The sequence below is a fragment of the Mycolicibacterium brisbanense genome (genome assembly GCF_001570425.1).
Lineage (GTDB): Bacteria > Actinomycetota > Actinomycetes > Mycobacteriales > Mycobacteriaceae > Mycobacterium > Mycobacterium brisbanense.
Genome location: NZ_BCSX01000007.1, coordinates 115,343 through 163,538 on the forward strand (window position 1 = coordinate 115,343; position 48,196 = coordinate 163,538).

Genomic DNA, 48,196 nt, shown 5'->3' on the forward strand with positions numbered 1-48,196 from the left:
AGGCCGTACAACGGCTCCCCGGTACGGCGCACTGCATCGAGCACGGTGGCGATGCCGGCATCGGTCGCGGCGTCGGCGACCACCGGCACCACGCTCATGCCCTGGTCCACCAGGGGCCCGACATGGGCGTCGAGGTTGTCACGCGATCGGCTGAACGCCACGACGGTGGCGCCCGCCTCGGCTACCAGGCGCGTGACGCTGGTGCCGATGCCACCGCCACCAGCGCCCGACACCACCACGACCCGGCCGGTCAAACTCAGCTGACTGTCCACGGCTGACCTATTTGTCCGGACAACATACGATGCTCTTCATATACGAGAACACTATTCCGCAGGGATTATTCGCCCGTCAAGAGTGTCTCTGGCTCAGTGCAGACCTATTGTCTGGACTACGGCGTCTTGCTAACGTCCGACATCGTGAGCCCGGATGCGCGGTACCCGTCGACCCCGTCAACAGACGCGGACTGGCAACTGCAGCGCATCACCGCACCGAGCCGGCTGTTCGGTGCGAACGGTCTGCGCACCGGGCCTGACGGCCGCATCTATGTCGCGCAGGTGACGGGCAGCCAGATCAGCGCCGTCGATGTCGACACCGGGTGCGTGGAAACCGTCAGCGCCAAGGGCGGCGACATCATCGCTCCCGACGACGTGGCATTCGACGGGCACGGGAACCTGTACGCCACCGAGGTCATGGACGGCCGGGTCAGCGTGCGCGAACGTACGGGCACCACTCGAGTGCTCCGCGATGACGTGCCCTCGGCCAACGGCATCACCTTCGACCGCGGCAGGCTGTTCATCGGCGAATGCCGCGAGGGTGGCCGCCTGATGGAGATGGACTTGAGCGGGGGCGCTCCGCGCGTGCTACTCGATAACGTCCCGTCGCCCAACGCCATGGAGATCGGTCCGGACGGGATGCTGTATTTCCCGGTGATGGGTGCCAACGAGATCTGGCGCGTCGATCCGTCGGGTGGCCAACCCCAGGTGGTCGCTGCCGATCTCGGTGTCCCGGACGCGGTCAAGTTCGACGCGCACGGATTCATCGTCTCGACACAGGTGGCCAGCGGCCAGGTGCTGCGGATCGACCCGCGCACCGGCGCTCAGAGCCTGCTGGCCCAGCTTTCGCCCGGCCTGGACAACCTGACCTTCGTCGACGGCCGGCTGTTCGTGTCCAACTTCACCGGAGAGATCACCGAAGTCACATCCACGGGCACGTCGACGCTGTTGCCGGGGGGACTGAACTGGCCGCTCGGTCTCACCCTCGACACCAATGGCGATCTCTGCGTCGCCGACGGCACGTTCTTCTACCGGGTGGGCGCCGACGGGGAACTACAGACCGAGGGCATGCTGTTCACGCCGGGATATCCGGGGTTTCTGCGTGGCGTGACCACCTGCGGCGCAGGCGAATTCATCGTCACCACGGCGGCCGATACGGTGGCCCGGTATCGGCCGCGCACGGGCGAGAGCGACGTGATCGTCGCGGGCGTGGACCAGCCCTACGGCGTGGCGCTGGCGCCGGACGCGACGCCGGTGGTCGTCGAGCAGGGCGCCGGGCGCCTGCTCGCGGTCCGTACCGGCGCGGTGGACGTGTTGGCCGACGGGCTCGACCATCCCGTCGGTTTGGCGTTCGCGCCCGACGGTGCACCGCTGGTGTCGGTAGCGGGTGCCGTGGTCCAGGTGGCCGGCTCGGCCGTCGTACCGCTGGTCGACGGGCTGGACACGCCGCAGGGGATTGTGGTTCACGACCACTGGCTCTACGTCGTCGACGCCGGGACAAAGGAGCTCATCGAGTACGACTTCGACACCGCACGCCGCCGCAGCATCGCCACCGGGTTACCCGTCGGTCCGCCACCGGGCGTGGTGCCCAAACCGCTCAAGGGCATGCCGCCGTTCTCCGGGCCGCAGGGACCGTTCGCCGGGATCACCGCCGGAACTGATGGGACGCTCTACATTTCGGCCGATGGCGACGGCAGCGTCCTGACACTGCGCCGCAGCGGAGTCGCGCCATGACCATCAGCCCCACCGAACACCGCTACTTGCAGGTGGCGCGCACGCTGCGCAAAGAGATCGTCGACGGCGTCTACCCCGTCGGTTCGCAACTACCGACCGAACACGAACTGTGCGAACGCTTCGAGGTGAGTCGCTACACCATTCGGGAGGCGTTGCGGCGGCTACGCGACGACAACCTGGTGTCCTCGCGACCACGTGCGGGCACGCTGGTGATGCCCCGAGCCGCGACGAATTCCTATGCCCAGGACGTGATGTCGATCAACGATCTGCTGGCATTCGCCGCCGGGGCGCAGTTCACCATCGAATCCAACGCCATGGTGACCATCGATGACGACATGGCCGAGCACACCGGCCTCGCGGTCGGCGAACAATGCCTGGCGGTCCGCGGTTACCGGCAGATCGACGGCGCGCCCGTGTGCTGCACCGAGTACTACATCAACCGGTCATTCGCCGCGGTCGGCCGGCTGCTGCAGCGCCACAGCGGACCGATCTTCCCGCTCATCGAGGACCTCTTCGGGGTCAGCATCATCGAGGTGCATCAGGAGATCTCGGCAGTGCTGGTCACGCCCGACCTCGCGACAGCGCTCAACGTTTCCCCGGCCAGCGCCGCCCTGCGGATGCTCCGCACCTACACCACCTCCGACGGTGAGGTCGCCCAGGTGACCGTCAACACCCACCCGGCGGACCGGTTCCGGCACTCCATGACCATGCGTCGGGTCAAAGGCCAGCCGTGAGAACCCTGGCCGACGCATTGGCCGACGCAGCCCGCGGCACCCCCGGCCGGGTGTTGCTGATCGACGGCGACATCCGGCTCACGTGTGGCCAATTGCATTCGCGAGCAACGGCGTTGGCGTATCACATGGCACACCGGATGCCGGCTGGCAGCGTCGTCTCGTTCATGCTGCCGAATTGGCATGCAGCCGCCGTCATCTACCTGGCCGCAACGCTGGCAGGCATGGTGGTCAACCCGATCCTGCCGTCGCTGCGAGACCGGGAGCTGCGGTTCATCCTCGACGACGCAGACAGCCGGATGATCTTCATACCCCGGCAGTTCGGCGGACATGACTACGCGGCAATGCTGACCCGGGTGTCCGCCGAGCTGGCGTCGCCACCCGACATCGTGGTGGTGCGCGAGGACGCCGAACTACCGAACGGCAGACCCGTACCGCTGCCCATCCTCGACCCCGCAGCAGTTCGGATGATCCTCTACACCTCGGGCACCACCGGACGGCCCAAAGGCGTGCTGCACAGTCATGATTCGATCGCCGCACTGATCGAGCAGCTGCGCGTGCACTGGATGGTGGACCCCGGCGACACGTTCCTGGTTCCCTCCCCGATCGCCCATATCGGCGGATCCATCTATGCATTCGAATGCCCCCTGCTGTTGGGCAGCACCGCAGTGCTCATGGACAGGTGGAACGCCGACCGCGGGATCCGGTTGATGATCGACCATGCCTGCACCCATATGGCCGGCGCCACACCGTTTCTCGAGCAACTGCTGGGCGCCGCCGAACGTGCGGACACTCGATTGCCGGGCCTGAAGGTGTTCATCTGCGGCGGCGCATCGGTGCCGCCCTCGTTGATCCGCCGCGCCACAGACTATTTCGACAAGGCCGTGGTGACCCGGGTGTACGGATCGACCGAGGTGCCGGTGACGACCGTCGGCTCGCTGGGTCCCGCTGACATCGACCACGCCGCCGATACCGACGGTCGTGCCGGTGTCGCCGAGATCAGGCTCGTGCGCGGCGAGATCCGGGCACGCGGCCCGCAGATGCTGCTGGGCTACCTGCATCCCGACGACACCGCCGCCGCGCTCGACGCCGACGGCTTCTTCCGCACGGGTGATCTCGGTCGGTGGGTGGACGGCGAGTATCTCGTGGTGACCGGGCGCGCCAAAGACCTCATCATCCGCAACGGCGAGAACATCTCCCCAAAGGAGGTCGAGGACGTTCTGGTCGGCGAATTGGGCATCGCCGAGATCGCGATCGTCGGCCTCCCGGATGCCCACACCGGTGAACGGGCCTGCGCCGTCATCGTGCCGTCCTGCGGTCCCGGGCCGGATGTCGCAGCCGTGGGGCGCCTGCTCGCCGACCGTGGCATGGCGAAATTCAAAACACCCGAACGCGTGGAGATCTGGGAGGCGCTGCCCAAGAACGCCGCGGGGAAGGTGTTGAAGCACGAGATCCGCGCGTCGCTGCTGGCGGGAGGGACAACCTAGATGCAGGTAGCGATCGTCACCGGGGCCAGCAGCGGCATCGGCTTCGGCTGCGCCGTCAAACTGGCCGAGGCCGGTATGACAGTACTGGGCACCGGGCGCGACACCGCACGGCTGGCCGAGCTGACCGCCGCCGTCGGCGCCCCCGAGCGGGTTGCGACGCTGGCCGTGGATCTCACCGACGGCGACGCGCCGCGCCGCATCGTCGACGCCGCGTTGTCACGGTGGGGGCGGATCGACTTTCTGGTCAACAACGCCGGGGTCGGCAGCCCCAAACCGCTGCACGAGACCGACGACGAAACCCTCGACTATTTCCTCGGTTTGATGCTGCGGGCACCGTTCCGGCTGGCGCGTGAGGCGATACCGCACCTGATGCCGGGATCGGCGATCATCAACGTCACGTCGACCTTCGCGGTGGTGGGCGGGCTGCGCGGCGGCGCCTACTCGGCAGCGAAGGGCGGGCTGACGGCGTTGACCACGCACATCGCATGTCAATACGGTGCTCAGGGAATCCGGTGCAACGCCGTCGCCCCCGGCGTTACCGTGACCCCCATGGTGGCCACCCGGCTCGAAGACGAGAGATTCCGCAAGATCAATACCGAGATGACGCCGCACCAGCGGCTCGGCCGGGTCGACGACATCGCGGCGACGGTGGCGTTCCTCTGTTCGGACGGAGGCAGCTTCATCAACGGGCAGACCATCGTGGTCGACGGCGGCTGGAGCTCGACCAAGTACCTGTCCGAACGCGCGTTGACCTCCGAATGGGTTGAGCGGTGAACGTTTTCGATGTCCTGGATCAAGCCGCGGCGCGGTTCGGTGATCGGGGTGCGGTGTTCAGCGGTGAACGTCAATTGTGTACGTGGTCGCAGTTGCGCGAGCGGGCGCTGCGGCTCGCGGCGTCGCTGCGGCGGCACGCCGAACGCGGCAGCAGGATCGCGGTGGCCAGCGAAAACCGGCCGGAGATCGTGGAACTCATGTTTGCCATCTGGGCTGCCGAGTGCGTCTTCGTCCCGATCAACTACAAGCTGCATCCCCGGGAGATGGCCGACATCGTCGCCGATTCCGGGGCCTCGCACGTCTTCGCGTCGGCCAAGATCGCGGGTGCACTGGAGCTCGACACCAAGGTCGAGGTGATCGCCTCCGACGCCTATACCGCACGCCTCGCAACCGAACCAGCCGCGCTGCCCGACACCGCCCCCGCCGACCTGGCGTGGCTGTTCTACACCAGCGGCACCACCGGAAAATCCAAGGGCGCCATGCTGTCCCATCGCAACCTCATGGCGATGACGGTGTCGCATCTCGCCGACATCGACGACCTGGACGAGAACTGCAGCCTGATCCACGGTGCCCCCATGTCGCACGGATCCGGGCTGTATGTCGCACCCTACGTGCTGCGCGGGGCCCGGCAGGTGGTCCCGGTATCCGGCGTGTTCGATCCGGCAGAGTTCCTGGATCTGTGCACCCACCACCCGGGCTCGTCGGCGTTCCTGGCGCCGACCATGATCCAGCGGCTCCTCGAAACAGGCCGTCCCGCACCACAATCCCTGCGCACCATCGTCTACGGCGGCGGGCCCATGTATGTCGACAGCATGCGCAAGGCACTCGGCGCGTTCGGTCCGGTGTTCGCCCAGATCTATGGCCAGGGTGAATCGCCCATGACCATCACCGGTTTACGCCGGGCCGACCACGACGACGCGGACGACGCCGTGCTGGGCTCCGTCGGCTACGCGCGCTCGGGGATGCACGTCGCGGTGCTGCGCAACGATGGCAGCCCGGCCGAGGTCGGTGAAATCGGCGAGATCGTGTGCCGCGGCGACGCTGTCATGTCGGGCTATTGGAACAATTCCGCCGCCAGCGCCTCGACCCTCAAGGATGGCTGGCTCTACACCGGCGACATGGGTTCATTCGACGAGCACGGCTACCTCACCCTGCGTGACCGGTCCAAGGACGTGGTGATCAGCGGCGGCAGCAACATCTATCCCCGCGAGGTGGAAGAGGTGCTGCTCACCCATCCCGGGGTTGCCGAGGCCTGCGTCGTGGGCGCCCCCGACCCCGACTGGGGCGAAATCGTGGTGGCCTTCGTGGTCGGTGATGCCGATGCGGGCGCGCTCGACGCGCACCTGTTGGAGCGCATCGCGCGATTCAAACGGCCGAAACGGTACGAGTTCGTCGACACGCTGCCCAAGAACAGCTACGGCAAGGTGCTCAGGCGGGAGCTGCGGGAGCGGCTGGCCTGAGCCTGGACATCGGTAACATTCGGCTCCGTGTCGGACTCGACGGATGATCCCCGCAGCAGGCGGTGGGCCAAGGCGCTGAATTCAAATGCTCGCATTCAGGTTTCGTCGATCGAGATCATCAAGTCGAACATTTTCGCGCCGCAGACCATCGAATTCGATCGGCTGACGGCAATCGTGGGATACCACGGCTCGGGGAAGACGCTGCTGCTGCGCTTGATCGAAGCGGTGTTCGGCTGGAGCACAGACGCTGGATCACCGCCGTTCATCCGCGACGACATCGCCAATCGCGTTGAAGCCGAGGTCATGGCAACCGTCCTGATCGACGGTCGGCAGGTTACCCGCCGCGTGGACCTGGCCAGTTCTGGGGACGAACGAGAAGCCCTATGGAACCAGGCAGTTGACGCCCCCGTCTACGCCAGCTACAGCGCTGCCACGGAGATGCTTCACCAACTGCTGATCGTGTTCCAGTCGTACGGCTACTACGCCGACAGGCACCGCGAGTCGACGGACGAGCATATGCACCGCAGGTACAACAGAGATGATCTGGCGGCACTGCGCAACATCCTTGGCCGTGACTACCGAGAAGTCACGGTGCATGCCCTACCCGACGGCGTGGGCAAGGACCCTTACTACGACCCCTATTTTGTTGCCACCCTCGCATCGCCACCTCATCAGATCGTCACCGGCGCCACCATGAGCCTCGGCGAACTCTGGGCGCACTGGCTGCTGGGCTGGAAAATGGGTTTCGACAGTTCGCACCTCGTCGCTCGCCTTGTGGATGAGCCCGAATCGTTCCTGACACTCCGAGGACACCGGGCATTGGCCGACGAAATGGTCAGGCGATCACTCGCCGACAAGACACAGCTGATCGTGGCAACCCACTCGCCGAACATCTTGAGAAGGTTCCCGCTCAGCAACATCAGGCTGTGCGTCAACCAGGGCGGGGCCATCGTCGTGCAGCCACCCCAGAACGCCGGTCAACTACGCGCGTCGATCGGCTTGTCTCATTCGATTCGCGTAGTCGTATTGGTCGAAGACGATGTCGCGCAACGACTGCTCACCCTGTTCTGCGGGCGATTCGACCCATCCCTGATACGGGAGATCGACGTCGTCATCGGCGGCGGCCACAGCGAGATCATCCCAGCACTCAAGACAATGAAGAGGTCACGACATATTCGCCACTTCGGCGTCCTGGACGGTGATGCGCGGTCGGCTCCCAAAGTCGGTGAGGTCGCCGACAGGGTCGGCTTCCTGCCTGGTACGCGGGGTCCCGAGGCAGAGCTGGCCGCGGTGGTTGAACGTTCGACGACGCGCGTCGCCGACGCCTTGTCCCTCACCGAATGGTCGGTCCGCTCCGCAATGAGCATCTGCAGCGACCTGGACCATCAATACTGGATTGCGCAGTTCGCCGACCAGCTCGGACGAGCCACCGATGTGCTGCTCTACGAGCTCGTGAGCGCGTGGCTCGAGGACCCATCTGTGGCACGGGAAGCGGCGGAACTGGTTGCGCAGGTGCGCAGGGTGGCGGATTTGCCGTGAAGCGCTCGTTCTCGGGCGGATGAAGCGAAAGATGGACTAGCTGGTCCTGACGGGCATACCCTGATGTGATGTAGATCACTCTTCTCGGGCCGAGGAGGCGGACAATGGCCGCCCAGTTCGTAAAACAGACCACACATTTTCCACGGCAGAAGGCGCCATGCGGGCGCATGGCAGACGGCGATCACCACGTCGAGAGTGATGACGACGGCCTCAGCTACGACGACCTCAGATTCTCGTGCGGATGCCGCGAGAGCAGGCATGTCTATCACGACGGATGCGTAGCCATCCGCACCGTTAGACATGACGGGAAGGTGCTGCGCGACGAGCGCTGTGGAGAGCATGAGGCTTTCGAAGTGTAAGACGCCGCAATGACGGCCTCGTACAACATCGTGGTGATCGGCGGGGGCGGGGCCGGTCTGCGTGCCGCGATCGCCATCGCCGAAACGGACCCGAAACTGTCGATAGCTATCGTGTCGAAGGTCTATCCGATGCGCAGCCACACCGTGTCGGCCGAAGGTGGCGCAGCGGCGGTCATCGGCGCAGACGACACGCTTGACGAGCACGCTTACGACACAATCTCCGGTGGCGACTGGCTCTGTGATCAGGATGCGGTGGAGGCGTTCGTCGCCGAAGCGCCCCGCGAGCTGCTACAGCTCGAACACTGGGGCTGCCCGTGGAGCCGCACCGACGACGGGCACGTCGCGGTGCGGGCGTTCGGCGGCATGCGCAAACTCCGTACCTGGTTTGCCGCCGACAAGACGGGATTTCACCTGTTGCACACCCTGTTTCAGAGGGTGCTGAGTTATCCGGACATCGTCCGCTACGACGAGTGGTTCGCCACCACGCTGCTGGTCGACGACGGTGTGGTGCGCGGGCTCGTCGCCATCGAATTGGCCACCGGCAGAATCGAAACCATCCTCGCCGACGCGGTCGTCATCTGCACCGGCGGGTGCGGACGGGTGTTCCCGTTCACCACCAACGCCAACATCAAGACCGGAGACGGCATGGCACTGGCCTTCCGGGCCGGCGCGCCGTTGAAGGACATGGAATTCGTCCAGTACCACCCGACAGGGCTGCCGTTCACCGGGATCCTCATCACCGAAGCGGCTCGCGCCGAGGGTGGTTGGCTGCTGAACAAAGACGGCTACCGGTATCTGCAGGACTACGACCTGGGCACCCCGACACCCACACCGAAGCTGCGCAGCATGGAGCTCGGCCCGCGCGATCGCCTGTCGCAGGCCTTCGTCCACGAGCTCGACAAGGGCCGCACCGTCGAAACCCCTTATGGCCCAGTCGTCTACCTCGATCTTCGGCACCTCGGCGCCGAACTCATCGACACCAAGCTGCCCTTCGTCCGGGAACTGTGCCGCGACTACCAGCACGTCGACCCGGTCACCGAGCTGGTCCCCGTTCGGCCCGTGGTGCACTACATGATGGGCGGCGTACACACCGACATCCACGGTCGCACACCGGTTTCCGGTCTGTACGCCGCAGGCGAGACCGCCTGCGTGAGCATCAACGGCGCCAACCGGCTCGGCTCCAACTCCCTTCCCGAACTGCTGGTGTTCGGCGCTCGCGCAGGTCATGCTGCCGCCGAGTACGTGGCGCAGGTGCGACCCGGTTCACCCGCGGTGGCCGCCCAGGCCCGCACCGAAGAGCAACGCCTGCAACGGGAACTGCAACGCCACGGCGACGGCGACGACCGGATCGCCGACATCCGCACCGAAATGCAAACCGTCCTGGAAACCGCCGCCGGGATCTATCGCGACGGACCGACACTGACCCGGGCCGCCGAACAGATCCGGGCCCTGCAGGAACGGTTCGCCGTCGCGGGCCTCGACGACCACAGCCTGACCTTCAACACCGAGCTGACCGGACTACTCGAACTGTCCGGCATGCTCGACATCGCCCAGACCATCGTCGAATCGGCGTTACACCGCACCGAATCCCGAGGCGCGCACCAACGCACCGACTACCCCGGCCGCAACGACGACCAGTTCCTGGCGCACAGCCTGATCCACCGCAAGCCCGACGGTTCGGCACGCGTCGACCTGCTGCCGGTCACGATCACGCGCTGGCCGCCGGGCGAGCGCGTGTACGGGAGGTGAGATGACATGACCGAGACGACTACGGACCGAATTGTCATGGAGGTGGCTCGCTATCGGCCGGGCACCGATACCAAACCCGTGTTGCAGTCGTACGAGGTTCCGGTCACGCGGGAATGGGCGGTGCTCGACGGGCTCAACTACATCAAGGACCGCTTGGACGGGACGCTGAGCTTCCGGTGGTCGTGCCGCATGGGCATCTGCGGCAGTTGCGGCATGACCATCAACGGCGATCCCAAGCTGGCCTGCGCGACCTTCCTCGTCGACTATCTGCCCGGCCCGGTCCGGGTGGAACCCATGCGCAACTTCCCGGTGATCCGCGATCTTGTGGTCGACATCAGCGATTTCATGACCAAGTTGCCCAAGGTGAAACCGTGGATCATCCGCGACGACCAGCCACCGGACGGCGAATACCTGCAGACGCGGGAGGAGATGGCCGAGTACAAGCAATTCAGCATGTGCATCAACTGCATGCTGTGTTACTCGGCATGCCCGGTGTATGCATTGGATCCGGTGTTCCTCGGCCCCGCCGCGATAGCGCTCGGCCAGCGTTACAACCTCGACTCCCGCGATGACGGTGCGGCAGAGCGGGCCGACGTGCTGGCCGCCGCGGACGGGGCGTGGGCGTGCACGTACGTCGGCGAATGCTCCACGGCCTGCCCCAAAGGGGTCGATCCGGCGGGCGCCATCCAGCGCTACAAGCTCACCGCGGCAACACATTCCGTGAGAGATCTGGTATTGCCCCGGGGTGCCCGATGACGACGAGTGCCTACCACCAGCCGGTGCCGCGGTTCTGGTGGGCAAAACGCCGGTCCTATCTGCTGTTCATGCTGCGTGAGCTCAGCTGCGTGGCTGTCGCGTGGACCGTCGTGTTCGTGCTGATCGGGGTGGCCGCCATCGGCCGCGGGGACTACCGAGGTTTCCTGGACTTCTCCGCGCACCCGGCCGTCGTGCTGGTCAATATCGTCGCCCTGGCTTTTCTCCTGCTGCATGCCGTCACCTGGTTCGGACTGGCCCCGCGCGCGATGGTGATCCACCTGGGCGGCCGCCGCGTCCCGTCGAGCACGGTGCTGGCCGGTCACTACGCCGCCTGGCTGGTGGTGTCGGCCGTCATCGTCTGGCTGGTGCTGTCATGAAGGCGGCCCCGCGCCGCACGCCCGAGCCGTACTTCTGGCTGCTGTTCTCCGCAGGCGGCATGGCGGCCGCGCTCGTGTTGCCGATCCTGTTGTTGCTGTTCGGCGTGCTGGTGCCGCTCGGCGTAGTTGATCTCGATGCCGCGCACCTGACGGCCGTGGTGCGCAATCCGCTGACCAGGATCGTGTTGGCCGGCGTCTGCGTGCTGGCGCTGTTCCACGCTGCGCACCGGTTCCGCTTCACCGTGGAACACGGGTTGCAGCTGGGCCGGTTCGACCGCGCGATCGCGGTGTGTTGTTACGGCGCAGCGGCTTTGGGCTCGCTGGCTGCGCTCTGGATTGTGCTCACGACATAGCGCGAGCAGGCACGCAGGTACCGCAACACCGGCGTGTCGGGGACCTGCGTGTCTGCTCGGCGGGGAACTTTAGGGGGCGTACAGAGCCTTGAACTTGTTCAGGGACTCTTGAATGTCACCCTTGAGGGCCGCCGCCACCACCATGCCGATGGGGCCGAACAGCGCCGGACCACCGAGATGCACGTCGAACGTGACGCTGGCGCCGTCACCACCGTCGACCGGCGCAGGCTTGATCTTGCCGATCAGCTTGACCTTGACCCCGCCCCGGCCGTCACCGTTGAGGGTCAGAGACTGCGGCGGCTTGTAGTTGACGAGCGTCCACTGGACGCGGTTCAACATGCCCTTGACCTCGACGATCGAGTCGATGACGGTGCCTTTTTCCAGGGTCTCCGGCAGCTTCGACCGCCACGCCCGGTGAATGCTCAACCACTCGTCATACCGGGACAGATCGGAGGCGTACTCCCACGCCTTCTCGGGTGGGAGTGGAACATCAATGGAGACAGACAGTTTCGCCATAGGTTATTGCGTCGGTTCGTCCTTGTGGATGGCGTTCTTGGCGGCATCCTGTGCCTTGTCCACAACGCCCGAGAATTTGCCCTCGGTCTTCTCGTCGACCATATCGCCTGCCTTGTCGATCGCGGCGTCCACCTTGTCGGCGTTCTGCGCCAGCAGATCCTTGGCCTTGTCCAGGAAACTCATGTGCCCACCCTATCGCTTGAGATTCGGCTGAAACGCGGCACGCATTTCGTTGCCAGTCTGCCGCGTCTCAGCTATCTCCACAAGCGACGCTGTTCACCCAGCACAACGCCCTGTACCCACCACAGCACCTCGATGATCCCGGCACCGATGAGACCGATTCCGAGTGCCACCGAGGTGACCTCAAGATTGGACGGATCCAGCATGAACAGGCGCTGGGCCAGCGGCAACGAGAAGATCACCACGTAGGCCAGGCCGGACACCACGACGAGCGCCACGCGCCACCACTGATACGGCCGAGCCACCACCGAGAGCACCCAAAGCGAGGACACCAGCAACGTGATCAGCGCCGCGGTGGACGCCTGCATCTGCTCGGTTTCCCCCGCCTCGTGCCCCGGGTAGGCGATCAGATACGAGACAAAGGTGGCTATCCCTACCACGAGCCCCGACGGCAGGGCCGCGGTCATGACGCGGCGCACGAATCCGGGGTGCGCCCGCTCGGTGTTGGGCGCCAGCGACAGGATGAACGCCGGGATGCCGATGGTGAACCAGGCCGCGATGGTGACGTGGATCGGCTGGAACGGAAACAGCAGCGGATCGGTGCCGAAGAACCGCGACGACAACCCGGCGCACGCCACCAGGATGGCCAGCAGCACCGAGTAGACCGTCTTGGTCAAGAATAGGTTCGACACCCGCTCGATGTTGCCGATCACCCGGCGGCCCTCACCGACCACATAGGGCAGCGTCGCGAACTTGTTGTCCAGCAGCACGATCTGCGCCACGGCCCGCGACGCCGAGCTGCCCGAGCCCATCGCGACGCCGATGTCGGCGTCCTTGAGCGCGAGCACGTCGTTGACACCATCGCCGGTCATCGCGACGTTGTGGCCGCGGGACTGCAGGGCATGCACCATCGCGCGCTTCTGATCGGGCCGCACCCGGCCGAATGTCGTGTACTCCTCGAGCGTGTCGGCCAGCTTCTCGGGTTCCTCGGGAAGCCGGCGGGCATCCATGGTCTCGCCGTGCAGGCCGAGCGTGGCGGCCACCGCGCCCACCGACACTGCGTTGTCCCCGGAGATCACCTTGACCGTGACATGTTGAGAGGCAAAGTATTCCAGCGTGTCGCGGGCGTCCGGCCGCACGCGCTGCTCCAGCACCACCAGTGCGGCCGGGGTGACCTTCCCGGGGGCGCGAGCGTCGTCCACCGGCAGGTCCGACGACCCGACGAGCAACACGCGCAGGCCCTGCGCACCGATGGCCTCGGCTTCCTCGGCGACCGGAGAAGCCGGGTCCAGCAACACATCCGGTGCGCCGATGACCCAGTTCCCGTGCTCACCGTAGGACGAACCGCTCCATTTGGTGGCCGACTTGAACGGTGCCGTCGCGGTGGCTGTCCACCCCGGGGGCATTCGGTACGCCTCACCGATGGCGGCCATGCTGGCGTTGGGCCGTGCGTCGTCGGCGGCGAGCTGGGCCAGCACCTGTGCCACGTCATCGGTTCCGAGGGTCTTCAGATCGCTGACCCGCATACCGTTCTCGGTCAGCGTCCCGGTCTTGTCGGCGCACACCACGTCAACCCGGGCCAGCCCCTCGATGGCGGGCAGCTCGTTGACCAGACACTGTCGCCGGCCCAACCGCACCACACCGACCGCGAACGCGATCGAGGTCATCAGCACCAGGCCCTCCGGGACCATCGGCACCAGCGCACCGACCATGCGCAGGATCGCGTCTTGCCAGTCGGCGCGGGTGGTGAACAACTGCGTGTAGATGGTCAACAGCCCCGCGGGCACCAACAGATAGGTGATGAACTGCAGGATCTTGTTGATGCCGTTGCGCAGTTCGGATTTGACCAGGGTGAACTTGGACGCCTCTTCGGCGAGCTTGGCGGCATAGGCCTCACGCCCGACCTTGGTGGCCCGGTAGGCGCCACTGCCGGCCACCACGAAGCTGCCCGACATCACCGCGTCGCCGACCCGCTTGACGATCGGGTCGGCCTCGCCGGTGAGCAGGGACTCGTCGACCTCGAGATTGGCCTCTTCGAGCACCTCGCCGTCGACCACGATCTGATCACCCGGCCCCAATTCGATGATGTCGTCGAGCACGACCTCGCTGGGCGCCATGGGCGTGCTTCCGGATTGCCTGCGCACCTTGGGTTTCGCCTGGCCGACGATGGCCAGCTTGTCCAGAGTCTGCTTGGCCCGCAGCTCCTGGATGATGCCGATGGCGCTGTTGGCGATGATCAACAAGCCGAACGCGCCGTTGATCACCGAACCCGTGGACAGCACGATGAGGAACAGCACACCGAGGATGGCGTTGATGCGCGTGAAGACGTTGCCCCGCACGATCTCCGAGACACTGCGCGCGGCGCGGGTCGGAACGTCGTTGGTCTTGCCTTCGGCGACTCGCTGGGCGACTTCGGCATCGGTCAGCCCGGCGGCTGTCATCGTCGTCATCGGGTAAAGGTCCCTGTTCTGTCCTCGTCGTAATATTCGAGCGTCAGTTTGTCACCGGCGAACGTCGCCTTGGAAACCGTTCCGGGCGGGGCGTTCTCGGTGACGAACATGAAGGTGAACACGTCACCGTCCCAATGGTCGAGCGGAACCCACAGCTTGGACCCGAGCGCCAGCATCAGCTTGCCGTCCACTTCGGTGACCGTGGCGGGGCCCCAGTAGTCGTTGCGGTAGACGCCGGTGTAGGCCGAAAGTGGTTTGGCGGCAGTGGGATTGGCCGGCGGCTGTTTCCCCAGCAGAGTTCCCTCCGGGGCATCCATCGGTGCGAACGCGTTGGCGTAGAGCTTGCGCCAGTCCTCGCGGACCTCGCCGAACTGCACCAGGTCGGCGAATTCGGCGGTGAGTGTCTCCGGAATACCCACTGGCGTGGAGTTGGTCAGCGCGACGATGGCGACGTCCGCGGACGGGATGATGAGGAAGTTGGTGGCCGCGCCGAGGTCGAACCCTCCGGAATGGCTGAGCTGAATACGGGCCGCGGAAGTCGAATTGACGTTGAATCCGTAGCCGTAGAAGCCGGACCGCATGGCCGGTTCGGTGGCCGGGGCCGAGACCACCTGCGGCGTGACGGCCGGCAACAGCGCCTTCTCGTCGACGATCTGACGCCCCTCGAAGCTCCCGTTGGCCAACACCATCGTCAGCCAGCGGGCCATGTCGTTGACCGATGAGCTGGCCCCACCGGCCGGCGACTGCGCGTCGGCGTCACGCACGTAGTCGGGCTCGTACCGGTCACCGATCCGGATGTGCCCGACGGCCCGGTCCGGCCGGGCTGCGTAATCGGCGAAACGTGAACTCGTCGCATTCATCCCGAGCGGGCGGTACAGCACGTCCTGCGACAGGTCCTCCCAGCTCTTGCCCGCGGCGCTGGCGACCGCCTCGGCACCGGCGGTGAAACCGAAGTTGGTGTAGGCGTACGAGGCCCGAAACGGCGCCAACGGCAGCATGCGCAGCTTGTCGAGCACCGCCCGGCGGTCAAAGCCCAAGTCTTCGAGTCGGTCTCCGGCGTGATCCGGCAACCCGGATCGGTGGGCGAGCATATCGCCGACGGTGACCAGGCGGGTGGTGGTCGGATCGGACAGCGCGAACCACGGGAGCTTCGAGACAATCGGGGTGTCCCAGTTGATCGCGCCGACCCCGACCTGGTGCGCGACGACCGTCGCCGACAGTGACTTGGACAGCGACGCCAGTTGGAACACCGTATCGGCGTCGACCCGGTTGTCCGGGCCGTCCCCTCTGCGCACATCCCGCACGCCGAAGCCCTTGGCGTACACCGTCTTTCCCCCGTGCACCACGGCCACCGCGAGGCCGGGTATGCCCGACGAGCGCATGAGCTCGTCGGCGATGCCGTCGAGTTTGCCCACGGCCTTGGCGACAGCGTCGTCCGGCAGCGGCAAAGCCGGCACCAGCGGGGGCGGCACATCGCTCTGGTGTTGGGCGGGTGGCGTCGACCCGGTGCAGCCGGTGAGCAGCGCCAAACCGAACGCGAGGCCGGCGAACGCGCGAAAGGTGTTCACAGCAGCCGAGTATGCCCGCAAATCTGCGGGCATTCGGAGCAATGGCGTTACAGCTGCCACCACGGGTCCAGCGCGGGCGACTGGTGATCGACCCGCTGGCCCGGCCGTGGCACCGCCACCTGGACCCCCGCCGGATCGGCAGCGGCCAGCAACCGCTGCACCGGCTCGGCCCACGGATGCGGCGCCAGCCGGAACGTGGCCCAGTGCACCGGCACCAGCAGCCCGGACTCCGTGACGTCCAAGTGCGCGCGCACCGCCTCCTCCGGGTTCATGTGGATGTCCGGCCAGGCCGGGTGATAGGCCCCGATCGGAAGCAGTGTGAGGTCGAAAGGCCCATGGTCCGAACCGATCTCGGCGAAACTCTTGGTGTAGCCGGTGTCGCCGCCGAAGAACGCACGGTGCCGGGGCCCGGCGATCACCCAGGACGCCCACAGCGTGGTGTTGCGGCGCAGCGTTCGGCCCGAGAAGTGCCGGGCGGGCGTGCACACCAGCGTGAGCTCACCGATGCGATGGCTTTCGTTCCAGTCCAGTTCGACGATGCGTGCCTCCGGGATGCCCCACTTGCGCAGGTGCGCGCCGATCCCGAGCGGCACCACGAACGGTGCGCGCTGCGTGCGGGCCAACCCGATGACGGTCTCGATGTCGAGATGGTCGTAGTGGTCGTGGCTGATCAGCACCGCGTCGATGGCCGGCAGTTCGTCCAGGGCCACGGGCGGTTCATGAAGCCGCTGCGGACCGACGACCCGCGACGGTGAGCAGCGTTGGCTCCAGATCGGATCGGCCAGCACCCGGTACCCGTCGATCTCGACGAGCACGCTGGAGTGGCCGTACCAGGACACCGCGCACTCCCCCGCGGGCCCGTCGTCCGGGGCGGCCAGCGGGATCGGGCCGCCGGGCCAGCTGGCGCCCCGCGAGCCGATCATCTCCCGCAGCAGCAGGCGCCGCTCCTCGCGGCCCAGACTGATGCCCGGTGACGCCGGCTCGATGTTGACGAACGCGCCGCCGGTGTACTGCGGCGACCGCTGGGCGACCGGGCGGATCGCCCGCGTGCTCGCGCCCACGGCCGCCGAGGTGCCGCTGAGCGCACGCACCAGCCAGCCCCCGGCGAGCAGCGAGGCCGACCTGACCCCGAATCGCAGCGCAGCGCGCAGCACCTCAGGCCCCGGTGAAGTTCGGCGGCCGCTTCTGCAGCCGGGCCACCTGCGCCTCGATGACGTCGTTGCTGGACCACGCCTTGTCGAACAGTTCCTTGTGCTCGGGCCACTGGTCCTCGTAGGCACCGTCGTCGTTGAGCACCCGCTTGGCGTGCTGCAGGGCCAGCGGCGCGAATCCGGCGATCTCGGCGGCCAGGGCCTGCGCGTCGGCCAGCGTGCCGATGCGGTTGGCCATACCGGTCTGCAGGGCGGTTTCGGCGGTGAGTTTCTCGGCGGTGAGCAGCATGCCGCGGGCCCGGCCATAGCCGACCAGCGACGTCAACCGGCGGATACTCCAGTTATCAAGGGCCAGACCATATTTGGCGACGGGAAACTGGAAGTACGCGCTCGGGGCCACCACGCGCAGATCGCAGATCATGGACAAGATCACCCCGGCGCCGATCGCCGGGCCGTTGATGGCGCCGATGACGGGCACCGGGGTCTTGTCGATCGCGAGGTTCAACGCCAGAGCCTTGTCCGGCAGCTTCTCGGCCATGCCTGTCGCGTCGGTCAGATCTGCTCCCGAGCTGAACACCGGCCCGGCGCCCGTCAACACGATCGCACGGACATCCTCGGTGGCGGCCTTCTCCACCGCTTCGCGCAGGCTGTCGACGAGTTCGCAGTTCAGCGCGTTGCGCCGCTCCGGGCGCTGCAGTTCCAGGGTCAGGACATTGCCGTCCCGGGTGACACCAATCATGTCGCCAGCCTATATACGCTCACCCTGTGAGTCGTGCCGTGGCACTACGTGACGCTGTCCTGGATACCGGGTCGTTCCGCAGCTGGGACGGCCCTCCGCTGCAGGTAGCCACGTCCGAGTCCTATCGATCCGAGCTGGCCGCCGCGGCTGCCCGCAGCGGCCTGGATGAGTCGGTGATCACCGGTGAAGGCACCGTGTTCGGCCGCCGCGTCGCGGTGCTGGCCTGCGAGTTCGATTTCCTCGCCGGGTCGATCGGGGTGGCCGCCGCCGAACGCATCACGGCCGCGGTCGCACGGGCGACCGCGGAGGGGTTGCCGTTGCTGGCCTCGCCGAGTTCGGGTGGCACCCGCATGCAGGAGGGCACGGTCGCATTCCTGCAGATGGTCAAGATCGCCGCCGCGGTCGAGCTGCACAAGCGGGCCCACCTGCCCTACATCGTCTATCTGCGTCACCCCACGACCGGCGGGGTGTTCGCGTCGTGGGGATCGCTGGGCCACGTCACCGCCGCAGAACCGGGCGCGCTGATCGGGTTCCTCGGCCCCCGGGTATACGAGCAGCTCTACGGCGAAAAGTTCCCTTCGGGTGTGCAGACCGCGGAGAACCTGTTCCAGCACGGCGTCATCGACGGCGTCGTGCCCGTCGACGCGCTGCGTTCGGTGTTGCACCGCACCCTCACGGTGATGTGCGACTCGCCCGGGGTCCCGCCACCCGAACCGCCACCGGCGGCGCCGCGCGACGTGCCGGCCTGGGATTCGGTCACCGCTTCGCGCCGGTTCGACCGGCCCGGTGCCGAATACGTGCTGCGGCACGGCAGCACCGACCGGGTGCTGTTGTCGGGCACCGGCGGGCAAGAGCGAGGCGACCGGGGAAGCGATGGAGCCGGAGGTTCGGGCCAGATGCTGCTGGCGCTGGCCCGGTTCGGCGGCCAGCCCGCAGTGGTACTCGGCCAGCAGCGCATCGGCATGGTCGGCCCGGCGGCGCTGCGTGAGGCTCGCCGCGGCATGGCGCTGGCCGCCGACCTGCGCCTGCCGCTCGTGTCGATGATCGACACCGCGGGCCCGGCGCTGTCTGCCGAGGCCGAGCAGGGCGGACTGGCCGGCGAGATCGCGCGCTGCCTGGCCGAATTGGTGACGCTGGACGTGCCGACGGTGTCGGTGTTGCTCGGCCAGGGCAGCGGCGGCCCGGCCCTGGCGATGGTGCCGGCCGACCGGGTGCTGGCTGCCGCGAACGGCTGGCTGGCTCCGCTGCCGCCGGAGGGAGCCAGCGCCATCGTGTTCCGCGATACCCAACATGCGCCGGAACTATCTGCCGCACAAGGCATCCGGGCTGCCGACCTGCTGCGCAACGGTATCGTCGACGCGATCGTGGCCGAGCAACCCGATGCCGCGGACGAACCCGAGGCGTTCACCGCGCGACTGTCGGCGACCATCGCCGGAGAACTGCACCGGTTGCGCACAGTGCCCGACGCCGAACGGATCGGCATGCGGCTGCACCGCTACCGGCTGATCGGCCTGCCTGGCTGACATTCGCGTTCGTAACGTGGTGGCGGCGTTTCCGCGATTTCTCCGCCCTGGCGTTACGTGCGGGAAGGGCCGGTGCCGGGTCCCGGTGGCATCCTGGGGTGGTGGAGCCGATGCTGCAGTTCGCCGGGAACTTCTGGTGGCTGATATTTCCGCTCGGCGGCGCGATCGGTGGCGGGATCAAAGCGGTCGCGGCGGCCAACGAACGCCGCGCCGAGCGGCGGCTGGAGCGCTACCGGATCAAGCAACAGACCAAGATCGAGCTGGCCCGCGCCGCCGGCAGCGCGAAGATGACGGACGCCGCCGCGCAGCGGGAACTCAAGAAGCTGCTCGAACAGCACGACAGCACCAATGCCCGGTGGCTGGATTACGAGATGGACATCGCGAAGCTGCTGGACTTTCCGCTGATGACCGACATGCGGGAGCCGCTGACCATCGCGTTTCACAAGGCGCGCAGCCGTGCGGAATGGCTGCGTCCCGACAAACCCGAGGACATGCTCGGCGACCGCGAGGCGCAACTGGAGTATCGCGACGCCGTGCACGAGTACACGTCGGCGTTCGACGTCGCCGAGGCCGAGGCGATCCGGCGACGCCGCAGCGATTTCTCGCCCGAAGACCAGGAACGGCTGGGCCGCGCGCAGCAGCTGCTGCGGCTGGCGTCCGATGCGGCGGCCACGCCGCAGGAGCGGCAGAACGCCTACAGCAAGGCGCAGCGGGAACTCGCCGGGTTGTTCGTGCTGCCTGCCACCGCGCGGACGGCCATCGAACGTGGCATTGCCGGCGAGTTGGAGGCCTGAGAGCCGTCAGGCCAGCGCCAGCGCCGTGAGCAAGGCCACCGCGGTGATCAGATCCAGCGGCAGCCGCAGCAGGCTGCGTCGGGTCCAGCGCAGCGCCGCGGCCTCGTCGACCTCGACCGGATCGGCCTTCTCGAACGCGACCGCCTTGGGCACAAAGTAGAGCAGCGTCCAGATCCGCATCACCGCGTGGCCGGCGAGTGCCACCAGCAGCGCGGTCCGAACTGCAGTGTCGCCCCATGCGGCGACGATCGCGACGACGAGAACCAGTTCGAACAGGGTGTGTGCCGGGACCCAGAACCGTCGGCGCGAGATGCCGCCGTTGTGTGCCTGGATGATGCCGGGCCGCCGCGGCCAAGCGGGATCGACCACCAGCGTTTCGTAGACACCGCCGCCCACGAGCACACAGCCCAGCAGTGTTGCGGCAGCGATCAGGACGAGTGTCGGGATCCCCACGTATGCCGATTATCCAGCGACACCGCGTCGAGCGAGCGGTGACGAGTGCGGTACGCCAGCACCGCGGCGGCGATCACCACCTCGACCAGCGCCAACGTGGTCGCCATCTCCATCGGGTCGACCGCAGTGGATGGTGCCGATGGGACGCTCACGCCGTGGTGATGCGCCGGCATGGGCATGTGCAGCGCGACCATCGCGAGGTTCATCAGGGCCACCGCACACCACACGCCCAGAGACCCGCGGAGCCACAGATCCCGCGCGCAGAACAGGCACGCGATCATCATCGCGACCATGGTGGCCATCATCGCGGGGTTGGCGGCATGGCCGAGCAGCACGCCGTGCAGAGCCGCCGAGCAGGCGGCCAGCACGGCGCACGCCCGCCGTCCGAGGACAGCGGGCGTGCGACCGATGGACATGACCTAATCCTCGCAGCAATGCGACTTCGGTGCGGCCGGAACGTTGAGCGCGGGGTTGCGATCGAAGAACGACACCGGCTTGAGCTTGAATCCGGCGTAGTCGACCGGCATCACGGGCCAGTCCTCGGGCCGCGGGAAGTGCGTCAGCCCGAAGGTGTGCCACAGCACGATGTCCTCGTTCTCGATGTTCCGGTCCCCCGCGACGAACGCAGGCAGGCCGTCCCCACCCGGATGCTGGTTGACCAGGTGCCCGGCCGGGTACCGCTGCGCCGCATCGTATTTCGTGACCCACAGGTGCTTGGTGGTGAACGCGGCCCGCGCGGCAACCGAACTCGACGGATCGGCCAGCAGCGTGGGCTGCCCTTCCGGGTACAGCGCGTAGGAGACGTTCTGGCCCAGTCGGTTCTGCTTGTTCGGGTTGACGATGTGCCAGACGCGGGCCTTGAGATTGTCGGCGGTGCGCATCGCGCCCAACTCGTGGGTCAGCTTCGTCTTCTGCTGCGTGAACCCGTTGCCCCACGGGTTGTCGGGACCCATCGGTGCGGCGACGGCGTCGACCTCCTCGACGGTGTTGGCATGCCCGTCGACGGCCATGTCCAGCCGCGCCGAGAACAGGTGCTGGTGATACGGCGCACCCAGCCCCGGCGCCAGCTCCGACGCGAACCGGTCGGGCGCCCGGTAGCCCGAGGCGAAAACCACACCGGTGGCCTTGACCTCCATCTCGATGGTGCCGTCGAGGTACAGGTACCAGTAGAACCCGTAGTCGTAGTTGCCGATGGTGAGGAAGAACGAGATCACCAGCCGGCGCGACCGGCGGACCTCGGACATGCCGTTGAACATGTCGACGTGCTTCCACAGCACGCCGTAATCCTCCTCGTGCAGGCAGATCGCGTTCTTGATCAGCCGCGGCTCGCAGTGCTCGTCGGCGATGGTGACGTCGAAGTACTTGATCTCACCGAGGCAATCACAGCCCAGCTCAAGGGAATTCGTGTAGCGGGCGAACATGTACTCGCCCTGGTCGAAGTAGTTGATCCAGTACCGCGACGGCGACGGGTGCGCGTACGGCACCACCATCTCGGCGATTGACGCGCGGTAGATCACCGGGCGCTCGGCCTCGCCGTCCTTGAGCGAAAGCTGGTGCAGCGTCAGGCCCTCGCGAACGTCGAAGCCGAACCGGAACGACCAATCCGCCCAGGTGATCTTGTTGCCCTCGACGGTGAAGCTGGGGCCCTCGGGCTGCGTGATCTCGATGGGCTTGAGGTCGGTGCGGGTCGGTGTGGCATGCGGTTCGGCATTCCACTCCGACCGCTCGCTGGGGAAGGGCAGCTCATCGTGGTCGACGACCGACATGACCGACTTCGCCGTGAGGTCGATGTGGGCGACGACGCCGTCGATCGGGTGCCCCCACGGCAGGTCGGCCTCGTCGAACTGGTAGAAGCCCAGCACCCGTGCGACGCGCTTGCCCACCTCGTCCTCATGGCCGAATGCCCCGGCCGACAACGGAAGTGCGCGCACCTTCTCCGGGTCCAGGCCGCGCTTGCGCATCGCGGCCAGCCATTCGTCGCATTGCAGCAGGATCGCCTCGACATCGCCGAATTCCTCGTCGAGAACCGGAACCTGGCCGTCGGTCACCGGATCGACATCGTGGCGGTACACGATCTGCCCTTCGGTGATCGACACGATCAGGTCGGTGCCCTGACCGCTGTCACGGTCCAGCATGATGACCCGGGCGCGCCGTTCGATCGGATCGCCGGGCGTGAACGACAGCACGACATTCTTGTGTGGTTCCTCCAGGGCGGCGTAGACGAATCGGCCGCTCGGGCCCAGCAATCCGTTCTCGTCGATGATCCGGCGCACGGCCCGGATCTCGTCGGCGCTGAGCGGCGTCAGCGGATGATCGGGCGCGGTGGTCTTCCGGACAGGTTCGATGGTGGCGGTCATCGTGCGATCTCCTTTGCGATATCAGGGTTTTCGTCTTGCTTTCCGGCGTGTGGGCGCATGACCGCGACCACGATGCCGCCGAGGAAGGCGCCGACCAGCAGGACGCCGATGATGGCGGCCAGGGTGTCGGAGCCACCGACCAGCAGTGGCAGATTCACCGCGGTCATCACCGACAGCACCGCCAGCCCGGCGAACCCGAGCAGCGGGGCGATCAGGGTGTTCCACGGCCGGGTGTCCAGCCGGGTGCGGCGGAAGTACACGACGACGGCCGCCGAGGTCACCGTCATCAGCACCACGATGCCCACCGAGGCCGCGCCGACGAACCACGTGAACACCTGCGTCACCGGATCCAGGCCGGCCGCGACCGAGGCAACGACCAGCACCAGCGCCGACACGGTCTGCACGGCGGAGGCGATGTGCGGGGAGTCATGGCGCAGGTGCGAACGGCCACACCGCTCGGGCAACGCCCGGGTGTTGCCCAGCGAGAAGATGTAGCGGGCCAACACGTTGTGGAAGGACAGCAGCGCCGCGAAAAGGCTTGTGATGAGGAAGATCTGGACCAGGTCTCCGGCCACCGCACCGACGTAGCGGGTCGCGGTCTCGGTGAGCATCGTGGCCGGATTGCTGGTCGCCTCGGTGACCGCGTCGGCGTCTCCCCACGCAGAGACCAGGGCCCAGCTGGAGAGTGCGTAGAACCCGCCGATGACCAGCAGCGCCACATAGGTGGCCCGCGGGATGGTGCGGGCCGGATCGCGGGCCTCGTCGCGGAACACCGCCGTGGCCTCGAACCCGATGTAGCCGGCGAGCGCGAAGATCAGCGCGATGCCGGGGGCGCCGGAGAAGAAGTTGCCCGGGTGCAGCACCGCGGTGGACAGGCCCGACGCGCCGCCGTGGCCGATCACCGCGGCGTTGATCACCAGGACGATGCCGACCTCACAGACCAGCAGGACACCCAGTACCTTGCCGGACAGTTCGATGTGCCGGTACCCGAGGAATCCGGTGATGCCCATCATCACCAGGGCGTAGACGTACCACGGCACCGACGGTCCGCCGTGGCTGGTCACCAGTTCGTTGAGGGACGCGCCGATGTAGCCGTACACCCCGCCTTGTACGGCGGTGTAGGACAACAGCGCCAGGAACGCCGCGCCGAGGCCGGCATGACGGCCGAACCCGTGCGCGATGTAGGTATAGAAGGCGCCGGCTCCGGGGACGTGGCGGGCCATCGCGGTGAAACCGACCGCGAACAACAGCAACACGACGGTGCATACGCCGTAGGACGCCGGGAACGCGGCGCCGTTACCCGCGGCGATGCCGATGGGGAACGTGCCTGCGACCACGGTGAGCGGGGCGGCCGCCGCGACCACCATGAACACGATGGCGGTGGGACCGAGCTTGCCCGCCAGTCGGTGGGCCTGATGCCCGGCGGTGACGCCGGGAGTCAGAACTGCGTCAGTTGACATGGCATTTCTTTCGGTGAAATTGGACGTGCCGGGTCCAAATGAGAATTGCGGCAGCGCCGAATTCTCATTTGACGGCTGCGGGAATCTAGAGCGCGATATTCACAGCTTTGGTCTGGGTGTATTCGGCGATCGCCCCCTCACCGAGTTCGCGGCCCCAGCCCGATTGTTTGTATCCCCCGAACGGCAATGCGGTGTCGAACGCGTTGTGGCAGTTGACCCACACCGTGCCCGCCTTGATCTGAGCGGCCACCCGATGCGCGGTGGACACGTCGCGGGTCCAGACACTGGCCGCCAGCCCGTAGGGCGTGTCGTTGGCCGCTTCCCTGACCCCGCGGTCTCGGTTGAACGGCACCGCGACCGCCACCGGCCCGAAGATCTCCTCCTTGTACACGCTGAAATCACGGTCCACGTCGACCAGCAGGGTCGGCTGCACGTAGAAGCCGGTGTCCCCGTGACGACCGCCGCCGGCCAGCGCGCGGGCCCCCTGCGCGATTCCGGCATCGAGGTACCCCGTGACCTTGGTCAGCTGCTCACGTGAGACCAGCGGGCCGATGTCGTTGGTGGGGTCCAGGCCGGGGCCGATGCGCAGGCCCGCGGCGTGCTCGGCGACACCCTGCGTGAACTCGTCGAAGACGGCATCCTCGACCAGCAGCCGGGTGCCCGCGGTGCAGGTCTGGCCGTGGTTGAACAGGAACCCGCTGGCGACGCCGGGGATCGCGGCCTCCAGGTCAGCGTCGGCGAAGACCACCTGCGGGCTCTTGCCGCCCAGCTCCAGGGAGACCTTCTTGAGGTTGCCGGATGCGGCGTTGACGATCTTCTTGCCGACCTCGGTGGATCCGGTGAACGCGACCTTGTCGACACCGTCGTGCGCCGAAAGGGCGGCTCCGATGTCACCGAAACCGGTCAGCAGATTGAACACCCCGGCCGGGACGCCGGCCTCTTCGATCACCTCGGCCAGTAGCAGCGCGGTCAGCGGAGTCTGCTCGGCGGGCTTGAGGATGACGGTGTTACCGCAGGCCAGCGCGGGCGCCACCTTGAACGCGGCCATCACGAGCGGGAAGTTCCACGGGATGATCTGGGCGCAGACGCCGACCGGTTCGCGCAGCGTGAATGCGTGGAAACGGGCGCCGGGGGCCCACGGCACCGATACCGGGATGGTGCGGCCCTCGATCTTGGTGGCCCACCCCGCGTAGTAGTAGAAGATCTCCGCGGCCCAGGTGGCGTCGACAGCCTTGGCGACCGCCACGGACTTGCCGTTGTCGATGCTCTCCAGCTGCGCGAACTGGTCCGCGCGGGCAGAGATGCCCTCGGCGATGCGCCACAGCACCTTCTGCCGCTCGGCCGGCGTCATGGCCGGCCACGGGCCGTCCTCGAAGGCGCGGCGCGCCGCGGCGACGGCGCGTTCGACATCCTCGGGCCCGCTGTGCGGGACGGTGGTGATGACCTGCTCGGTGGCCGGGTCCACCGTGTCGAACCGCTGCCCGGACATCGCATCGACCCACTGCCCGTCGATGTACATCCGCCGCGGAACCGAGATGAAATCGACCGTGCGCGGGTCCAGATCTGTGCTGAGCGAGGCTGTCATGGGAATCATGTTTACGCCCCGATGTGGTGCTCGTCACCACTTATTTCAAATGGATATTTGGCGTATTGCGATTCTCATTTGAGAAATTCCGGCCGTTCTCATTTGGAGGCGCGGGAAAGGCCAGTTGACGGAGTCCGGGCGTACCCATGCGGGCCCGACCGCTGACCACTTGCCGGCCGGATTCTCATTTGAAAATTTTTTCCGGCTTGGCTGTGGCGGGGTCCCGCAATGGGCTACCTTGCGACGAGTGAGCGGCAGACGTGCCATGAAGAGCAGCTCGCCGGTCTCGGGGCTCCGGCGCGCTCAGCTGTCCTTCACCCAGGTGCTCGGGCAGTCGGTGTCGGCGGTGGCTCCGTCGGCCGTCATGGTCACGCTGCCCGCGCTGGTGATCCCGGCGGCCGGCTCTGCAACGCTTCCCGTGTTCATCGTGACGGCGGTGCTGATGGCCGCCGTCGGCTACTGCGTGACGCAGTTCTCCACCCGCATGGTCGCGGTCAGCGGCCTGTACAGCTACACGGTCAAGGGCCTCGGGCCGGTGCCCGGTATCGCGGCGGGATGGTCGGTGGTGATCGGCTACGCTGCGGCGGCGATGGCCAGCACCTTGGGCGCCGCAAGCTATCTCACCGCCCTGCTGGGCCGGCTCGGAGTCCCCGGCGGCGAGCCCACGATCGCAGTGCTGGCCGTCGTGGTCGGCATCATCGCGCTGACCCTGATGGTGCGCGGGATCCGGCTGTCCGCGCGGATCTCGCTCACCGTCGAGGTTTTCGCGATCGTCGCGGCCGCAGTGGTGCTCGTCATCGCCTTCACCGGAGCGGTGGCCGGCGGTCATGACCCACCGGAAACACCTGCTGCACAATCGCATTCAGCGCTGGGATTCGCCCTGCTGCTGGCCATCACGTCCTATGAGGGATTCGAGAGCGCGTCGACGGTCGCGCGCGAGGCACAGCGGCCGTTCGTCACCGTCACCCGCGCGATCCGGTGGACGCCGGTCGCGCTCGGCGTGCTCTACACGTTCGCCGCGGCCATGCAGTCCGCGGGCACCATCCAGGCCGGCATCGGTGCGGTGCCCATCGTGCTCAGCCTGCCCGACACCGCGGGCACCGCATCGGTGGCGCTGTCCATCGTGATGGAGTTGGGCATCACCGCCTCGTGGTTCGCGTGCGTGATCGGTTCGACGACGGCGTTGTCGCGCACCCTGTTCGCGATGGGCCGCGAAGGCGTTCTGCCGTCGGCCGTCGGCGATGCGCACCCGCGTCACCGCACCCCGCATATCGCGCTGTACGTGGCCATTCCGGTGATCGTCGCCGTACCGGTGGGCTATCTGCTGATCGTCGGCTCCAGCCGCGAGGTGCTGATCGGCCTGCTGGCGATATCGGCACACGGCTACATCGGCGCGTATCTGCTGGCATGCCTGGCCGCGCCGACGTTCCTGCGCCGCATCGGCGAGCTCACGTGGGCTCCGCTGACTGTCGGCCTGGCCACCGCGGCCATGATGGTCGCGATCATCGGCTGGGCGGTGCTGACCGTCGAATCGCCGGTGTGGGTCGCCACCGCGGTGTACGCCGCGCTGCTGGCAATCGGTCTCGGGGCGTTCGCCCTTCGCCGTCGCTCGCTACCGGATCTGGCCGAGCGCGTCGGCGTCTTCGACGAGACGGTGGCCGGTGACATCTTCGCCGACTACAACCCGTGGGAGGTACGTCGATGAGCCCCGCCGACGGAGCACTGTCGGGCCGCCAGCCCAAGGCAGTACAGAGTGCGCTGCAGGTCCTCGAGGCCGTCGCGCACGCTGGGGTGGGAGTGACCGCGAAGGAAATCGCCGATCGCCTGAACATGCCATCGGCGACCACCTATCGGCTGCTGAATCTCCTTGTCGCCGACGGTTATATCGTGCGGCTGCCGGACCTTTCCGGGTTCTCGCTGGGCCCACGGATGGGCGTGCTCATCGACGCCGCGGTATCCCCGACGGTGTGTACGGCCGCGCGTGAGGTGCTCGGCGAGATGCGGCTGTCGGTGCGGTTCGGCGTGCACCTGTTCTACTTCACCAACACCTCGGTGCGCATCGCCGATCCCGACGGGGAGTATCCCCCGCCTGCCGACGAGTCCGTGCTCAACCATCACCTGCATGCATGCGCGGTGGGCAAGCTGCTGCTCGCCGAGAAGAGCGATGCCGATGCGCTGCTGGGTTCGCAGCTGGGCGCGTTGACCGCACGCACCGTGACATCGAAATCTGTTCTTGCCGAACAACTCCAGACCGTGCGCGAGAACGATGCGGCCACTCAGACCGGCGAGCTGCGTGACGAGTGTGCCTGCGTGGCGGTGCCGGTGCGGTCGGCCACCGGTGCGCTGGTGGCGGCGGTGGCGATGTCGGGCCGATCCGATCAGACCGAACTGCTGAGCCGGCAGGTGCCGGTACTGCGGGAATGCGCGGCGCGACTCAGCCCGCTGCTGGCGTGAGGTGAGCCGAGCCACGCTCGAGCGCCGCGAGCGTGCGCAAAGTGCTGGGGTTTTGTGGCGTGTCGGGGGACAGACACGCACGCTCGCGGTGCCAGGGGGCCGGCTAATCCAACCCGAGGATGCGGACGCTCTCGGTGCGCATGTCGACCTTGCGGACCTTACCGGTCACGGTCATCGGGAACTCCTCGACCAGCAGCACGTAGCGGGGGATCTTGTAGTGCGCCAGCTTGCCCGAGGCGTACGCCCGGATGGCAGCGGCATCCAATGGGGCCCGGCCGGGTTTCAACCGGATCCACGCGCAGATCTCCTCGCCGTAGCGCTCGTCGGGAACGCCGATCACCTGGGCATCCTCGATGTCGGGATGGGTGTAGAGAAATTCCTCGATCTCGCGGGGGTAGACGTTCTCACCGCCGCGGATCACCATGTCCTTGATGCGGCCGACCACGTTGCAGTAGCCGTCCTCCCGCATCACCGCCAGGTCGCCGGTGTGCATCCAGCCGTCGGCGTCGATGGCCTGGGCGGTTTTCTCGGGTTCGTTCCAATAGCCCAGCATCACCGAGTAGCCGCGGGTGCACAGTTCGCCCGGCGCACCGCGTTCGACGAGCGCGCCGGTGTCGGGGTCGACGATCCTGACCTCCAGGTGCGGGTGCACACGGCCGATCGAGGAGGTCCGCCGCTCCAGATCGTCGTCGATGAGCGTCTGGCAGGACACCGGTGACGTCTCGGTCATGCCGTAGCAGATCGCGACCTCCGACATGTGCATGTCGTTGACACACCGCTTCATCACCTCGACCGGGCACACCGAGCCTGCCATGATCCCGGTGCGCAGCGACGACAGGTCGCGGCCGGCGAATGTCGGATGGTTCTGCATGGCGATGAACATCGTCGGAACCCCGTAAACGCCCGTGCACCTTTCGGTTTCGATGGCATCGAGCGTGGCGGCCGGGTCGAACCCCGGGGCCGGGATCACCATGGTGACGCCGTGGGTCGTGCAGCCGAGATTACCCATCACCATGCCGAAGCAGTGATAGAACGGCACCGGGATGCACAACCGCTCGCCGGGCGTGAGCTTGATGCCCTCGGTGACGAAGAACCCGTTGTTGAGGATGTTGCGGTGACTCAGCGTCGCCCCTTTGGGGAAACCCGTTGTGCCCGAGGTGTACTGGATGTTGATCGGGTCGGTGTTGGACAGCTCGGCCTGTCGCGCGGTGAGCACTTCGGGCGCTACCGCGCTGTCGCGCAGCCGATCCCAGTCGCCGGTACCCAGGAACACCACGTCCGTCAACTCCGGGGCCTGCGGCCGCACCTCATCGACCATCGCCACGTAGTCCGAGGTCTTGAACGCCGTCGCCGAGACCAAAAGCCGCGCCTGGGACTGGTTGAGCACGTAGGCCAGCTCATGGGTGCGGTAGGCCGGGTTGATGTTGACCAGGATCGCACCGATCTTCGCGGCGGCGTACTGCACGATGGTCCACTGCGCGCAATTCGGCGACCAGATGCCGACACGATCGCCCTTGCCGATGCCCATCCCGATCAGACCCCGTGCGACCACGTCGATCTCGTCGTTCAGCTCGGCGTAGGTGTAACGCAGTCCCTGGGCCACGTCGACCAGCGCCTCGATGCCCGGATACGTCGCCGCGATCCGCTCGAAGTTCGCGCCGACGGTCTCCTCCAGGATGGGAGTGTCGGTCGGCCCCGCGTCATAACTCTGCATCAATCCACCAGATCCTCGTAGCGGTACTCACTGTCGATCGGCGTCCCCGATTGGTACGCCTCGTCCTCACGCCTGCGCAGCTCGACCCGGCGAATCTTGCCGGAGATGGTCTTGGGCAGTTCGAAAAACTCCACTCGTCGCACTTTCAAGTACGGCGCGAGATGGTCGCGGGCGTAGGACATCACGGCTTTTGCGGTGTCGGCGTTGGCATCCCAGCCTTCGGCGAGCGCGACGTAGGCCTTGGGCACCGCCAGCCGGGTCTCGTCGGGCTGCGGCACCACCGCGGCCTCCACCACCGCCGGATGCTCGATGAGCACGCTCTCCAGCTCGAACGGCGACACCTTGTAGTCGCTGGATTTGAACACGTCGTCGGTGCGACCGATGTAGGTGATGTAGCCGTCGGCGTCGCGCGCCGCGACGTCGCCGGTGTGGTAGTAGCCACCGGCCATCACCGCCGCATTACGTTGCGGGTCATCGAGATACCCGGTCATGAGGTTGACCGGGTGGGCACGCAGGTCCAGGCACAGCTCACCCTCGTCGGCGAGTTCGCCGCTGATGGGATCCACCAGCACCACCGGGACCCCAGGCATCGGCCGGCCCATGGAACCGGGCTTGACCGGCTGCCCTGGGGTGTTGCCGACCTGCAACGTCGTCTCGGTCTGGCCGAATCCGTCCCGGATGGTCAGGCCCCACGCGCTCTCGACGCGTGCGATGACGTCGGGGTTGAGCGGTTCACCCGCACCCAGGATCTCGCGCAGCCCTTCGGGTTTGGCGCCGAGGTCGGCCTGGATCAACATGCGCCACACGGTCGGCGGGGCACAGAACGTGTTGACCCCGGCCCGGCGGATCTGGTGCAGCAGCGCGGCGGCGTCGAACCGGCGGTAGTTGTACACGAAGATGGTGGCCTCGGCGATCCACGGTGCGAAGAAGCAACTCCAGGCATGTTTGGCCCAGCCCGGTGAGCTGATCGCCAGGTGGACGTCCCCGGGGCGCACGCCGATCCACGCCATGGTCGTCAGATGGCCGACCGGGTACGAAACCTGGGAATGCTCAACCAGTTTGGGCTTGCTGGTGGTGCCCGAGGTGAAGTAGATCAGCAACGGGTCCTCGACTTTCGTCGTGCCCGCCCAGCGGATCGGCTCGGTCTCGGCGGCATCGGCGTAGGCGTGCCAGCCCGTGACTGGCGCACCCACCGCGATGCGCACGTAGTCACCGTCGACGCCGGTGAACTTGTCCGCGTCGACGGCGTTGGCGATGACGAAGCGTGCCCCGCCCCGCGTGATGCGGTCGGCTAGATCGGCCGGGCCCAATGCGCCGGTGGTCGGCATGACGACCGCACCGAGCTTGGCGATGGCGAGCATGGATTCCCACAGTTCGGCCTGGTTGCCGAGCATCACGATGACCCGGTCACCCTTGCCGACGCCCAGGCCGTGCAGCCAGGTGGCAACCCGGTCGGAGCGGTCGGCCATCTCGGCAAAGCTGATCCGCTGCTCGCTGCCGTCCTCCTCGACGATCCACAACGCAGTCCGCTCGTTGCCCCGTGCGATCACGTCGAACCAATCGGTGGCCCAGTTGAAACTGCCCGTGATCTGCGGCCAGGCGAAGGTCGCGACGGCCTTGTCGTAGTCGGCGATCGCCGCGACAAGCTGGTCACGGGCAGTGCGGTAAAGGTCCGAGTTCGTCGCTGGCTCGTTCATGACAGTTATGCTCTACGTCACAGTTGTCCGTCCGCTACCCCCGAAAGTGGGTATCCGCCATGCGCTCCTCGCTGCTGCGGCCGCGTGACGCCGATGCTGTGCGTGCCGAACTGCGCCGCATGGCCACCGACACGGGCCTGCCGCTGGCGTTCGGCGGGGAGGTGCACGGTGACGCCCTGCTGCTCAGCGAATTCATCGGCACCCGCACGGGGGCCATGCGCGGGCTGGCGGTCCGCCCGAGTGCGGGGCTTGGCGGGGCCACGATGGTGGCCAGGCGGCCCATCGCGGTGCCCGACTACCGGCGCTCGGCGACCATCACCCACGACTACGACGAGCCGGTGCTGACCGAGGGCATCCGGTCGATCCTGGCGGTTCCGGTGGTGGTGGACGGGACGGCGCGGGCGGTGCTGTACGGCGCGCACCGCAGCAGTGCCCCGATCGGCGACCGCACCGCGGCCGCCATGCTGACTTCGGCACGCCGGCTCGCCGACGAGTTGCGCGTGCGCGACGAGGTGGACCGCCGGATGCGGCTGCGCGAGGCACAGCTGGCCAACTTCGACGGCCAGCCCGCCGACACCGAGCAGATCCGTTCGGTGTACGCCGATCTGCGCAGGCTGGCCGCAGACACCCCGGCGTTGGCGACTCCGCTGCGCGATCTCGCCGACCGCCTGGCGGGTGCGCTGCGCGGCGACGCGCCTGCGAGCGCGCCGCTGACCGCGCGGGAAGTGGACGTGCTGGCGCAAGTCGCCTTGGGTTGCACCAACGCCGAAGCTGCACAGCGCCTTTCCCTGAAGCCCGAGACCGTGAAGAGCTATCTGCGCAGTGCCACAGCCAAACTCGGGGCGCGGACCCGGCACGAGGCGGTGTCCAAGGCCCGCAGGCTACGTCAGATCCCCTGACAGGTAACGCTGAATCGTCGGGCCTATCGACGCGATGATCTCCTCGCGCGTCATGTTCGCCACCGGCGGCACCGCGAGCACGAACCGGCACAGAGCCAGCCCCATCATCTGGGCGCCGATCAGACCGGCGCGGCGCTCGGCCTCACCCGCCGGCACCAACTTCTCCACTGCAGGCACCAACTGAGCCCCGAAGATCTCCCGCATGCGTTGGGCCGCTTCGGCATTGGTGGTGGCCGAGCGCAGCAGGACCGTGAGCGCCTCGTCGCCCTCCCAGCGGTTGAGGAAGTGCGTGACGACGTGGCGCCCCACCATGGCCGGGTCGACCGCCGTGAGATCGGGGAACCGCAGGTCGAATTCCGATGCGGTCGCGAACAGTTTCTCCTTGTTGCCGAAGTAGCGGATCACCAAGGCGGGGTCGATACCGGCGGCCGCTGCCACGGCCCTGATGGTGGTGCCCTGGTAGCCCGTCGCGGCGAATTGCTCGCGGGCCGCGGCGAGGATCGCCTCCCTGGTCCGATCGGCTGAACGCTTCATGGCCGACAGCATAAGTCAACAGGCGTTGACATCGGCGTGGAACCGGGTTCATCATGGTCATGTCAACAACCGTTGACTTATGCGACAGGCAGAGGAGCTCACCATGAAATCCACCGACGTCCTGGTGATCGGAGCCGGCCCGACCGGCCTCACACTCGCCGCCGACCTGCGCCGGCGCGGGGTGGACGTGACCGTCGTCGACAAACTCGCCGAAGGCGCCAACACCTCGCGCGCGGCCGCCGTGGCCGCCCGCACCCTTGAGGTGCTGGAGAATCTCGAGGTATCCCGCCGCATGATCGCCGAAGGGCTGATCACGCCCCATTTCACGATGCGCGACGGCGAGCGCGTGCTGATTCCCGTCGACTTCAGCACGCTGCCGACCGCCTACCCGTTCACGCTCATGCTGTCCCAGGCCGACACCGAGCGGATCCTGCTGCAGCGGCTCACCGAACTCGGCGGCACGGTGATCCGGCCGCTCGCCCTGCAGCGACTGGACCAGGACGCCGATGGCGTCACCGCGACCTTCGCCGACGGCACCGCGATGCGGGCGCGCTACGTCGTCGGCGCGGACGGCATCCACAGCCGGGTGCGCGAACAAGCCGGGATCGGGTTCAGCGGCGGCGAATACCCGGAGTCGTTCGCCCTGGCTGATGTCCGGCTGGCAACACCGCCCGACGACGAAGGCGTGATCCTCTTCTACGCGAAGACGGGCCTCACCGTCGTCGCGCCGCTGCCCGACGGCGTGTTCCGCATCGTCGCTCCCACCGCCGACGCACCGGAGTGCCCGTCCGTGCCCTACGTTCAGCGCCTGCTCGACCAACGCGGGTTCGGGCCAGGGAAAACCGTTGTCACCGAGGTGATCTGGGGTTCGCGATTCCGGATCCAGCACCGTGTCGCCGACACCTATCGCGCCGGCCGGCTGCTGCTCGCCGGCGACGCCGCGCACGTGCACAGCCCGGCCGGCGGGCAGGGCATGAACCTGGGCATCCAGGATGCCGTGGCACTCGCCGAAGCCCTGGCCGCCGTACTCAGCGGCGCGCCCGAGCGCGTGCTCGACGATTACAGCGCGGCGCGCCGGCCGATCGCCCGGCAGGTGCTGGCACTCACCGGGCAGCTCACCCGGGTCGCGACGCTGCCACCGCTGCTGCGTCCCGTGCGAAATGTGCTGATGGCGTTGGCATCGCGGCTTCCCGTCGTGCGCCACCAACTGGCGTGGCGACTCAGCGGTCTGGTCTACCGCTGAGGTGATGAGACAGGATGGCTCATATGGCTGCCATCACACCGTTCCGCATCGACGTCTCCGATACCGATCTCGCCGACCTCAAGAACCGGCTGGCGCGGACCCGATGGCCCGAGGCCGAATGCGTGGACGACTGGAGCCAGGGGATGCCCCTGAGTTACACGCGCGAACTCGCCGACTACTGGGCAAACTCCTACGACTGGCGCTCCCGAGAAGCCGCCCTCAACCGCTTCGACCACTTCACCACCGAAATCGACGGTCTTGACGTCCATTTCATCCATCAGCGCTCGTCACACCAGGATGCGTTCCCGCTGCTGATCACGCACGGCTGGCCCGGCTCGATCGTGGAGTTCCACAAGGTGATCGAGCCGCTGACCGAAGCCGGGTTCCATGTGGTGTGCCCGTCGCTGCCGGGCTACGGCTTTTCCGGCAAACCGACGACGACGGGCTGGGGCGTCGGCAAGATCGCCGAAGCGTGGGACGAGCTGATGCTGCGCCTGGGCTATGACCGCTACGGCGCGCAGGGCGGCGACTGGGGCGCCGCGGTGACGACCCAGATCGGCCGCAACGCGGGGCACCGGAACGGCTCCGGCGGCGACCTCAGCCACTGCATCGCCATCCACGTCAACATGCCTATCGCGCAGCCGCCCGCCGACGGCGTCGGTGAGATGACCGAGGATCTGCAGAAGGCGCTCGCCCGCATCGAGTACTACCGCAAATGGGACTCGGGCTACATGAAGCAGCAGTCCACCCGGCCGCAAACCCTCGGCTACGGCCTGACGGACTCCCCCGTCGGCCAGCTGACGTGGATCGTCGAGAAATTCTGGTCGTGGATGGACTGCGACGGAAACCCCGAGAACGTCGTGTCCAAAGACGAGATGCTCGACAACGTGATGCTCTACTGGCTCACCGCGTCGGCAGCGTCGTCGGCCCGGCTGTATTGGGAGAGCCACGACACCTGGGGTGGCGGCGGATACGTGAGCGTGCCGACCGGCATCGCGTCCTTCCCGTTGGAGATCCTGCGGGCTCCCCGTGCCTGGTGCGAAACCGGCTACAACGTCACCCATTACACGACGATGCCGCGCGGCGGACACTTCGCGGCGTTCGAACAACCGGAGTTGTTCGTCGAGGACGTGAAGACGTTCTTCGCCACCGTGCGCTGAATTCCCTTGCGCGAGCAGACATTGCGGTGCGCCAAACGCGGCGTGTCGCGGACCGCCACGTCTGCTCGCGGGGGACCTGCTAATACTGGCTAGGTGAACGTCGCACCCTGTTGGGGGAAAACCCTACTGACACGCGCGCTCCCGGTCGGCATGCTGATGGTGATGACGCTGCTGCTGGGGTCCCCGACTGTGCGCGCCGACGGAGGTGGGTCGGACGCCGACGTGCACATCGCGCAGTCGCTGGGCGGACGTGAGCTGACGGTGGTGATCCGGCGGGTCGGCCCGGTGCTCGGCCCGCTGCAGGTGGACGTGGTCACCCACGCCGGTGACGCACCCGGGAGCCTGCAACTCACAGCGACCACAGCGGGGGCCGCAGGCAGCTCGGGTCGCGTGCAGCTCGGCGCGCCGGGCATCTACACCGCGACGCTCGACGTCGACCGGCCCGGACCGTGGGAACTTCTCGTCGACGACGGGCATACCGTGGCCCGCATACCGTTCTTGGTCCCGGTGCAGCTCACCCCGCCGTGGAAGAAGGCCAGCGACTACGGATTCTTCGCCGCAGGGGTTCTGCTGATCGTCTCGCTCGGCGTGGCACTTCGGTCGCGGCGTGGCGCGGTCACACTGATCCCGGCGACCGCGATGGTGGTCGCGTTGACCGTCGGCGTCACGGGTGCCGTGCTGTCGACATCGTTCCCACCCCCACCGCAGCCCGGCCGTGACCTGGACCCCACCGTGGAGAACATCCGCGACCCCTACGCCAGGGTGGCGGCGAATTCCCTGACCCCCGTGGACTATTCGCGGCCACCGGCCAACCTGGCGCTGGACGTGCAAGGCCAGTCGCTTCAGCTGAACCTCATCGATTCGGCAACCGGCCGCCCCGTCGACGACCTGCTCATCCACCATGGTGCGCTGATCCACCTCATCGCCGTCTCGCCGTCGGGAGCGATGTCGCATCTGCATCCGGTGCGGGTGGCCCCCGGTCGCTACGAGGTGCAGTTCGACCCGGCCGAACACGGAACCTACGCGCTCGCCGCCGAGATCGCCCGCCGTGGCGGTGGCGTCCAGCTGCTGCGCGGCTCGGTCGCCGGCCGTGACCGGGCCTCGGCGCCCGACGCCCCCGGTCCATCACCGGCCACGATCACGACCACCGTATCCCCCGCCGGCACCCCGAGCACCATCCGGGCGCGGTTTGGCGACACCTCTGACCTGCAGCCATGGCTCGGCATGACGGGCCACATGATGGTGGTCGGGCCGCTGGACACCGGCAGCCCCGATATCGGCAAACTCGCACTGACAGCACCGGTTTGGGCTCATGCCCACGCGATGGTGCCGCCTGCCCCCGGCGCAACCGGCGGCCAGCCCGACGAATCCGTGGCCCGCTACGGACCCGAGATCGACTTCACCTACACCTTCGCCCTGCCGGGTCGATACAAGCTCTGGGTGCAGAGCGAACGGAATTACGCCATCCTCACCGCACCGACCGAAGTCGAGGTCCCCGCAGCATGAGCCGTCAACGACTGATCATCGTCGCCGTGATCGCCGCGGTCGCGGTGGCCGCCGGAATGTGGCTGTTGTGGCCCAAACCCGCGCCCCCGCTCGTCGCCGAGGCCACCGCGGGCCCGTATCTGGTGCGTATCACCGGTACGGCCCCCAAGGTCGGGGTCAACCCTCTGGTTGTCGAGATCACCGGTAGCGCCGGCGAGTCGCCGACGCCGGAATCAGTGACCTTCGAACCCGCGATGCCCCAGATGGGCCACGCCACAACGCCTGTCGTGGCCAAGCCCGACGGCGCCGAGCACTACCGCGGCGACGTGAATCTCAGCATGCCCGGGCAGTGGGAGATCACCGTGCGGATTTCCGACGGCAAAGACCACTACGACGCGGTCCTCAACGTGACCACCACCGGATAGGAGACGCCATGACCAAAACAGATTCAGCGGGACGGCTCGCGGCGTTCGTGATGCTGGCCGGAACCCTGATCTCCCTGAGCGGGCTCACCTGGGACATCGGGTGGCACAACGATGTCGGACCGGACAGTTTCTTCACGCTGCCGCACCTGTTCGTCTACTCCGGCGGCGCGATCGCCGGGCTGACCAGCCTGACCATGGTGCTGCGCGCCACCTCGGCGCAGCGGGGCGGCCAGGCTCCTGATCCGACGGTCGGCGGCCGCGCCGTCAAAGTGCTCGGTGTGTTCTCCGCGCCGATCGGCTATCTCGTGGGCGGCATCGCGGCGGCATCGTTCCTGCTGTACGGGCTGTGGGACGAATGGTGGCACGGCCTCTACGGTTTCGACGTCACGATCGCCTCGCCACCGCACCAGGGCTGGCTGACCTCGATCTGCGTGACGATGATCGGCACCGCCATCGTGTTCGCCGCGGCTCGCCAACACCGCTGGGGGCGTTGGGGTTTCATGACGGCCGTGGCGGCATTCGGATCGTATGCGTCGATCACCAGTACCGCCCTGGCCGATGTCAACATGGGCAGCAGCATCGACTGGTTCGTCGTCACCTGGGTGGCCATCCCCGTCGTCTGCGTGCTGCTCGGCTCACAGGTGCTGCCCCGCGGCGGGGCACTGGGTACCGGCGTGCTCACGCTGGCGGTCAACCTGGCGACATGGTCGTTCGCGCAGTGGGCGGTCGGCTGGTATGCGAATGTTCAGCACCTGGCGCTGCGCGACTATGTCGAGCTGGGCTTCCCGATCGAACGGGTGCTGATCCCCGCGGCCGTTCTGGTGTTCAGCGTCCTCGTGGAACTCCTGCTGCGCTGGAAGGGTTCCAGCGCATGGTTGTTGGCGGGCTCCGGCGCAGTGGGTGCGCTGGCGATCACCTGGTGGCTCGAATCGGGCATGCGGCATCAACCGGGCGACAACGTCGTATTCACCTGTGTCGCTTCGGCTGTCATCGCCGCGATCCTGGGTGCCGCGACCGTGCGGCTCGGGCGGGCGCTGCGCGTGGCCGACAGCGCGCCCGCCGCGCGTGACGATGCCGTGGTCGCGGCATGACGATGCGCAGAATCGCCGCGCTGCTCGGGGCGGTGGCAGCCCTGTGGTTCGCTGCCGCGCCGACCGCGGCCGCCGATCCCCTTGATTACGTGGTGCATTCGGAGCAGGTTGCGGTCGGGCCGTATCCGGTGACGGTCGGCTTCACCGTCTGGCCGCTGCGCGCCATGCAGTCACTGGATTTCACGTTCGAACCCGTTGGCGGCATCGCCGGCAAATCGGGCACGCTCACCGAGATCGCGCCCGATGGGCGGGAAGAGACCGACCGGCTGGCCCGGCATCCGCGCAACCGCGACGTCTGGGGCCTCGACGTGCGGTCGCTGGACGCGTCGGGCACCTGGACGCTGCGGTTCACGATCGACGGCCCGCAAGGCCAGGGCACCGGCGAGCTGACCGTCGACGTGCTCAAACAGCCGGGTCCGCCGCTTCCGCTGAGCTGGGCGATCGGGCTGATCCCCCTGACGCTCGCCGTGGTGTTCTTCGGCGTGGTGTGGCTGCGCACCGGCCGCTCCCGGGTGCCGCAGTCAGGCCAGTGAATCCACCCAGGCGCGGTGCAGCTTGGCGTAATGGCCGTCACGGCCGATGAGTTCGGCGGGCGGACCATCCTCGATGATGCGGCCGTGTTCGAGCACCAGCACCCGGTCGGCGATCTGCACCGTGGACAGCCGGTGGGCGATCACCAGCGCGGTGCGGTCGGCGAGCACCGTCTCCAAGGCGCGCTGCACCATTCGCTCGCTCGGGACGTCCAGTGACGAAGTGGCCTCGTCGAGGATCAGCACGGCCGGGTCGGCCAGGAACGCGCGGGCGAACGCCACGAGTTGGCGTTGTCCCGCCGAGAGCCGGCCGCCGCGCTTGGCGACGTCGGTGTCGTACCCGTCGGGCAACGTGTCGATGAACCGGTCGGCGCCCACCGCCGCGGCGGCCGCCCGGACTTCGTCGTCGGTGGCGTCGGGGCGGCCGAACCGGATGTTGTCGGCCACCGTGCCCTCGAACATGAAGTTCTCCTGGGTGACCATCACGATGTGCCTGCGCAGCTCGGATTGCGACAGGTCACGCAGGTCCACGCCATCGAGCGTCACCGCACCCGAGGTCGGATCGTAGAACCGGGCGATGAGCTTGGCGATGGTGGTCTTGCCCGCCCCGGTGGTGCCGACCAACGCCACCGTCTGGCCGGCAGGCACCCGCAGCTCAAGCCCGGGCAGCACCATACGCCCCGGCGCGTAGCCGAATGTCACGTCGCGAAACTCGATGTCGCCCTTGACGTTCGACAGCGTGGCGGGCTGTCGTCGGTCGGCGATGCCGGGGCGTTCGGCCAGCACGCCTGCCAGCTTCTCCAACGCCGAGGACGCCGACTGGAAGGTGTTGAAGAACTGCGAGATCTCCTGCATCGGCTCGAAGAACATCCGCAGGTACAGCAGGAACGCCGCGAGTGTGCCGACCGTCATCTGCCCGTGCAGCACGCGGTACCCGCCGTAGAGCAGCACCACACCCGTGGTGATGTTGCCGACGAGCTTGACACCCGGCATGAAGACGGCCAGCAGCTTGAACGTCTTCTCGTTGATCGCCCGGTACTCGTCGGCGATGTCGGAGAAGATCTCCTGGTTACGCGGCTCGCGCCGGTAGGCCTGCACGGCCTTGATGCCCGTCATGGTCTCGACGAACTGCACGATCACCAAGGCGGCGCTCTCCCGCACCAGCCGGTAGGTCTTGGCCGACTCGTTGCGGAACCACCACACCAGTGCCACCAGGATCGGGAACGCCGCCAAGCACATCAGGCCAAGCCGCCAGTCCAGCGCCACCAGCAGCACCGCCGTGCCGAACAGCGTCAGCACCGCGGTGATCAGGCTGTCGAAACCCGTCTCCAGCATGTCCTGGATGGCCTCGACGTCGTTGGTCGAGCGGCTGACCACTCGGCCCGACGTGTAGCGGTCGTGGAAGGCGACATCGAGACGCTGGAAATGTCGGAACACGCGGCGGCGCAATTCCAGCAGCACCTTCTGCCCGATGCGGCCGGAGCGGCGCAGGAAGAACATCCGGCTGACGGCCTGCACCACCACGACCACGCACAGCGCACCGACGATGACCATCAGCTCGTGGGCCGGGCCGCCGGCGACGATGGGCGGTATGCCGTGGTCGATGCCGCGTTGCACGAGCAGCGGAACAGCCAGGCGCGCAACATTTTCCACCACGACGACCAGCGCCAGCACGGCAACGGTCCACCGGTACGGCCGCAGCAGCGAGCCGAGCAGCGCCCGCGCCTCGCGGCGTCGCGGCACGCTCTCGTCGATGGGCAGATCGTCGTCGGCGTCGTCCTTGACGCGCCCACGCCAGCTTTCGGTTTCGACCGCGGTCATCGGTTGCCACCTCCGATCGTTGCGGGCTCGTCGTCAGCGGCCAGCAGGTACCGGTACTGCGGCACCTCGGCGAGCAGTTCGGCATGGGTCCCGACGTGGGTGATGGTCCCGGCTCCAGTCTTCCCCGTCGCTTCGCTCGCCCCAGGTGCCAACAGCGCGACCTTGTCGGCCAGCAGCACGGTGGACGCCCGGTGGGCGACCACGATGCCGGTGACGTCGCGCAGGATGCGGCCCAGCGCCTCGGTCACGGCGGCCTCGGTGTGCACGTCGAGTGCCGACAGGGTGTCGTCGAGGACCAGGATCTTCGGGCCTGCCAGGATCGCGCGGGCCAGCGAAAGCCGTTGCCGCTGACCACCGGACAGGCTCATGCCCTGCTCGCCGATGCGGGTGTCCAGCCCGAACGGCAGGTCGTAGACGAACTGTGCGGCCGCGACGTCGATGGCCTGCGCGAGCTCCTCGTCCGTCGCGCGAGGGCGCCCCAGCCGCAGGTTCTCGGCCACCGACATGGAGAACAGTGTCGGATCCTCGAACGCGGTGGCCACCGTCGCGCGCAGCGCGGGCAGGCTCAGGTCGCGGATGTCCTTGCCGTCGATGAGGATCTGCCCCTCGGTGACGTCGTAGAGCCGGGAGAACAACGCGGCCAGCACCGATTTGCCCGAACCCGTCGACCCCACCAGCGCCACCGTCTCACCCGGTTCGACCGTCAGGTCGATGTGGCGCAGCACCCACGCGTCGCTGTCTGGGAATCGGAAACCGACGTCGCGCAGTTGCAGCCGGCCGCCATGCGGTGCCACGTCATGCGGGCCGTCGGTGATGTCCCGAGGCGCGTCGAAGATCTCGGCGATGCGGTTAGCCGCGGTGAACGATTCCTGGGTCATGGACAGCAGGAAACCCAGCGACGCGATGGGCCACACCAGCGACAGCATCATCGTGATGAACGCGACCAGCGTGCCCATGGTGACGTAGCCGTGGCCTGCGGCATACGCGCCGAGGCCGAGCACGACGATGAGCGTCAGGTTCGGGATGACCTCGAGCAGAGTCCAGAAGTTCGCCGACACCGTGACGCGGTCGACCTGTGTGTCGTGCAGCCGGGTGGCCTGCTCGTCGAACCGGTCGTACGTGTAGTCCTCCCGGCCGAACGACTTCACCACGCGCATGCCCAACGCCGACTCCTCGACATGCGTTGCGACATGGCCGGTCTGGTCCTGGGCCAGCCGCGACAGCCGGGTGTACTCGCGTTCGAAATGCAGCACGGTGGCCGCGATCGGCACGATCGACACCACCACGACCACCCCGAGGGGCCAGTACATGGCCAACAGAATCGAGGTCACCACGACGATCTGCAGCGCGTTGAGGATCAGGAACACCAGCCCGAACGACAGGAACCGGCGGATCGTGGACAGATCGTTCATCACGCGCGACAACAGCTGCCCGGATTGCCAGCGCCCGTGGAAACTCATCGGGAGCACCTGCAGCCGCGCGTAGAGATCCTTGCGGATGTCGGCTTCGACACCCATGGTGGCCCGCGCCACCAGCCAGCGGCGGATGAACCACAACACGGCCTCGGAGATGCCGACACCCATCGCGGCCGCGCCCAGCAGCCACAGGCCGTGCTGATCCTGGTGGCGCACCGGACCGTCGATCACGGCCTTGGTCATCAGCGGAATCGCGACCGTGGCACCCAGGCTGGCCACCGCGACCACGAGCATCCAGACCCAGCGCGTGCGATACGGAAGGAGATACGGCAGCAGCCGCCACAGATCCGAGCTACCACGAACTCGCGCCCGTCGCGGAGCGATCGCGGGCGCGGATCGAAGAGCTTCTGTCGCGGATTCAGTCACCAGACCCCAATTTTCCCATCTGTTGCAATCGATTTACGTCATGCGGCCGTTACAGCGTCATCGGCGAACTGCGTGTAGTACAGCTCGGCGTAGCGACCGTCGCGGGCCAGCAGCTGGTCGTGAGTGCCGCGTTCGACGATGCGCCCGTCCTCGACGACGAGGATGAGATCAGCTGCCCGCACCGTCGACAACCGGTGAGCGATGACCAGCGATGTGCGGCCCTCGAGCGCCTCGGCGAGCGCGTGCTGGACGGCGGCCTCCGAGGCAGTGTCCAGCGATGCCGTCGCCTCATCCAGCACCACCACCCGTGATCGCCCCAACAGCAGGCGTGCGATGGTCAACCGCTGCCGCTGTCCTCCGGACAGACGGTATCCCCGCTCACCGACAACTGTGTCCAGCCCGTCGGGCATCGCCGCGACGACGTCGTCGAGTCGGGCCCGGCCCAGGGCGTCCCACAGCTGGTCATCGGTCGCTCCAGGGGCGGCCAATTGCAGGTTGGACCGGATCGACTCGTGGAACAGATGCCCGTCCTGGGTCACCATGCCCACGGTGTCCTTGAGCGACGCGAAGGTCACGTCGCGCACGTCGACGCCGTTGAGCGTGATCGAACCGCTGTCGACGTCGTAGAGCCGGGCCAGCAGCGACGCGATGGTCGACTTGCCCGCCCCTGACGAACCGACCAGCGCCACCATCTGCCCGGGCGCCGCGGTGAACGAAATGCCATGCAGCACTTCGTCACCACCGCGGTCGTCCAACGTCGCGACCTCTTCGAGCGATGCCAGCGACACCTTGTCGGCCGAGGGATAGGAGAACCGGACGTCGCGAAACTCGATGGCCACGGGCCCGTCGGGCACGGTACCGGCATGCGGCTTCTCGGCGATCAGCGGAACGAGGTCGAGCACCTCGAAGACCCGCTCGAAAGATACCAGCGCACTGGCGATTTCGACGCGCGCATTGGCCAGCGCGGTCAGCGGCGCGTACAGCCGCGTCAGCAGCAGCACCAGCGACACGACCGCGCCGGCCTGCAGGTGCCCGCCGATGGCCAGCACCCCGCCCAGCCCGTAGACCAGGGCAAGGGCCAGGGCCGACATCAGGGTCAACGAGTTCATGAACGTCGACTGCAACATGGCCGTGCGCACCCCGATGTCGCGCACCCGGTCGGCGCGGGCCGCGAACTCGTCCGACTCGCGGTCCGGGTCGCCGAACAGCTTGACCAGCGTCGCCCCGGGGGCCGAGAAGCGTTCTGTCATCTGGGTGTTCATCGTCGCGTTGTGTGCGGCCGCCTCGCGGGACAGCCCCGCCATGCGGCTGCCGATGCGCCGGGCCGGCACCACGAACAACGGCAGCAGCGCCAACGAGCACAGGGTGATCTGCCACGAGATGCTCAGCATCACCGCCAGGGTGAGGGTCAGCGTGACCACATTGGCCACGATGCCCGAGAGCGTGTCGGAGAACGCCCGCTGGGCGCCGATCACATCGTTGCCGAGCCGGCTCACCAGGGCGCCCGTGTGGGTCCGGGTGAAGAACGCGACGGGCATGCGCTGCACGTGGTCGAACACCGCCGTGCGCAGATCCAAGATCAGGCCCTCGCCGATGTTCGACGACAGCCACCGCGTCACCAGCGACACGGCCGCCTCGGCCAACGCCACTGCCGCGATCACCGCAGCCAACAGGACCACCGTCGACGCGGGACCGCCCCGTGTGATCATGTCGACCACGCGCCCGGCCAGCACCGGCGTCGTCACCGTCAGCAACGCACTGACCACGCTGACCGCGACGAACCACGCCAGCCTGCGGTGGTGACGTGCGGCGAACCGCCAGATACGCGCCAACAGCCGTTTGTCCGCCAGCGTGCGCAGGTCGCCACCGCGGGCATGCGCCTGCCGGTACAGCGTCTGCCGCGCCACTGATTCCATACTCATGAGCCTCACCGTAAAACCTCAACAATTGATGAGGTCAACGACTTCCCGGGTGTGGCTCAAATGAAACCGAAGTAGCCGATCACCCCCGCCGCGGCGACCACGATAAGGGGGTTGACCTTGGTGAACATGAAAACCGCCGTGCACACCGCCGTGACGCTGTAGGCCCGCCAGTCATGGTCGGCAGCCCTGCTCATCACCAGCGAGGTGGCCAAGATCAACCCGACCGTCAACGGCGCGAAACCCCTCTCGACCGCATGGCGCAGCTTGGACTTCTCGGCCTTCTGCCAGAACAACGTGACGACGTAGACGAACGTCGCGGCCGGTACCACCATCGCGATCATCGAGACCACGCCGCCGATGATCGCCGCCGGAATACCCCCGGCCTGCAAACCCGCCCCGTAGCCCACCATCGACACGATCAGGATGCTCGGGCCGGGTGCGGTCTGGGAGATCGAGAACAGGTCGGCGAACTGACTGTTGGTGAGCCAATGCCTGCCGTTGACGGCATGCATGTGCATTTCCGGCAACACCACGTTGCCGCCGCCGATGGACAGCAGCGACAGCATGCCGAACAGCCCGATCAGCTGCACATAGGTCGCCAACGAGTGGCTGTTCATGCCGCCGGTTTCTCGCGCACGCCACGGGGCCACGCCCAGATCAGGCTGATCGGCGCCAGGATCGCCAGCGTCCCCAGCAACGGGAACCGCAACACCCCGTTGAGCACGAACGCCCCGGCGAACAGCAGCACCGGCACCACGCCCGTCAGGCATTTCTGCCCGGTCTTGATCACCATCGTCAGGGTCAGGGCCACCGCGGCCGCCGACGCGCCGTGCAGCACCCCTTTGACCGCAGGCACCTCCTTGAACCGGAAGTACGCGAACGACAGCACCAGCACGATCACCAGCGGCATGGCGCACAGGCCGACGACGGCGGCAGCGGCCCCCGCCATGCCCCGCATCTTGGTGCCGGCGAACACGGCCATGTTGACCTGGTTGGCGCCGGGCAGGATGCGGCACATCGTCATCGCCGAGAGGAACTCGGCCTCGCCGAGCCAGCCCTTCTCGACCACCAGCACCTCACGCGACCAGGCCGAGAGCCCGCCGCCGAACGAGGCCAAGGCGATGTGGTTGAACGTCCACGCCAGCTCGAACAGCGAGACCTGCTGCACCGGAGGGTCGAGCTGCTCACTCATGGACCAGATCTGGGTCGTGCGGAAAGTCGTCCTCGTGATGCTGCGTGGGGTCCAGCGGATCCGGCGGCTCGTAATGGTGCGAGGTTTCCCAGTCGGCGTCGAACACCTGGCTCAGTTGCCCGACGACCGCCGGATCCTCGACCGTGATGCCGAGCTCGCGACGCAGGTCGAAGGCGCTGCGGTCGATGTTCATCGAACCCACCAGGGCCTGGTGGTCGTCGACGATGACGAGTTTGGCGTGCACCCGCAGGTTCTTCTGCTTACGCACCTTCACCCCGAACCGGCGCAACGTCCGCAGTGAGGCGAACGTGTCCAGGATGTCCCAGTCGCTGATGCCGTGCCTGCCGCCACACAGCACGTGGACGTTGACACCACGGCCCACCGCCGCGGCGATGTGGTCGAGGATCACGGCGTCCACGTACTTGGGATGCTGGATGCGCAGCCGATGCTCGGCGGTGTCGATGAACTTCGCCATGTGATAGCGCGAATTCGAGTTGCTCCACAACAACCCGCGATAGATCGTTGGTTCCCATTCCGTGTGCGACCAGTCCGCGTCGAACACCTCGATGATCTGTGCCACCTGCACGCTGTCGGTGGTGATGACGCCGTAGTCGCGGGTGAGGCTGAAGTACTTCTCGCACAGGTTGAAAGTGGCCACCAGAGCGGCCTGCTCGTCGACCACGATCGACTTCTCGTGCGTCACATAGAACGTCGGATTGGACCACTGGACGTTCACCCCGGCAGCGGAGAGTTGTTCGTAGGTCTCGTCATTCGCGCGGTCCCCGCCAGACCGCTGGGGGTTCAACATGACCCGCACCGCGACCCCGCCCCGGTGCCGGTCGATCACCGCGGCCACCAACGACGGCTCGGTGAACGTGAACTGTTTTATGAGCAGCGAGCTCTGCGCGGACGAGATGAAGTCCAGGACCGGTTGCACACCGTCATCGGGTTGGACGATGAGCCGCGGCGACACAGGCAGCATAAGGGCCGGATGCTAGCACTCAATGGTGTCGGCCAGACGTGCCTGCGCGAATCGGAGTACGTCATCGGGCAAGATGGCGGGCATGGACAGTTCTGCCGGTGGGGGTTCCCCCCGAGTGCTCGTGGTGGATGACGACCCCGACGTTCTCGCCTCGTTGGAGCGTGGGTTGCGGCTGTCTGGGTTCGACGTGTCGACGGCAGTCGACGGCGCCGAAGCACTGCGCAGCGCCACCGAAACCCGGCCCGACGCCATCGTGCTCGACATCAACATGCCGGTGCTCGACGGGGTGAGCGTCGTGACGGCCCTGCGCGCAATGGACAACGACGTTCCGGTGTGCGTGCTTTCGGCGCGCAGCAGCGTCGACGACCGCGTCGCCGGGCTGGAGGCGGGCGCGGACGACTATCTCGTGAAACCGTTCGTGTTGGCCGAGTTGGTCGCCCGGGTCAAGGCCCTCCTGCGCCGGCGCGGCTCGTCGGCCACGTTCTCGTCGGAGACCATCCAGGTCGGTCCGCTCGAAGTCGACATCCCGGGCAGGCGCGCGCGGGTCAACGGCGTCGACGTGGACCTGACCAAACGGGAATTCGATCTGCTGGCGGTGCTCGCCGAACACAAGACCGCGGTGCTGTCACGTGCGCAGCTGCTGGAATTGGTGTGGGGCTACGACTTCGCCGCTGACACCAACGTCGTCGACGTGTTCATCGGCTATCTGCGCCGCAAGTTGGAGGCCGGCGGTGCGCCGAGGCTGCTGCACACCGTGCGCGGGGTGGGCTTTGTGTTGAGGACCCAGTAGCGACATGACGAGCGCTTGCGCGAGGAATCAACGACACATGACGAGCGCT

Annotated in this window: 44 protein-coding genes (1 of these 44 only partly in view); 23 read left to right on the top strand and 21 right to left on the bottom strand. The window is 67.2% G+C overall.

What is annotated here, in order from left to right; translation table 11 throughout:
* Positions 1–272 carry the start of an SDR family NAD(P)-dependent oxidoreductase gene (locus RMCB_RS02990; protein ID WP_062827561.1) on the bottom strand. The gene continues 577 nt to the left of window position 1, outside the view, so the window shows 272 of its 849 coding nt (coding positions 1–272); the start codon lies at positions 270–272; its stop codon lies beyond the left edge, outside the window.
* Between the two features lie 144 nt (positions 273–416).
* Between RMCB_RS02990 and RMCB_RS02995 the strand changes: the two genes are divergently transcribed.
* The 11 genes from RMCB_RS02995 (at position 417) to frdD (ending at position 11,591) form a co-directional block, all read left to right on the top strand.
* Entirely contained in the window at positions 417–2,006 is a 1,590-nt protein-coding gene (locus tag RMCB_RS02995) for an SMP-30/gluconolactonase/LRE family protein (protein WP_234791974.1), read from the top strand.
* On the top strand, positions 2,003–2,740 hold the full coding sequence (locus RMCB_RS03000) for a GntR family transcriptional regulator (RefSeq protein ID WP_062827562.1): 738 nt from the start codon (positions 2,003–2,005) through the stop codon (positions 2,738–2,740). The genes RMCB_RS02995 and RMCB_RS03000 overlap by 4 nt, the downstream gene beginning before the upstream one ends.
* A complete protein-coding gene (locus RMCB_RS03005; protein ID WP_062827563.1) occupies positions 2,737–4,224 on the top strand; it encodes an AMP-binding protein in 1,488 nt (495 codons plus the stop codon). Before RMCB_RS03000 ends, RMCB_RS03005 begins: the two co-directional genes overlap by 4 nt.
* Positions 4,225–4,998, top strand: a complete 774-nt coding sequence (locus RMCB_RS03010; protein ID WP_062827564.1) for an SDR family NAD(P)-dependent oxidoreductase — start codon at positions 4,225–4,227, stop codon at positions 4,996–4,998. It begins immediately after the preceding gene.
* On the top strand, positions 4,995–6,458 hold the full coding sequence (locus RMCB_RS03015; protein WP_062827565.1) for an AMP-binding protein: 1,464 nt from the start codon (positions 4,995–4,997) through the stop codon (positions 6,456–6,458). The genes RMCB_RS03010 and RMCB_RS03015 overlap by 4 nt, the downstream gene beginning before the upstream one ends.
* A 27-nt stretch (positions 6,459–6,485) precedes the next feature.
* Entirely contained in the window at positions 6,486–7,997 is a 1,512-nt protein-coding gene (locus tag RMCB_RS03020; RefSeq protein ID WP_062827566.1) for an ATP-dependent nuclease, read from the top strand.
* Between the two features lie 104 nt (positions 7,998–8,101).
* The gene (locus RMCB_RS03025) at positions 8,102–8,356 is read left to right on the top strand and encodes a hypothetical protein (RefSeq protein ID WP_234791975.1); all 255 of its coding nucleotides are present in this window, start codon (positions 8,102–8,104) and stop codon (positions 8,354–8,356) included.
* Between the two features lie 9 nt (positions 8,357–8,365).
* The gene (gene frdA / locus RMCB_RS03030) at positions 8,366–10,105 is read left to right on the top strand and encodes a fumarate reductase (quinol) flavoprotein subunit (RefSeq protein WP_062827567.1); all 1,740 of its coding nucleotides are present in this window, start codon (positions 8,366–8,368) and stop codon (positions 10,103–10,105) included.
* 6 nt (positions 10,106–10,111) lie between these two features.
* Positions 10,112–10,861 (top strand): succinate dehydrogenase/fumarate reductase iron-sulfur protein, encoded by a 750-nt coding sequence (sdhB, locus tag RMCB_RS03035; RefSeq protein WP_062827568.1) that lies wholly within the window; start codon positions 10,112–10,114, stop codon positions 10,859–10,861.
* A complete protein-coding gene (locus tag RMCB_RS03040) occupies positions 10,858–11,238 on the top strand; it encodes a succinate dehydrogenase/fumarate reductase transmembrane subunit (protein ID WP_062827569.1) in 381 nt (126 codons plus the stop codon). Before sdhB ends, RMCB_RS03040 begins: the two co-directional genes overlap by 4 nt.
* Positions 11,235–11,591, top strand: coding sequence for a fumarate reductase subunit FrdD (gene frdD, locus RMCB_RS03045; protein ID WP_062827570.1), 357 nt, complete (start codon positions 11,235–11,237; stop codon positions 11,589–11,591). The genes RMCB_RS03040 and frdD overlap by 4 nt, the downstream gene beginning before the upstream one ends.
* Before the next feature lie 69 nt (positions 11,592–11,660).
* On the opposite strand, the gene RMCB_RS03050 is transcribed toward frdD, so the two are convergent.
* The 6 genes from RMCB_RS03050 to RMCB_RS03075 form a co-directional block, all read right to left on the bottom strand.
* Positions 11,661–12,107: a type II toxin-antitoxin system Rv0910 family toxin gene (locus RMCB_RS03050; RefSeq protein ID WP_029369662.1), complete on the bottom strand. Its 447-nt coding sequence runs from the start codon at positions 12,105–12,107 to the stop codon at positions 11,661–11,663.
* 3 nt (positions 12,108–12,110) lie between these two features.
* Positions 12,111–12,290, bottom strand: a complete 180-nt coding sequence (locus RMCB_RS03055) for an antitoxin (protein ID WP_029369663.1) — start codon at positions 12,288–12,290, stop codon at positions 12,111–12,113.
* Positions 12,291–12,361: 71 nt separating this feature from the next.
* On the bottom strand, positions 12,362–14,737 hold the full coding sequence (locus tag RMCB_RS03060; RefSeq protein ID WP_062827571.1) for a cation-translocating P-type ATPase: 2,376 nt from the start codon (positions 14,735–14,737) through the stop codon (positions 12,362–12,364).
* Positions 14,734–16,338 carry a serine hydrolase gene (locus RMCB_RS03065; RefSeq protein WP_084388347.1) on the bottom strand — a complete coding sequence of 535 codons (1,605 nt, stop codon included), beginning with the start codon at positions 16,336–16,338 and terminating at the stop codon, positions 14,734–14,736. Before RMCB_RS03065 ends, RMCB_RS03060 begins: the two co-directional genes overlap by 4 nt.
* A gap of 14 nt (positions 16,339–16,352) precedes the next feature.
* Positions 16,353–17,459: an MBL fold metallo-hydrolase gene (locus RMCB_RS03070; RefSeq protein WP_062827573.1), complete on the bottom strand. Its 1,107-nt coding sequence runs from the start codon at positions 17,457–17,459 to the stop codon at positions 16,353–16,355.
* A gap of 1 nt (position 17,460) precedes the next feature.
* On the bottom strand, positions 17,461–18,195 hold the full coding sequence (locus tag RMCB_RS03075; protein ID WP_029369667.1) for an enoyl-CoA hydratase: 735 nt from the start codon (positions 18,193–18,195) through the stop codon (positions 17,461–17,463).
* Between the two features lie 26 nt (positions 18,196–18,221).
* Between RMCB_RS03075 and RMCB_RS03080 the strand changes: the two genes are divergently transcribed.
* Together RMCB_RS03080 and RMCB_RS03085 are read left to right on the top strand one after the other, a co-directional pair.
* Entirely contained in the window at positions 18,222–19,718 is a 1,497-nt protein-coding gene (locus RMCB_RS03080; protein WP_062827574.1) for an acetyl-coenzyme A carboxylase carboxyl transferase subunits beta/alpha, read from the top strand.
* A gap of 110 nt (positions 19,719–19,828) precedes the next feature.
* Complete coding sequence (locus RMCB_RS03085; RefSeq protein WP_201028228.1) at positions 19,829–20,512, top strand: hypothetical protein; 684 nt, start codon at positions 19,829–19,831, stop codon at positions 20,510–20,512.
* Positions 20,513–20,518: 6 nt separating this feature from the next.
* Here RMCB_RS03085 and RMCB_RS03090 read toward each other — a convergent pair whose 3' ends face one another.
* The 5 genes from RMCB_RS03090 to RMCB_RS03110 all read right to left on the bottom strand — a co-directional run bounded on the left by RMCB_RS03090 (position 20,519) and on the right by RMCB_RS03110 (position 26,367).
* Positions 20,519–20,965, bottom strand: coding sequence for a hypothetical protein (locus tag RMCB_RS03090; RefSeq protein WP_062827576.1), 447 nt, complete (start codon positions 20,963–20,965; stop codon positions 20,519–20,521).
* Entirely contained in the window at positions 20,941–21,381 is a 441-nt protein-coding gene (locus RMCB_RS03095; RefSeq protein ID WP_029369671.1) for a hypothetical protein, read from the bottom strand. Before RMCB_RS03095 ends, RMCB_RS03090 begins: the two co-directional genes overlap by 25 nt.
* Before the next feature lie 3 nt (positions 21,382–21,384).
* Positions 21,385–23,322, bottom strand: coding sequence for a primary-amine oxidase (locus tag RMCB_RS03100; protein WP_062827577.1), 1,938 nt, complete (start codon positions 23,320–23,322; stop codon positions 21,385–21,387).
* On the bottom strand, positions 23,319–24,782 hold the full coding sequence (locus RMCB_RS03105) for an APC family permease (RefSeq protein WP_062827578.1): 1,464 nt from the start codon (positions 24,780–24,782) through the stop codon (positions 23,319–23,321). The genes RMCB_RS03100 and RMCB_RS03105 overlap by 4 nt, the downstream gene beginning before the upstream one ends.
* A gap of 85 nt (positions 24,783–24,867) precedes the next feature.
* Positions 24,868–26,367 (bottom strand): aldehyde dehydrogenase family protein, encoded by a 1,500-nt coding sequence (locus RMCB_RS03110; protein WP_062827579.1) that lies wholly within the window; start codon positions 26,365–26,367, stop codon positions 24,868–24,870.
* Between the two features lie 247 nt (positions 26,368–26,614).
* Between RMCB_RS03110 and RMCB_RS03115 the strand changes: the two genes are divergently transcribed.
* Positions 26,615–28,072 (top strand): APC family permease, encoded by a 1,458-nt coding sequence (locus RMCB_RS03115; protein WP_062827580.1) that lies wholly within the window; start codon positions 26,615–26,617, stop codon positions 28,070–28,072.
* The gene (locus RMCB_RS03120; protein ID WP_029369676.1) at positions 28,069–28,821 is read left to right on the top strand and encodes an IclR family transcriptional regulator; all 753 of its coding nucleotides are present in this window, start codon (positions 28,069–28,071) and stop codon (positions 28,819–28,821) included. Before RMCB_RS03115 ends, RMCB_RS03120 begins: the two co-directional genes overlap by 4 nt.
* A 103-nt stretch (positions 28,822–28,924) precedes the next feature.
* On the opposite strand, the gene RMCB_RS03125 is transcribed toward RMCB_RS03120, so the two are convergent.
* Positions 28,925–30,535 (bottom strand): AMP-binding protein, encoded by a 1,611-nt coding sequence (locus RMCB_RS03125; RefSeq protein ID WP_062827581.1) that lies wholly within the window; start codon positions 30,533–30,535, stop codon positions 28,925–28,927.
* On the bottom strand, positions 30,535–32,232 hold the full coding sequence (locus tag RMCB_RS03130; protein ID WP_062827582.1) for an AMP-binding protein: 1,698 nt from the start codon (positions 32,230–32,232) through the stop codon (positions 30,535–30,537). Before RMCB_RS03130 ends, RMCB_RS03125 begins: the two co-directional genes overlap by 1 nt.
* 59 nt (positions 32,233–32,291) lie before the next feature.
* Here RMCB_RS03130 and RMCB_RS03135 point away from each other — a divergent pair, with 59 nt between their 5' ends.
* A complete protein-coding gene (locus RMCB_RS03135; RefSeq protein WP_062827583.1) occupies positions 32,292–33,131 on the top strand; it encodes a helix-turn-helix transcriptional regulator in 840 nt (279 codons plus the stop codon).
* Here RMCB_RS03135 and RMCB_RS03140 read toward each other — a convergent pair.
* Positions 33,114–33,665 (bottom strand): TetR/AcrR family transcriptional regulator, encoded by a 552-nt coding sequence (locus tag RMCB_RS03140; RefSeq protein WP_062827733.1) that lies wholly within the window; start codon positions 33,663–33,665, stop codon positions 33,114–33,116. The two genes, RMCB_RS03135 and RMCB_RS03140, sit on opposite strands and share 18 nt — an antisense overlap.
* Before the next feature lie 79 nt (positions 33,666–33,744).
* Here RMCB_RS03140 and RMCB_RS03145 point away from each other — a divergent pair, with 79 nt between their 5' ends.
* The 6 genes from RMCB_RS03145 to RMCB_RS03170 all read left to right on the top strand — a co-directional run bounded on the left by RMCB_RS03145 (position 33,745) and on the right by RMCB_RS03170 (position 39,602).
* The gene (locus tag RMCB_RS03145; protein ID WP_407662101.1) at positions 33,745–34,908 is read left to right on the top strand and encodes an FAD-dependent oxidoreductase; all 1,164 of its coding nucleotides are present in this window, start codon (positions 33,745–33,747) and stop codon (positions 34,906–34,908) included.
* Positions 34,909–34,931: 23 nt separating this feature from the next.
* Positions 34,932–36,068 (top strand): epoxide hydrolase family protein, encoded by a 1,137-nt coding sequence (locus RMCB_RS03150; protein WP_062827584.1) that lies wholly within the window; start codon positions 34,932–34,934, stop codon positions 36,066–36,068.
* A gap of 150 nt (positions 36,069–36,218) precedes the next feature.
* Complete coding sequence (locus tag RMCB_RS03155) at positions 36,219–37,574, top strand: DUF8832 domain-containing protein (protein ID WP_062827585.1); 1,356 nt, start codon at positions 36,219–36,221, stop codon at positions 37,572–37,574.
* The gene (locus RMCB_RS03160; RefSeq protein ID WP_062827586.1) at positions 37,571–37,978 is read left to right on the top strand and encodes a FixH family protein; all 408 of its coding nucleotides are present in this window, start codon (positions 37,571–37,573) and stop codon (positions 37,976–37,978) included. Before RMCB_RS03155 ends, RMCB_RS03160 begins: the two co-directional genes overlap by 4 nt.
* Positions 37,979–37,986: 8 nt before the next feature.
* Positions 37,987–39,069, top strand: a complete 1,083-nt coding sequence (locus RMCB_RS03165; RefSeq protein WP_062827587.1) for a hypothetical protein — start codon at positions 37,987–37,989, stop codon at positions 39,067–39,069.
* On the top strand, positions 39,066–39,602 hold the full coding sequence (locus RMCB_RS03170) for a hypothetical protein (protein WP_201028222.1): 537 nt from the start codon (positions 39,066–39,068) through the stop codon (positions 39,600–39,602). Before RMCB_RS03165 ends, RMCB_RS03170 begins: the two co-directional genes overlap by 4 nt.
* Here the strand turns inward: RMCB_RS03170 and RMCB_RS03175 are convergent.
* The 6 genes from RMCB_RS03175 to RMCB_RS03200 are packed head-to-tail and all read right to left on the bottom strand — an operon-like array spanning position 39,591 to position 47,357.
* Positions 39,591–41,420: an ABC transporter ATP-binding protein gene (locus tag RMCB_RS03175; protein WP_062827589.1), complete on the bottom strand. Its 1,830-nt coding sequence runs from the start codon at positions 41,418–41,420 to the stop codon at positions 39,591–39,593. The two genes, RMCB_RS03170 and RMCB_RS03175, sit on opposite strands and share 12 nt — an antisense overlap.
* The gene (locus RMCB_RS03180; RefSeq protein ID WP_062827590.1) at positions 41,417–43,261 is read right to left on the bottom strand and encodes an ABC transporter ATP-binding protein; all 1,845 of its coding nucleotides are present in this window, start codon (positions 43,259–43,261) and stop codon (positions 41,417–41,419) included. Before RMCB_RS03180 ends, RMCB_RS03175 begins: the two co-directional genes overlap by 4 nt.
* A 38-nt stretch (positions 43,262–43,299) precedes the next feature.
* On the bottom strand, positions 43,300–45,183 hold the full coding sequence (locus RMCB_RS03185; protein ID WP_062827591.1) for an ABC transporter ATP-binding protein: 1,884 nt from the start codon (positions 45,181–45,183) through the stop codon (positions 43,300–43,302).
* Positions 45,184–45,239: 56 nt separating this feature from the next.
* Positions 45,240–45,800 carry a chromate transporter gene (locus tag RMCB_RS03190; RefSeq protein WP_062827592.1) on the bottom strand — a complete coding sequence of 187 codons (561 nt, stop codon included), beginning with the start codon at positions 45,798–45,800 and terminating at the stop codon, positions 45,240–45,242.
* Positions 45,797–46,375: a chromate transporter gene (locus tag RMCB_RS03195; RefSeq protein ID WP_062827593.1), complete on the bottom strand. Its 579-nt coding sequence runs from the start codon at positions 46,373–46,375 to the stop codon at positions 45,797–45,799. Before RMCB_RS03195 ends, RMCB_RS03190 begins: the two co-directional genes overlap by 4 nt.
* Positions 46,368–47,357, bottom strand: a complete 990-nt coding sequence (locus RMCB_RS03200) for a phospholipase D-like domain-containing protein (protein ID WP_062827594.1) — start codon at positions 47,355–47,357, stop codon at positions 46,368–46,370. Before RMCB_RS03200 ends, RMCB_RS03195 begins: the two co-directional genes overlap by 8 nt.
* A gap of 73 nt (positions 47,358–47,430) precedes the next feature.
* Between RMCB_RS03200 and prrA the strand changes: the two genes are divergently transcribed.
* Entirely contained in the window at positions 47,431–48,147 is a 717-nt protein-coding gene (prrA, locus tag RMCB_RS03205) for a two-component system response regulator PrrA (RefSeq protein WP_170064294.1), read from the top strand.
* Positions 48,148–48,196: the final 49 nt, after the last annotated feature.

Coding starts and splice junctions, on each gene's coding strand:
- RMCB_RS03000 (WP_062827562.1), top strand. CDS start 2,003: ATGACCATCAGCCCCACCGAACACCGCTACTTGCAGGTGGCGCGCACG.
- RMCB_RS03010 (WP_062827564.1), top strand. CDS start 4,225: ATGCAGGTAGCGATCGTCACCGGGGCCAGCAGCGGCATCGGCTTCGGC.
- RMCB_RS03025 (WP_234791975.1), top strand. CDS start 8,102: ATGGCCGCCCAGTTCGTAAAACAGACCACACATTTTCCACGGCAGAAG.
- frdA (WP_062827567.1), top strand. CDS start 8,366: ATGACGGCCTCGTACAACATCGTGGTGATCGGCGGGGGCGGGGCCGGT.
- sdhB (WP_062827568.1), top strand. CDS start 10,112: ATGACCGAGACGACTACGGACCGAATTGTCATGGAGGTGGCTCGCTAT.
- RMCB_RS03040 (WP_062827569.1), top strand. CDS start 10,858: ATGACGACGAGTGCCTACCACCAGCCGGTGCCGCGGTTCTGGTGGGCA.
- frdD (WP_062827570.1), top strand. CDS start 11,235: ATGAAGGCGGCCCCGCGCCGCACGCCCGAGCCGTACTTCTGGCTGCTG.
- RMCB_RS03050 (WP_029369662.1), bottom strand. CDS start 12,107: ATGGCGAAACTGTCTGTCTCCATTGATGTTCCACTCCCACCCGAGAAG.
- RMCB_RS03055 (WP_029369663.1), bottom strand. CDS start 12,290: ATGAGTTTCCTGGACAAGGCCAAGGATCTGCTGGCGCAGAACGCCGAC.
- RMCB_RS03060 (WP_062827571.1), bottom strand. CDS start 14,737: ATGACGACGATGACAGCCGCCGGGCTGACCGATGCCGAAGTCGCCCAG.
- RMCB_RS03065 (WP_084388347.1), bottom strand. CDS start 16,338: ATGCCCGCAGATTTGCGGGCATACTCGGCTGCTGTGAACACCTTTCGC.
- RMCB_RS03075 (WP_029369667.1), bottom strand. CDS start 18,195: ATGATTGGTGTCACCCGGGACGGCAATGTCCTGACCCTGGAACTGCAG.
- RMCB_RS03085 (WP_201028228.1), top strand. CDS start 19,829: ATGCTGCAGTTCGCCGGGAACTTCTGGTGGCTGATATTTCCGCTCGGC.
- RMCB_RS03095 (WP_029369671.1), bottom strand. CDS start 21,381: ATGTCCATCGGTCGCACGCCCGCTGTCCTCGGACGGCGGGCGTGCGCC.
- RMCB_RS03100 (WP_062827577.1), bottom strand. CDS start 23,322: ATGACCGCCACCATCGAACCTGTCCGGAAGACCACCGCGCCCGATCAT.
- RMCB_RS03105 (WP_062827578.1), bottom strand. CDS start 24,782: ATGTCAACTGACGCAGTTCTGACTCCCGGCGTCACCGCCGGGCATCAG.
- RMCB_RS03110 (WP_062827579.1), bottom strand. CDS start 26,367: ATGACAGCCTCGCTCAGCACAGATCTGGACCCGCGCACGGTCGATTTC.
- RMCB_RS03120 (WP_029369676.1), top strand. CDS start 28,069: ATGAGCCCCGCCGACGGAGCACTGTCGGGCCGCCAGCCCAAGGCAGTA.
- RMCB_RS03125 (WP_062827581.1), bottom strand. CDS start 30,535: ATGCAGAGTTATGACGCGGGGCCGACCGACACTCCCATCCTGGAGGAG.
- RMCB_RS03130 (WP_062827582.1), bottom strand. CDS start 32,232: ATGAACGAGCCAGCGACGAACTCGGACCTTTACCGCACTGCCCGTGAC.
- RMCB_RS03135 (WP_062827583.1), top strand. CDS start 32,292: ATGCGCTCCTCGCTGCTGCGGCCGCGTGACGCCGATGCTGTGCGTGCC.
- RMCB_RS03140 (WP_062827733.1), bottom strand. CDS start 33,665: ATGAAGCGTTCAGCCGATCGGACCAGGGAGGCGATCCTCGCCGCGGCC.
- RMCB_RS03145 (WP_407662101.1), top strand. CDS start 33,745: ATGCGACAGGCAGAGGAGCTCACCATGAAATCCACCGACGTCCTGGTG.
- RMCB_RS03150 (WP_062827584.1), top strand. CDS start 34,932: ATGGCTGCCATCACACCGTTCCGCATCGACGTCTCCGATACCGATCTC.
- RMCB_RS03155 (WP_062827585.1), top strand. CDS start 36,219: ATGCTGATGGTGATGACGCTGCTGCTGGGGTCCCCGACTGTGCGCGCC.
- RMCB_RS03160 (WP_062827586.1), top strand. CDS start 37,571: ATGAGCCGTCAACGACTGATCATCGTCGCCGTGATCGCCGCGGTCGCG.
- RMCB_RS03165 (WP_062827587.1), top strand. CDS start 37,987: ATGACCAAAACAGATTCAGCGGGACGGCTCGCGGCGTTCGTGATGCTG.
- RMCB_RS03170 (WP_201028222.1), top strand. CDS start 39,066: ATGACGATGCGCAGAATCGCCGCGCTGCTCGGGGCGGTGGCAGCCCTG.
- RMCB_RS03175 (WP_062827589.1), bottom strand. CDS start 41,420: ATGACCGCGGTCGAAACCGAAAGCTGGCGTGGGCGCGTCAAGGACGAC.
- RMCB_RS03185 (WP_062827591.1), bottom strand. CDS start 45,183: ATGAGTATGGAATCAGTGGCGCGGCAGACGCTGTACCGGCAGGCGCAT.
- RMCB_RS03190 (WP_062827592.1), bottom strand. CDS start 45,800: ATGAACAGCCACTCGTTGGCGACCTATGTGCAGCTGATCGGGCTGTTC.
- RMCB_RS03195 (WP_062827593.1), bottom strand. CDS start 46,375: ATGAGTGAGCAGCTCGACCCTCCGGTGCAGCAGGTCTCGCTGTTCGAG.
- RMCB_RS03200 (WP_062827594.1), bottom strand. CDS start 47,357: ATGCTGCCTGTGTCGCCGCGGCTCATCGTCCAACCCGATGACGGTGTG.
- prrA (WP_170064294.1), top strand. CDS start 47,431: ATGGCGGGCATGGACAGTTCTGCCGGTGGGGGTTCCCCCCGAGTGCTC.